Genomic DNA, 46,701 nt, shown 5'->3' on the forward strand with positions numbered 1-46,701 from the left:
CAATTCCAAATAGGCTCAGAAGAGAAAACAAGCTTGTAATTAAGGCGCTTGAGAGAGGCGCAAGTAACGAAAAGTGGCCAAAATACACACATGAAATTGGAAGGCATGAGAGCTGAGCGACTGTTGTTGCACACATGGTGTTTCGTACATGAGAAAACGGTTTTCTCAGAACCTTCTGTACTTTTCCATAGCCAGATACGTGAAAAGCAATTTTTGCATAGTACTGAGCAAGACCGCCGTATATATTCATTCCAAAAATACAAGCTAAAGACAAGGTAAAAGCAATGTTTACGCTTAGCTGTGGATCAACACAGAGCATAAGTAAAGCCAGAGTTGAAACAGCTGATAGCGTGTGTTGTTTCCTGCCAACACATTGCATAACGTATTTTTGTTCAACAAGAAGTATTGCCCTTATTGCAGACGCAGGTAATCCACAAAAAAGCGCGTAGCTGCTGAGTAGAATTACATTTAACACTCCTCTCAAAAGTGGTTTTAACGTCAACCTTTTGAGCAAAGCATCAATAAAAGTAGAGAGAATTACTATGTGACAACTAGATATTGCTATAAGGTGCATGAGACCACAGCGCATAAATATCCGAGGAATGTTAAAGCTATACAAGCTAGGCCTATAGGCACAAAGGCCACACGCAGCTAATGCACGGCCAAAGCTCACCTCTGGCTGAAGTTGAGAAATGCAGCTTTCTCTAAATTGAGCAACTTCTCCAATAATTCCCTCTTCATAAGTTGAGGAATTTACCTTGGTTACCTGAATTGAACCAAGTACTCCCCTCTTAAATTGTTCGTCTGAAAACTCTTTATCTTTATACCGAGTAAATCTACCTTCGCAGCACAGATGCGTTTCTCGTAAGATTGGTTCTTTGGCATGTATGCCAACAGATCCAATACAGTCACCTTGGTAAAAGACAGACGCTTGACCAGTCCATGCATGATTTTTGTAGACTAAATCTCTTGATACAACGAGCTCAAAATCATGTACGGAAGTTGACTCTAAAAGATTCACTGACGCCATTTGACTGTCGTATATAAAGAAAGATCTGATAAGGATAATTACAAGTAAGAGTAAAACTGCCCCAACAGTCATAAGGCTAGTATGCGCATGCTTTACATACCAAAATCCTAAAGCAGCCACCATACAGATTCCTAGGATATGAATCAGAACTGTATCAAGCGTTGCGCTTCTTGCAATAAAAACTTGAAGCCATAAACATACAAAAAGCAGCGTGCATAGGCTATATGGAATAAAAGGACGAGAGGGTTGTTCTATCACCTTAGACACGAATATTGTCCTTAAGCTGATCAAACTTTTTCTGACCAATACCAGAAACGCGCATCAAATCTTCAGTAGTCTTAAAGGGTCCATTCTTTTGTCTATCTGCAACAATTCGCTTAGCCAATCCTTCTCCAACGCCATGAAGCTTGGTAAATTCTTCTACGGTTGCTCGATTAATATCTACAACTGTCTTTTTGTCACTTTTCTTATCTGTCTGCTTGTTGCTCGTAGCTTTATTTTGCTCTGGCTGCAAAATCTCTGGCGGTGCCTCTTCTCCCTTTCGAGGAATATAAATTTTTTGACCATCTTCTACAGGAGACGCAAGATTAATGCCTTGACTGTTGGCATCTTCAGTCAAGCCACCTGCTATTTGAATTGCGTCGTTTACACGTGGATTTACCATTTGAAGTGCATACAGACCGGGTGATTTAACGGCTCCATCAACATGAACCATCATCTGAGGAGATGCTTCTTTAATCTTATGGTCTTCTCCTGGTTGTTCTGCAGTCTTATCCTCTTGCGAGTGCTGTGGATTTTCCGCAACAATCGCTCCCTGTGTCGAGTTTGCTTGATTATGCGATCTGTCAAAAGACTCTGATGTTCCAGTGCTAATCATCCCACTAAAGCCACCGACTGACACAATACCTAGACCCACCACAGCAATACCCGCCAAGAGTTGCTGCTTAGAGAGGTTAAACCTTCTCATCAATTTATTAATTATTTGAGTGCGGTTATTTGAAATCTGAGCCATACAATCACCTCAGATTTATATTCAACTATCAAGTTAATAAGAAACACGACTTTTAACTATTTATCTGGTGATCTTGTCATAAAACTGCTGGTAATCTGACACAGTTATAAACAATTTGCAGATAAGTGAAGCAAACTGAAATCAACAAAATTGTCCTAAATAAGATTATCAATCCACTCAAATAAAAAATCCGCCCCTTCACGGGACGGATTCTTAAAATGCATCTAAGCAAAGCCATCAAAGCCTTTGATCTGCAGGAATAGCCTAGTCAGTAATAAACTCTGCAGGAGCAAGCTCTTTATGACGAGCAGCAAGTGTTTTTGGTGGCTTATATGAAGGACACTGACTAAAGTCAATGTACTCAATATGCTGCATAAGGTCATCAATCATGGCTTCATGATCAAAAGAATTCCATGCCTCAAGAACTTCTCGCATTCTTGCGTGAGTCTCGGGTCTGCGAGGCATAAACAATGTGCAGCAATCAGGAGCCGTCCGCGTTGAGATATCAAACGTATTGATATCTTGGGCGCGACGGATGATTTCTTGCTTGTCAGAGCCAATCAGAGGCCTCAAAACAGGTATGGTAACTGCCTCGTTGACAGCAGCAATGTTATCAAGCGTCTGAGAAGCAACTTGACCAAGAGACTCGCCAGTTACCAGGGCTTTAGCTCCCTCAAGCTCTGCAATCTTCTGTGCAATGATATACATCACGCGACGATACATAATGACACGAAGAGCCTGTGGAACAGCAAGGGAAATCTCACGCTGGTGCTCGCCAAAGGGCACAACATACATTCTGCCAATAAGACCAGCAGGCTCAAGAGCCTCAATGATATCCTGGCACAGATATTCGCTGGTATCGGAAGTCATGGGGCGTCCAGAGAAGTGAACTGGAATAACCGTAGCACCTCTGCGGCCAACCATCCATGTTGCAACAGGAGAATCAATACCGCTTGAAAGAAGCGATACTACTTTGCCAGCGGTGCCAACAGGAAGACCGCCGACGCCGTGAATAGATGCAGCGTAAACGTATGCGTTACCCTGAACAACGTGTACATAGACCGTCATATCCGGATTATGCATCTGCACTTTTTTATCAGGGAAATTCTCGCAAAGGACTGCGCCTACAAGCTGGTTAATCTCAATGGAATGCTTTGGATAGACCGTTGAGGAACGACGAGCATGCACTTTAAACGTAGCAAAGTCACCGGACTCCCCCAGCGCCTTCACGGCGGCGTTACAAAACTCCTGCTCATCTAAGCCACAGCGATACGCCAAAGAAGCGCGAGCAACACCGGGAACCTGGGCCACGGCATGTTGCAGCTCTTCAGTTGCTTGTTTATCAGTGGTTTCTACAAGAAGGTAGCCAGAAATGCGAGAAACCCCCGCCACTGGAAAGTGTCGGAGGGCTCGTCGCAAATTTGTTACCAACTGATTTTCAAAAGTGGATCGGTTCTTACCCTTTAAACCAATTTCGTGGTAGTGAACCAGACATACTCTTTCAGTCATAACTCTTAGTAAACGATGGTGTTCTCGCCCTTAATTGCCTCGTCAAAAGAATCTTTAACAAAGCCAAGGGTACCGTCGTTAATCTCTTTCATAGCAATAGAGACAGAATCTTTACCACTTGCAACAGTAGTAATGTCATCAAAATCCTGAACAGCGGTTACACGCAGGTGCTGACCGTGAAGCATGTTGTTAATATCGCAAGCGCGCTTAGAAGCAAGAGAGCAAAGCAAGAATGGATTCTGCTCAGTCTTCTGAAGCAGGCTGTCAATCTCAGGCTTAATAACAGACATTAAAGCTGACCTCCGTCTGATTCATAGTCATCAAAAACTTCCTCGAGCTTGCTGAGAGCAGTCTCAAGGTTGTCGTTCACAATGCAAACAGTATAGTCGTTTGCATGCTCCATTTCACGCGAAGCATTAGAAAGTCTCGTAGAAATGGTCTTCTCGTCTTCTGTACCGCGACCTCTAAGACGCTGTTCAAGCTCTTCAAATGAAGGCGGCTTAATAAAGACGAGAATGGCGTTGGGATATTGTTTGTGGACCATAAGTCCACCCTGAACGTCAATCTCTAGAACAACAGACTGACCTGCAGAAATCAGGCGATCAACCTCGGATTTGAGCGTGCCATAGCAATGACCATGAACATGAGCCCACTCAAGGAATTCACCAGCATCAACGCGCTTTTTAAATTCTTCATCGGAGAGAAAATAATATGCAACTCCATCGACTTCTCCTGGTCGTGGAGAGCGCGTAGTAGCCGAAACCGTCAGGCCTAGGTTTGGGCGCTTGTCCCTCAACAGAGAGACAAGCGTTCCTTTTCCTACACCTGACGGTCCAGATACTACAAAAAGTTTGGCTGAACGAGCCACTACTTGGTCAGTGCCTCGAGGAGCTGCTCACGCTGACGAGCGCCAAGGCCCTTAACGCGGCGAGTTGCGGAAATTCCGAGCTCGTCCATAATCTTTGCTGCCTTTGCCTTGCCATAGCCAGGAAGGGACTCGATAAGAGCAGAAACCTTCATACGCTCAGCAATAGGATCGGTAGAATCAAGGACCTCTTTAAGGGAGACCTTACCAGTCTTAACCTTCTCGCGAAGCTCTGCACGAGCGTGACGAGCCTGAGCTGCCTTCTCAAGTGCTGCCTTGCGCTGCTCATCGGTAAGTGTAGGTAGAGCCATTGTTCCTCCAAACATCGTTTTCGTACGTCATATACGAAACTCAATTTAATGTGCCTTTTGCACTTCAGCAAAATAGTTTGCCACATAACACGTTATTTACAAGGGGTTTTTTAATATTTCCGCATCAAAAACCACCTGTTCATCACAATTCCAACAACTTCCGTTAATTTTTGAGCTCTGAAATTATGTTTTCAAAAGCATCGACAGGATTATTTGCGCTGGTAATCGGCCTACCAACTACCAATTTGCTTGCTCCAGCCTTAATTGCAGCTGAAGGTGTGGAAATTCTGACCTGATCGCCCTTCTCGGCACCTTCTGGACGTACTCCAGGAGTTACGATGAGCGCATTTGGTCCCAAAAGCTCTCTCATTTCCTGTGCTTCCTGAGGTGAGCAGACAATTCCATCGGCACCTGCGCTGTAAGAAAGAGACGCCAAACGAGCAACTTCATCCTTAATAGATCCGTCTACGCCAATGGAGTGAAGCGCATCCTCATTCATGCTGGTAAGCACAGAGATAGCCACCAGTTTGGTGCGGCCAGACTCATCAACGCCACGCTCTGCTGCAGCCTCTTCTGCACCCTCGCGACCAGCAGAGATCATCTGAGCGGTTCCCAGGCCATGGATAGATAAGATGTCTGCACCAGAAAGCGATGCAGAGTGGACAGCGCCTTTGACCTGGAATGGAATGTCGTGCACCTTAAGGTCAAGAAACACCTTGAAACCGCGAGCGTGCATCTCATCTACCATCGAGGGTCCGTAGCGATAAAAAAGCGTCATGCCAACCTTAACCCAGCGTGCATGGCCGGCGAGAAGATCGGTGAGCTCCAGAGCTCTTTCTCTTGTGCAATCAAGCGCAACAATAACGGCGTCGCGTGCCTGCTCGTCTGTTAGCATTCAACAGCTCCAATCAGCTCGTGGATGTCAGATACTCCCTGAGACTTTGCCCAGTCAGTAAGCTCGTTCAGAATACGTGGAGCACACATTGGGTCGTAAAGGTTTGCAGAACCAACCGAGACAGCCGTAGCACCCGCTAAGATAAACTCCGCAGCATCCTCGCCCGTTTCTACGCCACCAACGCCGCAGATAGGAATGGAGACCGCCTGAGCACACTCCCAAACCATGCGAACAGCAGCGTTATGACAAAGAGGACCACTCAGACCGCCAGTTGGCTTAGAGAGCCTACTCTTTCTGGTGTGGACGTTAATTGACATGCCTGGAATAGAGTTGATGAGCGTAAGACCATCAGCGCCTGCGGTCTCAAAAGCTTTACCAATCTCGGCAACGTTGACGGGGGCCATCTTAACCAGAATGGGCAGCTTTGTCAGAGGACGAACTGCCTTCATAATCTCTGTAGCCTGCTCTGGAGTACCACCGAGAGGCTTACCGCCCTTCTCGAGATTTGGACAACTCACGTTAAGCTCAATAGCTGAGATGTGTGGATTAAGCTCTTCAAGGCGCTCGACAACATCAATCATCTCCTGAACGGAGTGTGCCGCCATCTGCATGATGACGCGCGTACCACGGCCTTCAAGATCTTTCATGTAGTCATCAGTGTGGGCGATAAAATCGTCCACTCCAGGATTGGCAAGGCCAACGCTGTTCATCATGCCGCCGTTGAGCTCGCACATACGAGGAGCTGGGTTTCCTTCCCAGGGAACGCGAGCAACACCCTTCATAGTGATGGCGCCAAGCAGAGAAACGTCGTAGAAACCCTCAAACTGCCAGCCATAGCCAAAGGTACCCGCAGCAGTATTGATAGGATTTTTCATCTGGATACCGCCAAGATTGACGGCCATTTTTACCTGATCTACCATGCGATCTCCTTTGCCTCAAAGACAGGTCCAACCATGCAAGCAGACGCATAGCCGCCCTTAGCAAGTGGGACATTGCAGGTATTGCATGCGCCAAAGGCGCAGCTCATCATACGCTCCATAGAAACCTGGCAGGCAACGTTGTTGGCAATTGCAAGCTTGGCCACGCTTCTCATCATAGGCTCTGGACCGCAGGTATACACAGCGTCCCAAACACCTTGGCTCAAAGGTTCCTCCAAAGCTGCTGTTACAAAGCCCTTGGTACCCTTAGAACCATCATCCGTTGTGACGTACACGTTCTGTGCGCCCAAGGCGAGAAGATCTTCTTCTCCAAAGAGTTTCTCGGCAGTTTGTGCGCCAATGACCGCGTCAAACTCAACACCTAGCTCAGTAAGCTTACGCGCTGCAGCGATGATTGGCGTGATGCCCACACCACCTGCTACCAGGACACTTCTCTTGCTAGAGGCGTTAAGGCGCCAGGGGCGGCCGCAAGGAGCCGTCATGTCACTGGCGTCACCAGGCTTCATCTGAGAAAGCCTGCGCGTGCCCTCACCTACCGTTGCGTAGATAAGCTCGAGCGTATCGGTTGCTTTATCAGCTAGCGAGAAGGACAGCGGAATGCGAAGAATGTGGCGCTTATCGCCTGGAACATTAACGTTTACAAACTGACCAGGCGCTAGAGACTTACAAAGACCTGGTGCCTTGAGCTGGGCTCTATACAGATTCTGGGCAACCTGGGTATTACTCAGAACCGTAAAGTCAAATACCTGTACATTTCCACGTAGTGGCATTACTTTTCCCCTCCAGGAACAACTACTTCATTGGCAAGAACTCGCTTGCCATCAACAAACACATCTGTTGCAACACCATAGAGCTCAGCGCCAATGAAGGCGGAGTTCTTGGACTTGCTCTCAAAATACTCTGTCGTAATCTGAACCTTCTTTTCTGGGTCAAAAAGGGTCAGGTCAGCCTTGTAACCTGCAGCAATCTTAACAGGCGCAAGACGCAGAATACGACGAGGATTAACGGCCATTGCGCGAACAAGACCCGTGTAAGAAAGCTTATTGGTGCGCACCATATTGGTTACCATCAAAGGCAGCGAGGTCTCAAGGCCAATGCAGCCAAAGTAAGAGATTTCCCACTCACAGTCCTTCTCGTGAGCTGCATGAGGAGCATGGTCGGTGACAATACAGTCAACTGTACCGTCTGCGACTGCAGCCTGAAGAGCGAGCGCATCCTCAGTAGTTCTGAGCGGTGGATTCATCTTAAGGTTGGTGTTATACGTATCAGTGATGTCATCTTCAGACAAGAAGAGATGGTGAGGACAAACCTCTGCGGTGACAGGCAAGCCTTCCTTCTTAGCTGCACGTACCAGCTCTGCTCCCCTGCCCGTTGAAATGTGGCAGATGTGCAGAGGACAGCCGGTAAGGCGGCACAGATCAATGTCTCTGGAGATCTCTAGCTCCTCGCCAAGTGCTGGCCAGCCAAACATACCAAGTCGCGTGCTTGCGCGACCCTCGTTAACAACACCACCAGCACTGATAGACTCAATCTCACAGTGAGCAGCAACAACGCGGTCAAACTGGGAGACGTACTCCATTACCGTGCGCATCATACCAGCGCTTTGAACGCCGTGGCCGTCATCAGAGAACGCGGATGCTCCCTCATCAACCATGTTGCCAATCTCAGCAAGCTCTTGACCCTTAGAGCCCTTGGTTAGAGCGCCCATAGGACGGACGTGAATGAGACCAACCTCATTGCCACGATCAATCTGGAAGCGAACAGCAGGACCGTTATCAGTAACAGGGTTGGTGTTTGGCATGGTAGCAACGTCAGTAAAGCCACCGTGGACCGCAGCTCTAGAGCCCGTCTCAATGGTCTCCTTGTACTCAAAGCCTGGATCTCTGAAGTGAACATGCATATCAACGAGGCCAGGAGTCAGTACCTTGCCCTTTGCATCAATAACGGTATCACCCTCTTGAGGTGCAACGGTTGCTGCTACTTCGGAAATAGTTTCTCCCTCAATACGAACGTCCAGTACCGCGTCAAGATTAAGCTGCGGGTCTACAACACGCGCGCCCTTAAGCAGAAATGCCATCAGAGTCTCCTCCCAGAAGCAAATACATTGCGGCCATGCGCGTCAAAACGCCTGCATTGACCTGGTCAAGAATACGAGAGCGAGCGCAATCGGCTACCTCGCTGTTAATTTCCATACCACGGTTCATAGGACCTGGGTGGCAGATGATTGCTTCGGGCTTCATCAGCTTACTGCGGCGCTCGTCAAGGCCCCAAAGCCTGTTGTACTCACGGCGAGAAGGAATAGGAGCTCCTTCCATACGCTCCAGCTGCACGCGGAGCATGTACACGACGTCAACATCACCAATGACCTCATCAAAGTGTGAGGTCTGATAGCAGCCAAACCAGCTTGGATCGTCTACGTGGAATGTTGGAGGTCCAACTAGAACAACCTCTGCGCCCATAGTCTTGAGTGCTGGCACCAAAGAACCAACAACGCGACTGTGAGAAAGGTCGCCAACAATGGCAACTTTAAGGCCATCAAGGTGTCCAAAGTTCTTGCGAATGGTATAAAGGTCAAGCATGGCCTGAGTGGGGTGCTGATGCTTGCCGTCACCAGCGTTGATGACAACGGCATCAGTGTGCTCAGTAATCTTCTGAGGTGTACCTTCAAGTTTTGCACGGCAGATAAACATATCAACATTCATAGCGTAGATATTCTGAATGGTATCTGCCAGAGACTCTCCCTTAACCACAGATGAAGTAGATCCTCCCATATTTAAAGCGTCAGCCGAGAGGCGTTTCTCGGCAAGCTCAAATGAAGAGCGAGTCCTGGTAGAAGGCTCTAAGAACAGGTTAACAATGGTGCGCCCACGAAGTGCCGGCACCTTTTTAATGTCTCTGTTATTTACAGCTTCAAACGACTGAGCTGTATCAAGAATCTGCTGGATATCGTCACGCGTCAGGCTGTTTGTATCAATCAAATGTTTAACTGAAAGCATTAGTTTCCTCCCTCAATAAAGGGGTCAGAATAGTCAGCTTCGTACAGCAAGACGCAGTCCTGACCATCAATTTCTTTAACATTTAAGCTGACTACCTGGCTCTTTGATGAAGGAACATTTTTTCCCACATAGTCAGGTCTAATAGGAAGCTCGCGATGACCACGGTCAACAACAACTGCTAGCTGAACGCGCTCAGGACGGCCATAGTCAATGAGGGCATCGAGTGCTGCTCTGATAGTTCTTCCTGTCTGAAGAACATCGTCTACCAGCACAACGCTTGTGCCTGTAATAGCAAAATCGATATTAGTTGCGTGGAGAACCGGTGCAGTATTTCTTCTAAAATCATCGCGATAAAAACTGATATCAAGTGAGCCAACTTTTGGCTTAAATCCGGTAAAACTCAAAATCTTTTCCGCAAGACGAGAAGCCAAAACCTCTCCACGGCGAATAATGCCCACCAAAGCAACGTTTTCAATTGCATCGTTATTCTCGACAATTTCGTGAGCAATTCGTGTAAGCATGCGGTCAAGGGACTGCTCATCCACAATGAGAGAGTGCGAACCTTCTTGAGCCATAGCGCCTCCAATAAAAAAGATACCTCACCTGACCAGGCACAAGGTATCCAAAAGGCAAAACTATGACTATGAGCCTTACGGGTATCTCGTACCACATTTAAAGACACACATATTGTACTCGTACAGACCCTAACTTTTGGTTAGGAATTTTAATTATCTCTTGAGGTGCTCGTAAGCTTCACAAACTTCATCAACAGGACCAAGCATGCGCTGCTTGCCCTTCTCAATCCAAATGGCACGGTCACAAATGCGCTGAACCAGGTCAATGGAGTGAGAAACCAGAAGAACCGTAACATTATTAGAAGCAACCAGTTCTTTGATGCGGTTCTCACACTTTTGCTGGAAGAGGAAGTCTCCTACCGAGAGTGTCTCATCAACAATGAGCAGGTCAGGCTCTGTAACGGTTGCAATTGCAAAGGCAATACGTGCCACCATACCAGAGGAGTAGTTCTTGAGTGGCATGTCCATAAAGCCCTCAAGCTCAGCAAACTCTACAATCTGGTCAAAATGCGAGTCAATAAACTCCTTCTTGTAACCAAGAAGAGCGCCATTGAGGTAGATATTCTCTTTAGCGGTAAGCTCCATGTCAAAGCCAGCACCAAGCTCAATAAGCGGTGCAATAGTACCTTTAACCTCACAAGTTCCCTTAGAAGGCTCAAGTACGCCCGCAATGATTTTGAGCATGGTAGACTTGCCGGAACCGTTGGTGCCTACCAGGCCAAAAGCCTCGCCACGCTTTACCTCAAACGAGATGTCATCAAGAGCCTTGAACTCCTTAAAGGCTACCTCGCCGCGTGCAAAGGCAATAAAGTACTCTTTCAGCGAGTTAAACTGCTCAGAGGCAATGTTAAAGATCTCCGAAACGCCGTTTACCGCAACAACGGTCTCTGCGTCTTCAGATGGAAGCGGTGGACGCATAAAATCGTCATCGCCTGCAACAACTACCCAGGCAGTTACTGTCTGAGGGTTGTTGTGTGTGTCAAATGCATCAATGTAGAGATGATAGCGACCAGGCTCTGGGAAGGTATATGTCCACGACGTATTAGGAATTGAATCACCAAATTGATGCTCTGTGGTATCCCAAAAACCCTCATCCCAACGGTCGTTCAAACTCCACACATAGTGGAATTTAAAGCCTTCAGGGTCTGCACCAATAATCTTAGGAGTAGCAGTTACAGTTTCTCCTGCACGAATCTCGTGCGTATCTAAGGAAACCTGAACTGACCAGCCTAACTCTTTATTTGGTGACTCAGACATACAACTCCTCTAATCAACTATTGCCTGAACAGTATAGCTGATTATGGCGAGAAACCCGACTTTTTAAGAGACTTCTCTACTTCTGTGGTGCCGCTGTGGTGGTACGAACAATAAGCTTTGGAGCAATTCTAATTGCTTCAGGCTCATACCCCGCCTCAGATGCACGTATTGCATGCTCAAGTGCCACACGACCGCGCTCTAGGAGATTAAAGCGTACGGTGGTCAAAGAGAAGTTTGGCAAATAGTCTTCAAGAGAGTCGTCAACACCAACAACGCTCACGTCTTCCGGTACGCTCAGTCCCACTTCTTCAAATGCCGCAATGATACCTAGCGCCATCTGGTCGTTTGCTGCATAAACTGCAGTAAAATCACGAGTTTCTCGCAGTTTTTTACCAATTTCATAGCCACTATTGGCGGTCCAATCGCCAGCTAAAGGCTCAACAATTTCTAGCCCATACTCAGACATGGCATCTCGCCAGCCCTTCTCGCGAAATTGCGAGTCAATGGAGTATGAAGGGCCTGCTACAAAACGGATCTTGCGATGACCAAGCTCATAGAGGTGATCAATGACAAGCTTTGAGCAACCGTACTGATCTGAGTCAACGGTTGTGCAGTAAGGGTGCTCATGCATGGTAAGAAGCACTGTTCCAAGGCCCGGCTGCGGTACAAATGATTCAAAGTCTGATGCCATAAGGATCATGCTGATAATCATGCCGTCAACAGGAAGATTAGACATACGATGAGAAATGTCCTGCAGGCAGAGGCCGTCGTCAGAGCCTTTCTCAATCATCGTAATTGCATATTCATGCTCACGAGCAGCAGAAACAATGCCATCGAGGGTTGCCAAGTTACCAAACTCGCGAATGTCGTACAGACAGAGTCCCACCGATTGATACGAGCCAGACCTTAACGACCTGCCTGCAAAGCTTGGCCTAAAGCCCATAGACTCCATTGCGGCCTGGACTTTTTCTCGCGTGGCCTTACTGACGTTCTGAGCGCCATTAGCAACACGAGAAACGGTCTGCTGAGAAACACCAGCAACCTGTGCAACATCAGCCATTGAAACAGAGCGCTTATTTGAGCTAGAACTATGCGAGCGAGTCACGAATTCCTCCGATTATCTGCTTGTTTACGTACTCATACTAACAGGCAGATTGGCATAACGCGATAAAATTGCATATATAGCAGCAAATTAAACGTTCACGGTAAAAAAATAACCGTTCGGCGAGAAGGACTTTTGACCTGCGCTCTAACCGTTTGCCCCCGCAAAGATACCACTGACTGAAAACTTAATAATTTCCTGTTAGTTCGTTATGAGTACGTTAACATAGTATGTGTAATGCACTATGAGTAGTATCTCGGAGGTATCCGATGATTGATGTTCGACCCTTTGATAGCTTTGTTAACTCCCCTGCTGCGCTTACGTATACTATTCGCGGCGCCCATTCATCAATTAAATTAAGCAATTTTGGTGCCACCATTCTTGGTATTTCTGTACCAGATATCTATGGCACACAAGCAGATGTCGTTCTTGGCTATGGCTTGTTTGACTTGTATTTAGATAACCCAGCTTGTTTTGGCGCTTCCATTGGACCTTCTGCTAATCGAGCAGATAAAGCAGAAATTCCGCTTAATGGAGTTGTCTATCACCTTCCTAAAAACAACGGTCCAGACAATCAAAATAACCTGCACACTGATCTTGTTGCTGGTATCCATAAGCGCATTTGGCAGGCAGAAATCGATGAAGCGCATAATACGGTAACCTTTAGCATTGACCTGGTAGATGGAGAATATGGACTGCCAGGAAACCGTCATATTACTGCGGCCTATACGCTTGTTGAAGAAGCCGCGCAGTCAACGCTTAATCTTACGTATACCTGCACAACTGATGCTGCAACTTTTGTAAACATGACCAATCACGCGTACTTCAACCTCAATGGTCATGATTCTGGTGATGTTCTAGGCCACCAGCTTACAATCCAGGCAGATTCGTATCTGCCTCTACGAGAAGACTCGGTTTCCGCAGGAACCATCGATGCTGTTGCAGGAACTCCCTTTGATTTCCGCACACCTAAGACCATTGGCAAAGATCTTGACGCAGATAATGAGCAGCTCAAAATTGCTCGTGGTTATGATCACTGCTTTGCCATTAATAACTATGAAAATGGCCAGCTACGCCCCGCTCTTCTCGCCACATCAGAAAGCGGACGCTCACTAGAAATTCAAATTACCGCTCCTGGCGCCCATCTGTATACCGGCAACTGGATTGATGAGGCTCGCGCAAAAGACGGCGCTATTTACAAGCCTCACGCTGGTTTTGCATTTGAGAGCGAGTTTTATCCAGATTGTGCTCACCATGCAGAGTGGCCTCAGCCTACCTGCACGCCTGAGCAGCCTTACAGCTCGCAAATTGTTTATCGATTCTTTTAAGGTACCTGTAGCTTCACAGCACTAAAGGGAAAGGAACACCATGGCTCACACGTTTGACGAGAAAACCACAGCTCAGCTCAATCGCGCAAAAGAGCACTTTGAGCAAATGTTTGGAAAAGCTGACCGCTATCTTGCGGTACACGCGCCTGGTCGCTCCGAGATTGCAGGAAACCACACAGATCACGAGGGCGGTCATGTCATCGCTGGTGCCCTGGATGTTGCTATTGATGCAATTTGCGCCCCTAACAGCCTGGGCGTTATTCGTGTAGCCAGCGTGGGATATGATCCTTTTGAGGTTGACTACACAAATCTAGAGCCCACCGAAGCTGAGTATCTGAGCACTAAGGCTATTGTTCGTGGTATGGCAGCAAACCTGGTCAAACTTGGTTTTGAGCCATCCGGCTTTGACATGGCAGTAGTTAGCAATGTCCCTGGTGGTGGTGGACTTTCTTCCTCTGCTGCGTTTGAGGCTGCAGCAGGTCGCGCAATGGAAGCACTCTGGAAAGGCGGCTCCGAGGTTTCTGCGGTTAAGCTTGCTCAGATGAGCCAGAACACAGAAAACGTTTACTTTGGCAAGCCGTGCGGCCTTATGGATCAGCTTGCTGTTTGCCTTGGCGGCCTTGCCTTCATGAACTTTGAGGATTCTGCAGAGCCCAAGGCAGAAAAGCTGGACCTTAACTTTGAGGATTACGGCTATGCTCTCTGCCTTGTTGATGTTGGCTGCGACCATGTTGCCTTCACAGATGAATACGCAGCGGTCCCTGTTGAGATGCAAAAAGTTGCAGCGGCCTTTGGCAAGGCTCGCCTCTCTGAGGTTCCCGTTGAAGACTTCCAGGCTCGCGTTAATGAGCTGCGAGAAGAGCTTGGAGACCGCGCCCTTCTCCGTGCTATCCACTACTGGTATGAGAATGACCTGGTAGACAAGAGATGGGTAGACCTTCAGAATTCCGATATTGAGTCCTTTATTGCACTCACTAACGCTTCTGGCGCAAGCTCCGGCATGTACCTGCAGAACGTTTCTACTTCTGGCTCGTATCAGCCAGCAATGCTTGCCCTCGGTTTGGCCGAGAGCATCTTAAAAGGTTCTGGTGCCGTTCGCATTCACGGTGGCGGTTTTGGTGGCTCTATCCAGTGCTTTGTTCCTCTCGCTCTAGTCGAGACCTTCATCGCACAGATGAACCAGTGGTTTGGCGAAGGTGCCTGCCGCCACTACGCCATCTCTGACCAGGGAGCTTGTGCACAATGGCTGTAGCAGACAATGAAAGCGCGCTTTGCATTCAGCAGCTTGTCGCGTATGCATGCGAGCGCGGACTTATTCAAACTGAGGATTTGACCTGGTGCTATAACGCGCTGTTGGACATGCTTTCGTACGAGGGTCCCGCTCCCGTTAAGCCTTGGGAGAAGATTGAACTGGAGTCGTTTGATCTTGACCAGACGCTTGCCGAGCTTGCCCGTCTGGCTGTTTCTCATGGACTTGTCGAGAACACCCAGAGTGGCGAGGACTCTTTTGCCATGCGTGTTATGGGCCTTCTGCTGCCAAAGCCTTCCGAGGTCGCACGTCATTTCAACGAGTTGTACGCTTCTGAGGGACCTCGCGCTGCAACTGACTGGTTCTACACACTCTGCTGTGATGCTGGCTACGTCAGAAGAAGCGCCATTGCCAGAAACATTACCTGGACTACGCCAACTACCTGGGGAGACCTTGAGATCACCATCAACCTCTCCAAGCCAGAAAAAGACCCTCGTGAGATTGCAGCAGCTAAAACAGCTCAAAACACTTCTGGCGAGAAGTACCCCGCATGCCAACTCTGCCTGGATAACGAGGGCTACTCCGGACGCGGCGCTTCGTCTGGCGCGGGTGCTCATCCTGCTAGGCAAAACCTGCGCATCATCCCCATTGAACTCAATCAGCATCGTTGGGGATTCCAGTACAGTCCATACGCGTACTTCAATGAGCATTGCATTGCTATGAACTCGGATCACATTCCTATGCACATTGATCACGAGGCGCTCGTCAATCTCTTTGACTTTGTGGATAGATTCCCCCACTACTTTATTGGCTCTAATGCCGACCTGCCTATTGTGGGTGGATCGATCCTCTCGCACGATCACTACCAGGGCGGATGTTACGAGTTCCCTATGATGCGCGCGGAAGTTGCGGAAGAGTTTGAACTCAGGCAGTTCCCCGAGGTAGCGGGCGCGATCCTCAAGTGGCCGCTCTCTGTTCTCCGCCTCTCCTCCACCAGTCGAGAAGAAGCGCTCAAAGCAGCGGAATTTATCATCACTGCATGGCGCTCCTATACCGACGAGTCCGTCTCTGTTTATGCAGAAACTAACGGCGAGCCCCACAACACGGTTACCCCTGTTGTTCGCAAGCTGGAAGATGGCATCTACGAGGTCTTCCTTGCATTGCGCTGCAACATTACCAGCGAAAAACATCCGCTTGGCATCTTCCATCCACATGCCGAGTATCACCACATCAAGAAAGAGAATATCGGCCTCATCGAGGTTATGGGCCTTGCCGTACTTCCTCCTCGCCTTGTGCCAGAACTCAACAAAGTTCAGTCAGTTATGGAGCAGTGCCTGGCAAATGACAAGAAAGCCAATGCCGTCTACGGTCAGTTGACCACGGACTCTACTACAATCTCCCACGCCGACTGGGCGCGCCAGATTTACGCCAAGCTTCTTGAGCAGGGCGACGGTTCTAGCAAGGATGCTGCTTCAAAGAAGGGCAGCTCTTCCCTCTCGTCCGAGCAGCTTAAGAAGTACATCTACGACGAAGTCGGGATTGTCTTCTCGCACGTTTTAGAGGACGCCGGCGTATTCAAGTGGGACGAAGAAGGACGAGCAGCACAGCATCGCTTCCTCGAATCTCTGTAGCTGCTGCCGTCCACAGGTTCGCGCGCAGCTCACGATGCTTCACGAGCAAAAACGTCTGCGATACACGTAGTTCCACGAGCTTCAACGTACTATACAATCGCAAAATCACCCAGCAAGAGGGCCGAGAAAATCGGCTCTCTTGTTTTTTACCGCCAAACCATCAGCCACGACAGTTAAACAACGCGCAAGCACAGCAAAGTCAGATATTCTGTTGGATGTGGGGTCTGATTTGACCCTTCTAACACACCTATGTCGGATAATCTGTCGCAGATAGCTCTACTCAACGCCCTGACCACGCCTACGTCAGATAATCTGCATGTATCGAGAAGCCCGACCACAGTAAAGTCGGATAATCTGCATGTATCGAGAAGCCCGACCACAGTAAAGTCAGATAATCTGTCGATAGTTAACATATTTTTTGACATTGGTGTGTTATTTCTCTCTGAAACTGCAGAATATCAGCCATAGGTGTGCTCTCAGGGACAAAAATTGCAGATTATCCGACTTAGGTGTGTTGCGAAAATTCTAAACAGACATATGTCTAAATTGATACAGTGTTTTACCAGCTGCTTTGTAATTTTCCCGTAAAGTCACTTTTCCTTAACATGCAAGCGCTGTCTTTCGCCAAAAAAAAGAGGCGTCTACGTAAGTAGACGCCTCGAAACTTGCACGTGGTAGCACGCGTGTCCGTACTTGCAGCGCGTTTCCGCACTTGTGGGCGTAGCGGGCGTGGGGCGCGCGGCGCGGAAGCACCAGCTACTTCTTCTGGACGTACTTCAAGCAGTCAAGGGTGACAGCGGTCAGAATAATGACGCCCGAGAAGACAAACTGGAGGTTGGTGTCGATGCCAAGAATGGTCAGTGCATAAGTCAGTGCGGTGAAGATAAGAACACCAACGGTAACGCCGGAGATCTTACCAATACCACCGGTGAACGAAACGCCACCAACAACGCAGGCTGCGATTGCGTCCATGTCCCAACCCTGTCCGTAAGCTGCAGAGCCGGAGCCGACCATACGCATGCACTCGAGCCATGAACCAAATCCGTAGAGGATACCAGCCATAACAAAAGCGCCAACCATAACTCTAAAGACAGAGATACCAGAAACAGCTGCTGCCTCAGGGTTTCCACCTACTGCATAGAGGTTCTTACCAAAGGTGGTCTTGTTCCAGATGAACCAAACAATAGCAATAGCTGCGATTGCCCACAAAATAATTGATGGGAATTTGCCAATTCGTGGAATGACCATATCTGGAATAGATGGCTCAATAGCACCAAAAGAAACACCCTTTGTTGCATAGGTAACAATACCAAAGATAATCAGCATGTTAGCCATGGTCGAGATGAATGGGTGCATCTTAAACTTAGCAGTAAAGAAGCCAGCGATACTGGTAAAGCAGGTGCAGAGAACAATACAGGTAACCAAAGCCATGATGATTCTGACAGGAATTGGAATACCAGTAAGGTCAAACGTGATACCAAAGACCTGACCAGTATTGATGCCCTGGTGCATGATGATGGTTGAAGCAGTCATGCCCATACCAACCATACGACCAATGGAGAGGTCAGTGCCGGTAAGCAGAATCAATCCAGCTACACCAAGAGCCAGGAACATTCGAGGCGATGCCTGCTGAAGAATGTTGATGACGTTGGAGTATGTCAGGAGCTGAGTGCCCTTGACTGCTGGGGTAATGATACAAAGGGCAATGAATACCAGGAGAATAACAATGTACAGGCCGTTCTGAAGCAAGAATGAACGGGTGTTGAAGGTGTACTTGTAGTTCTCCCACTTCTGAGCCTGAGACTCCAGTGGAGTGAACTTAGACATCCTGAGAAGGTCGATGAGGTGATACTCATGACTAAACGCATTATGAGCACGGTCTTTGATGCGCTGAAGGTCTTTCTGATAGTTGACCTTTGCATCAAACTGACGGTTCTTATAGACGTACTTCTCGTCCTTGATTTCCTGAGCATCAGAAGTCTTGCTGACAGCCTCTTCATGCTCCTTCTTGAGGCGATCAAGAGCAGCAGCGTAGTTCTGCTTAGCCTGCTCCTTCTCAAGAGCACAGCTAGCCTTTACAGGCTCCAGGTACTCGTTCTTGTAGTGCTCCTTAAGATAAGCCTCGGCCTCTGCGATAAGCTTGGAGACCTGAGCGCTGTTCTCGGACTCAACCTTCTTGGCAAGCTCCAGCTCAGCCTTGTAGCCCTCAATAAGCGTGTTGCGCTCATCGGCGGAGATAGACTTATCGCGCTTTGTTGACTCAATAGCGCTTAGTGTTGAAATTACTTTGTTGGTACCATTTGCGCGAAGCTCATCAATCTGAGCCTGAATGGAACCAATCTTCTGATCAATAGGCTTTAGCAGCTCTTTTTCCTGCTCGGCCGTCAGAACAGATCCACCTGTTTTTGGCATTTATATCATCCTCTCCTACAGGTACTTTGCGCTGAGGCGCAGGAGTTCTTCTTGATTTGTCTCGTTGGTATTTACGATGCCCGAGAGTCTACCGTTGGACATAACGCCAATTCGGTTGGTAATTCCCAAAATCTCTGGCATCTCCGAAGAGACTACGATAATAGTGGTACCGCTCTTAGCCATATCAATAATGAGCTGGTAGATCTCATATTTAGCACCAACATCAATACCACGAGTAGGCTCGTCCATCAGGAAAACCTGTGGATAGCGCTCGAGCCATTTACCAAAAATGACCTTCTGCTGGTTGCCGCCAGAAAGACTTGAAATCAAGTCTGATGGACCCTGAGCCTTGGTGTTCATAACCTTGAGCTCGTTGACGGTAGCCTTAGTCATCTTAGGATCAGAAAGAATTGGACCAGCCTTGTACTGGTTCAAGTTTGCAATGGTTGTGTTAAACGTCAGGTCACCCTTAAGGAACAGGCCGTTTGCCTTGCGCTCCTCGGTAATCATGGCAAAACCGTGATCCATTGCCTCTGCAGCTGTCGAGAAGTTCATAAGGTGTTCGTTGACGTAGACACGACCGGCAGCTCTGGTTCTTACACCAAAGATTGTTTCAAGAAGCTCTGTTCTACCAGCGCCGACAAGACCATACAGACCAAAAATCTCGCCCTTCTTTACATCAAAGGTGACGTCCTGAAGGTATGGCTCATATTTAGTTGAAAGGTGCTGAATAGAAAGATACGTCTTACCAGGTGTGTTAGTAACATCTGGGAAGCGATTCTCAAGTGAGCGGCCGACCATTGCCGAGATAAGCTCATTCATGTTGGTCTCATTTGAACGCTTGGTCATAACAAGCTTACCGTCACGAAGAACTGAAATGTCGTCGCAAATTTCAAAGATCTCATCCATCTTGTGAGAGATGTAGACCAGAGAAATTCCCTGCTCTTTGAGCATGTGAATCATCTCAAAGAGTTTCTCGACCTCTTGGGTCATAAGCGAAGAAGTAGGCTCATCAAGAACAATAATCTTAGCGTTGTAAGAAATTGCCTTTGCAATCTCGCACATCTGACGCTGAGATACTGACATGTTCTTCATAGGCTGAGTTAGATCAACCGTCATGCCCAGACGCCTAAAGAGCTCGTTTGCTTCTTTTTTCATGCGTCCCTCGTCGACAACACCCATTGCATTAACGGGATAGCGACCAAGGAACAAGTTATCTACAACATTTCTATCAAGGCACTGGTTAAGCTCCTGGTGAACCATTGCGACGCCATTCTCAAGTGCGTCTTTTGGTCCAGAGAAATTAACCTCTTTGCCGTCAAGAAATATCTTGCCTTCATCTTTTTGATACGTACCAAACAGGCACTTCATCATGGTAGATTTGCCTGCGCCGTTCTCTCCCATAAGACCCATAACGGTTCCACGGCGTACGTTCATTGAAATGTGATCCAGAACGCGGTTACGTCCAAAGGACTTGCTCATTCCATCAATTGTTAGAACGATATCGTTTTCTGTATCTGCCATGTAATCACCCCTTATCTCGCTAAGTTATTGCGCTTATTCGCGAGAACACCGGAGGAGAGCAGGTGTCTCCCCTCCGGTATTGTTTCGTGCTATCGACTACTTAATTACTTAAGCAGCTGGGTATAGGAAGAACCGTTGTCGGTCTTAACCATGTTGAATGCAAATGCATCGTACTCGTCAGGGTTGCCAAGACGGTTGGTAATGTTGGACTCAGTCTGGCCATCGCCTGCGATGAACTCAACGTTGAGGTTGAGCAGTGGAGCATACTTCTTGAGCAGTGGTACATAGGTTGAACCAAGGAAGTTGTCGCCAGAGTTGTAGGTGTTGAGCCAAACCTTCTTCTCTGGGTGCTTGTCTGCGCTCAGCTGCTTAGAAGCCTCTGGATAGGTAGTGGTTGCGTCAAGGTTGTCCTTGTAGTTCTCAGCGGTAACTGCAAGGTTGAGAGCGTAGTAAGAACGCTGCTCTGCAACATACTTGTAGTCCTTGGAGTCAATCTTGTTGCCAGCATCGTCTGCGGACTCAATGCCGGTGTTGATATCAGCGCCGTCAAGAGCGTTGCGGAGCAGACGGAGAGTCAGGTAAGCCTGAACATCTGGGTGCTGGGAAATGGTGCCTGCATAGCCGTCAGCAATAGCTGCAACAGCGTCAGAGTTAGCGTCGTAACCAAAGGTTGGGACCTTCTGAGCCTTTGACCATGCGTTGAAGATGGACATGCCCATACCGTCGTTGTTGGAAACAACAACATCAATCTGATCGCCGAAGGAAGAAGACCAAGCAGCAATTGCGTTACCAGCGGTTGCAGCATCCCATGTTGCACCAGCGGTGTTCTTCATCTCCTGAGAAGCAAGCTCACGGATGGTGTAGGACTTGCCGCCGACCTCAAGCTTGCCGTCCTGAACAACAGAAGCGGAGCCATCGGTGTTGGTGCCTACTGGATCGGAAATAATCTTGCCGTCCTTCTCGATGCCAGTACCAAGTGCCTTACGGACACCACGAGTACGAGCGATAGAGTCGTTGTGACCAATGTCACCAATTGCAAGAACGTAACCAATAATGCCGTCCTTGTTGCGATCAAGCTCAGCTGCGTGAGCCTTGATGTAATCAAGAACCATCTGGCCCTGGAGCTCTGCACCCTGAACTGCATCAAAGCCAACGTAATAAGTGTCTTTGTTGAAGTTAAGAGTGTTTGTATCAAGCTCACCAGTGGAGCTGTTAGAAGGCTGACGGTTAAAGAAGACAACAGGCTTATCCTTGTTCTCTACCTTTGCATCTTTAGCGCCTTCCTCTTTTTTCTCGCTAGGTGCGCAAGCTGCAAGAACGCTAGATCCACCAACGCTAAGAACGCCTAGACCACAGAACTTTAGAAAACTGCGACGAGACACATCCATAGTAGTGACCTTTCTCATTTGTTATGCCTTTTGCATAACACTGACCTTAATGAGTACGTTAACAAATCTCATCACAGCTCTTTGTGAGATGTCGCTCAACGGTTGCAGAAATACCGTAAGCGTTATGTTTTGTACCTTTTACGGTGTCAATTTTGAAGTTTTTGAGGATAAATAAAGAAAAATCGGTCAAATGACCAAATTGTCGAGAAAATCGTCCTCTTCAAATCTGTGAATAAAAATATGCCTAATGCGAGAAAAGCAGAACGGTTCTTTAAACAAAAAAAGACCAGGCATTGCCTGGTCTTGAAAATTCTGGCTCCCCGAGCAGGATTTGAACCTGCGACACGCTGATTAACAGTCAGCTGCGCTACCGCTGCGCCATCGGGGAATATGTGTGCTTCTCAGCGGTGTTTAAGTATAGAGAGACATTCCAAACCATGCAAGCATTATTTAGAAAAAATTTATTCAAATTCCTCTTGCACAATCTCTCACACCTAAACCAAGAAGCTACTCCTCCATGTAGTCCTTAAGACGACCGGACCTAGAGGGATGACGAAGCTTTGCCAAGGTCTTGGACTCAATCTGACGAATACGCTCACGCGTAACGCCAAACTCCTTGCCTACCTCTTCAAGGGTACGAGGATGACCGTCCTCAAGACCAAAGCGGAACTTAATAACCTTACGCTCACGATCAGCAAGACCATCAAGAACCTGCTCAAGCTGCTCACGAAGCATTGAATCAGAAGCTGCGTCTGGTGGAGCAACAGCTGAAGAGTCCTCAATAAAATCTCCAAGCTGGGAATCTTCTTCTTCACCAATAGGCGTCTCAAGAGAGACGGGCTCCTGACTAATCTTCTGAATCTCGCGGACGCGATCAGGAGACATGCCCATTTCTGCGCCAATCTCTTCTGGAGAAGGATCTCTACCAAGATCTTGCAGAAGCTGACGCTGAACACGGATAAGCTTATTGATGGTCTCTACCATGTGAACAGGAATACGAATGGTACGAGCTTGGTCCGCAATAGCACGGGTAATTGCCTGGCGAATCCACCATGTAGCATATGTTGAGAACTTAAAGCCCTTGGTGTAGTCGAACTTCTCGACAGCACGAATAAGGCCCAGGTTACCTTCCTGGATAAGATCGAGGAACAGCATGCCGCGGCCAACATAGCGCTTAGCAATTGAGACGACAAGACGAAGGTTTGCAGAGATAAGCTGCTGCTTAGCGTCAAGTCCTACGGACTCAATACGCATGAGGCGGCGCTGTTCTGCACGGTTGAGCTCGATGAGGCCATCCTCAAAGTCCTCCAGCTTCTGGGAAGCTGCAGTACCTGCCTCAATCTTCATAGCAAGGTGAACCTCTTCTGATGCAGTAAGCAGGTCTACCTTACCAATCTCTTTAAGATACATGCGGACAGGATCGCCGGTAAGCATAACTGTGGTGGTATCTGAGCGACGAGCGCGAGCGCGAGAAGAACGTTTTGGCTTGGAGACTTTTGCCTTAGAAACAGAGCGGAGAGCCTCTTTAACCTCACGCGCCTCATTTACGGCATCAAAATCTTCATCATCTTCATCATCAAAATCAGATGAATCATCCAAGTCATCATCGGACGAAAAATCATCCTCTACGGCGTCATCTTCAATAGCGAAAGAAACGGTTGCTTCAGATGCGGTAGTAATCTCTACACCTTTAACGCGCAGCGAATCGTACAAATCAGAAAGCTCATCATCGTTAACGTCAACGTCACGAATGGCAACCTGAATATCGTCTTCGCTGATACTACCGTTAGACTTTGAAGAACTTACCAGATCATCAACAATTTTAGTAAGCTCATCTGAGAGTTTGACCTCGTCATTTGCCTTTTTTGCAGCCACAAATATCCTTTCGATAGATTAGCGCAAATCTTTATACCCAAAAGTTTCTCTACCTAATCAAACTACTCATTTTAATTTATAAAAAATCAGATGAGTAGTATCCCCATAAAATGCGTATTTTTACTGTCCTGAAGTTAGCCTCTTGCCTAGCTCAAGCGCTCGTGTCTGAAGCTCCTGCGCAGCAGCAAGTTGCTCTTCAGCAAGTGTTCCGCTTGAAGACTCCCCTGCATAAGAACTGGAGCGCAGATTTGATCGAATTTCTCGCAATTTGCGCTGTACCGAGTAGTAGTCAACAGTATCCACAATAAACTCAAGTGAGCGACGCGTATCGGAGTTACCCTCAGATATCACGCGACCAGAAGAAAGAATAGCTGCCGCATTTGGCTCAACAGCCGTAGCTGCGGCAACAACCTGTGCTGGCGTAGCGCCCTCTGGAGTAGCAAGCATGGCCCATGCCATGGTTTGATGACGAGCATCGGCCCAGACAAAGTCTGCAATACGGTCTTGATACTCTCGCACTAAAGACAAGTTTGTTGCCATAGCACTTAAGAGCTCAAGCTCTGAGTTGACTTGTCTGCGGTCTTCCGCGGAGAGACCCTGTGAGCCTCGTGGCTCATACGTATCAGCAGAAACACTATACGATGAAGGATCATCATATGGTGTCGCCTCGTTATACGGTGGAACATCATCGTATGAAGGACCCTCGGCATAAGCTGGAGTTTTAGGAGCAGAATTATACGAAGAGGTGTGGGCACTCTTCTGAGGCTGTTTGCGTGCCATCTTTGAAGTGCGCGAATCTGACGCGTCATCTTGAATAGGCGCGGCCTTAATCGCGCGCTTTGCTTCCTCAACATCAATATGAAGCAAATCGGACACACGAAGTGCATACTCGCTCAGCAGCACCGATGTCTTGAGCGGGGCCAACAGAGACGCTAAAGCCTCAAGCGCTTTGACTCGACCACCGGGTACAGATAAGTCAAACTGAGCTGTGGTGGCATCAAAAACAAAGTCCATAAGCGGGCGAGCTGCATCTAAGATAGGACGTAGCTTATCTGCACCTGATTCGGCGAGAAACTCCATGGGGTCCTGGTTATTAGGTAAAACAACACAGAGAAACGCAGCGGTTGTTTTATCGATAAATTTAATGGCACGAGCAGCAGCGTGTTGACCTGCAGCATCACCGTCAAACATGCAAATGATTTTGCGTGCACGCTGGCGATCGATGAGTTTGACGTGCTCAGACGTAAATGCAGTGCCTAGAGCCGCCACAGTGTTGGTAAAACCAGCCTCATGCATGGCAATAACGTCAGTGTAGCCCTCGCAAATAATGGCTTCGGACTGGGCAGCAATAGTCTCTTTTGCAACATCGTAGGCAAAGAGGTGCTTACCTTTATTAAAGACAGAAGTGTCCCTGGTATTAAGGTACTTAGGAGCGTTTTCTACCTTTTTAGTAATTCGACCGCCAAAAGCAATAGTTCTTCCCTGCTCATCATGAATAGGAAACATCACTCGATCATAGAACCAGTCGCTGATGCGACCATTGCGCTCAATGGCAAGGTTTGCAGCAATCATCTCTTGCGTGGTATAGCCACATTTACGCAGATGCGCTACAAGCGCGCCTCTGCCAGGTGCATATCCCAGCTTCCAGCGCTTGCAGACAGCCGCACCAAATCCGCGACCAGAGAGATATGCACGCGCCGCCTCAGGACCTTCTCCCCTTCCGCGCATAAGCATGGAGTGGAAGTAATTCTCGGCCTCGGTAAGGCACTCGATTAAGCGATTCTTGCGGGGACCCTTAGAAACACGAGCCTCTTCTGTAAGGGTAATTCCGGCTTTATCGGCAAGATATCTGATAGCGTCAGGAAAATCTAGATTTTCTCGCTTCATGACATAGCTAAAGATGTCTCCACCTTCGGAGCAAGCACCAAAGCAGTGCCAGAGACCCGTAGAAGGATTTATCTTGAATGAAGGGCTTTTTTCTTGGTGGAAAGGACAGCATCCCCAATAGTCCTGACCTCGGGGTTTTAGCTCAACTGTCTCGGAAACAAGCGTGACAAAATCTGTGGCTTGTCTTACGCGCTCTTTATCTTCGTCAGTTATCATCTTCCACCTCCCCGCTTCCTAAGTTATATGAAGTCGTACCCAGATTCTGGGCTACCCAATCTATATTTCCACGAACGGCACACTTGAGCTCTTCAAGCGAATCAAATTTTATAGATTCCCTCAGTCTCTTCACAAATACCGTCTGAACCTGCGAGTCATATAAGTTGCCGCTAAAACCTAGGAGATTAGCTTCAAGCAAAGGCCCTGTTTGAGACTGAAATGACGGAGCTTTTCCCACATTAACCGCAGCGGGCCATGCTGTTGCGCCGTGAACCACATAGCACGCATACACGCCATCTTGAGGAATGCAATCACGCAGGTCAAGCGAAACATTTGCAGTTGGAAAACCAAAACCAGTACCCTGACCTCGGCCGTGTTTGACTACGCCACTCACAAAGTGCCAGCGGCCCAACAGGCTTGCTGCTTCCTCAACTTTACCCTGCTCAAGCAAGTCCCTAATGCGAGTTGCAGAGATTTTCTGTCCACCTGAGCAAAAGAGCTCATGGGCGTGAACTGCAAAGCCATGCTTATGTCCAAGCGAGGTGAGCGACGCGCTTCCTTCAGCTCCTTGTGCGCCCAGGCCAAAGTCAGAACCCACATGAACGGACACAGCCGAAACACTTGGAAGCAGCTTGTCCTCAACGTATTGCGTAGCGCTCAATGCCGCAAACTCGCGGGTAAAGTGATGCACCAAGATGCCATCCACTCCCCATGCGGCAAGTGCACGAAGCCTGTCTTCTCCCGAGAGTAATCGTCGAGGAGACCCATCAAACAGCACCTCAACAGGGTCTGGCAGAAACGTCACAGCAACAAGTGGTACATTGCGAGCTTCGGCGTCCTTTTTTGCGCTGGCGAGAAGCCCTTGGTGGCCCTCATGAAGTCCGTCGAAGACACCAAGCACGCACACGCAAGGTTGCTTGTAGCAGTCAGAACGCAATGTATAAAAGTCGGCATCACCAAGCTCACGTGGAGCCGGCAACTCACTTCCATACAAAACGGATTGTGCTATGCGTTCTACCTTGTTCAACGTGCATCCTTACTTACACAAAATACCTTGAGAGAAGTTAGTCTGGCAGACAAGGCAGGAACCCTGCCTTGACCAAATTCCTACGAGAGCTTCATTCCACACAAGACTGACCAGCGAGTTATGAGCAATCTCAGAGAGATCTTCCGGAATACCAAAACGTTTTCCAACCTCAACACACTTGTATTCTGCCGCAGCCAACCTGTGCACAGGGTATCCAAGAACCTCAATTGGATTGAGGCGTTTAGCTTCAAGTACCTGAGCTGGGCTTTGTTCAAGCTCTTCTAATAAAGCGCAGCTACCAAGCGTGATTGGACCAGAGAAGGTCCTTCTCAGGCCACTAATATGAGCCTCTGTTCCAAGAGACTGACCAAGGTCTCGAGCAATACTTCTAATGTAGGTGCCTTTTGAAACGTCAAACGCAACCGTCCATACCAGTGATTCATCCGTAGTAGAAGGTTTGCGCACTGCCAAAAGAGTAACGTCGTAAATAGAGACTCTACGAGCTGCGAGCTCTGGCGTCTTACCTTCACGAACAAGCTGATATGCACGTTTGCCATCAACTGAGATTGCAGAAACTGCAGGTGGAAGCTGGTCTACCGTACCCACCAGCTTTGCGCATGCAGCACGAGCAACCTCTTCATCATAGAGACTTTCTGGAACAGGTGCAGTAGCTACGACCTGACCGTCTGCATCATCGGTTGAGGTACGAGCCCCAAACGAAATGTCGGCCACATATCCCTTGCGGTCAAGCGTCAGAAGGCCCAAAAGCTTTGTAGCAAGTCCAATACCCACTACCAGCACGCCACTTGCATTAGGATCCAAAGTGCCTGCATGTCCCACGCGTTTCTCGCCAAATGCACGGCGAACGCGAGAAACCACGTCATGGCTGGTCAGCCCAAGCGGTTTGTCAACAGCAATAAGTGCGTTAATTCCACTAGCTCCTCGCTTCACCTATGACTCCTTGTCAAGCGCGAGAAGATCAATAAGCAGAGGAACTATCTGGGTGAATACGTCGTCAATGGTACCTTCAGCGGTAAAGCCTGCAGCTGCAGTGTGTCCGCCGCCACCCATTTGACGAGCTACGCCAGAAATATCTAGCTGAGATTTGGAACGCAGATTGCCACGAACTTTTCCGCCGTCAACCTCTTTGAGGAAGAGAGCAATTTCTGGTCCCTCAACGCAGCGCACAATGTCTACCAGGCCATCCATCTCTGCTAGAGGAACACCTGATGCAGAAAGATCTGCGGCAGTAACGTAGCTGTAGGCAACACGTCCCTCACCAAAGGTACGAATGCGTCCCATAACCTTTGCGGCAAGATGAAGATAGGCCAAACGATCACTCTGGTAGACATGAAGTGCAATCTGAGATGGAGAAGCACCTGCTTCCACCAGCAAACTTGCTACCTCAAAAGCCTCGCCGTCAGCGTTTTGGTACTGGAAACGACCAGTATCAGTTACCAGCGCACACATAAGACATTGCGCCTCAGATGGAATAAGTTCTGCGCCTAAATGACAGGCAAACTCGGTGATAATGACGCCAGTTGCCGCCGCATCAGGACGCACAAGTCCTGCATTCCAATAAACATTGTTATAAGGGTGATGGTCAAGAACTGCTACCGTCTTGGAGCGCTCCATCAGCGCTTCTGCATCAGCCAAACGACCTGCAGTAGAAAGATCTACGCAGATAAAAAGATCTGGAGTTCCCTCGTACTTATTTGCAGGCACAAAGCTCTCAGTACCATCAAGAAACTTGTATATACGTGGTACTTCCCCATCAGCATCTGCCAAAAGATTAGTGACAGTTTTGCTAGGCCATCTTCTCTGAATAATGGAAGAAAGTGCTAATCCAGAGCCAATAGCATCTCCGTCAGGAGAAGTATGTGCGCAAACGACGATTGACGAGGCCTGCTCAATCAGAGCTATAACCTCGTCAAACTCTGGACGACTGACTTTTGTATTCAGTGACGTCACTTACTTACGCCTCCTCGTCAGAATTCTCTTCATCAGAAGCTAGAGGGTATCCAAACTCGTCTTTCTCAACACCCAGCGTTGGTGGAACAACCTCAAGGGCTTGAGCAATACGCTCAGCCTCATCGGTGGTTGTATCAATTTTGAAATCAAGCTCAGGGGTTACACGCCAGTTCAGCGCATGGCCCAAAAGCGAGCGAATCCTACCCTTAGCACGCTTAAGAGCTGCAAGGACCTTATCGTAGCGATCAGGCTCACAGCTTACATAGGCGCGCATAAAGGACTTATCAACCGAGACCTCGCAGCTTGTGATAGTCACAAGCTGGAGATCAGGGTCGGAAATTTCAAACAAAAGGATCCAGCTGAGCTTTTCTCGAGCAATCTCATTAGTACGACGAGAAAACTGATTCTGTTTCATGCTGTCCCTTCTTACTCGGTACGAGCCACCTGCTCAATGCGATAGCCCTCGAGCTGGTCGCCAGGCTTGATGTCCTGGAAGTTCTCAAGACCAATACCGCATTCATAGCCGGATTTAACGCTCTTAACGTCGTCTTTGAAGCGCCTGAGCGATGCAATCTTTCCATCGTAGACAACAAAGCCGTCACGGATGAGGCGGATGTTATCGTCGCGGGAAATCTCACCCTCAGAAATCATGCAGCCGGCAGCAATACCAACCTTAGGTACCTTGAAGGTATCGCGAACTTCAGCAACGCCGGTCTGGACTTCCTGCTCAGTTGGCTTAAGCATACCAATACGAGCTGCGTCAATCTCTTCGATTGCCTTGTAGATGACGCTATACGTTCTAATCTCAACGCCTACGCGCTCTGCAGCAAGCTTAGCCTTTGCATCTGGACGGACGCCAAAGCCAATGATAATTGCGTTGGATGCGTCAGCGAGAACAACGTCTGTCTCGGTAATGCCACCAACAGCAGAGTGGATGGTGCTGATACGAACCTCGGACTGATCCATCTTGTCCAGAGAATCCTGGAGAGCCTCGATGGAGCCCTGAACGTCAGCTTTGATGATGAGGTTGAGCTCCTTGACGTCACGGTCAGCCATGGTGTCAAAGAGGTTCTCGAGGGTAACGTGCTTAACACGGTTCTGCTCTTCAATACGAGCCTTAAGGGCGCGCTGATCAGCAAGCTCACGAGCGTCGCGCTCCTCCTGGAAGACGCGGAACTCATCACCTGCGCCAGGAACGGTTTGCAGACCAAGAATCTCAACTGCATCAGAAGGACCAGCGGTAGTAACTGAGTTGCCCTTAGGATCAAGCATTGCACGGACGCGACCAAATGCCATACCGGCAACAAGAGCGTCACCGATGTGGAGTGTGCCGCGTGTAACCAAAACAGTAGCAACAGAGCCGCGACCACGGTCAAGCTTAGCTTCAAGAACGTTACCAGACGCAAAGGTATCTGGGTTAGCCTTTAGCTCAAGGACATCTGCCTGCAAAAGAATGGTCTCGAGAAGATCGTCGATGCCCAGATTCTGCTTAGCGGAGATATCAACAAACATGTTCTGTCCGCCCCACTCCTCAGGAATAACACCATACTCGGTGAGCTCCTGACGAACGCGGGTAGGATCTGCGCCTGGCTTATCAATCTTGTTGACTGCAACAACAATTGGAACGCCAGCAGCCTTTGCGTGGTTAATAGACTCAATGGTCTGAGGCATAACGCCGTCGTCTGCAGCAACAATCAGAATGACAATATCGGTGACCTTTGCACCACGAGCACGCATGGCGGTAAAGGTCTCGTGACCTGGAGTATCGATGAAGGTAATCTCACGGCCGTTAATAGTAACCTGAGAAGCACCGATTGCCTGAGTAATGCCGCCAGCCTCGCCAGCTGCAACGCCAGTGTGACGGATTGCGTCCAGAAGCGATGTCTTACCGTGGTCAACGTGACCCATGACGGTAACTACTGGAGGACGTGGCTTCAAGTCCTTAGGATCATCGTAGAAGGTGAAGGAATTCTCCTCCTCCTTGGACATAATCTTAATCTGGCGACCAAGGTCATCAGCAACAATCTCAATAAGCTCATCAGACATAGTCTCTGTAAGCGTCAAAGGATTGCCAAGCAGGAACAGGCGCTTAATGATGTCATTTGCAGGAACACCAAGAAGTTCAGCAAGTTCAGAGACAGTAGAACCCTGAGGGACCTTTACGGTATCAAGCTGGGAAATATCCTGGTCGTTTGCAAGTGCTTCCTCAATACGCTGCTCCATAGCAGCCTCTGCAGCCTGCTTCTGACGACGCTCTTTACGCTTTTTACGGCGGCCAGTGGACTCACGGCTTGCCTCTTCAATAGCAACGCGAGCCTCATCTAAAACGCGGCTTCTGTTGTAAGCCTCAGCCTCACGTGCCATGCGGCTATAACGATCTTCTCCGTCATCTCCGCCACGACGGTTCTTCTTGCGCTTACCGTTTGGACGCTCATCAGACATGGAGGCGTCATCGCGCTCATTCTTGAAGTTATGACGAGAAGGAGCACCACTTGCATCGCTTGCATTAGCGCGAGCGTGGTTTCTAGGTCCCTTCTCAGCCTTCTTCTGAGCAGCGGACTCCGCTGCCTGCTGCTTCAATACCTCTTCCTGCTGAGCAATCTGGTCAAGCAGGTTGTTGAAGGAAGGAGCAGCCTTAGGAGCGGTATCCTTTACGCGATTACGCTCGGCCTCTTCAGCCTCAAGACGCTTCTTCTCCTCCTCAGCGCGGCGGCGCTCCTCTTCTTTCTTACGAGCAGCCTCCTCTTTTGCGCGCTTCTTCTCTTCTTCAGCGCGCTCAGCTTCACGCCTTGCCTCTGCAGCAAGTCGCTCAGCCTCTGCTGCCTCTGCAGCAGCCTTTGCCTCCCTGGCAGCAGCCTCTTCCTCAGCAGCCTTCTGAGCTGCGATTTCAGCGGCACGAGCCTCCATAATAGGCTGGAGTTTCTTACGAACAATAGAGATATATGCATCTTCAAGCGTAGAAGAAGCGGACTTTGCAGGAATCTTCATGTCCGCAAGGTGCTCGAGCAATTCCTTGCTCTGCATACCATATTCTTTGGCAAGGTCATGTACACGCATTTTTGCCATATATGAAAACCTTCCGGTTGACGGGATAGTTACAGGTAGTTGACTAGATTAGTGAGTCTGGATCAGAAGAAATCTCTGCATTCTCCATGTCATCATGAATGCCACAGAAATCAGAACCAGGTCTTGCCATATTGCGGCAAGGAGTTCCGTTAGGGCTCACATACTTACAACGATGAGCAATCTCTTCCTCGTCAACAGTCTCTTCAACAACCTCAGGAAGGTTGTTCAAAATGCTTGCAGCAAGGGATTCGTTCTTGATGTCAATGTGAAGACCAGTTAGGCGAGCAGCAAGGCGAGCATTCTGGCCCTCTTTACCAATTGCCAAAGACAGCTGGTCATCAGGAACAATAACAGTTGCGTGTCCCGTAGCGCCATCAACAATAACGCGAGAAACGCGTGCAGGTGAAAGTGCAGACGCAACGCAACGAGCGGCGTCATCAAACCAAGGCACAACGTCAACGCGCTCTCCACGGAGCTCAGAAACTACGGTGCGAACACGGCTGCCCTTAGGACCAACGCAAGCACCAACTGGATCAAGGCGCTCGTCAACGGAAGAAACAGCAATCTTGGAACGAACGCCTGCCTCACGAGCAATAGAGCGGATGCTTACAACACCGTCATAAACCTCTGGAACCTCAAGCTCAAAGAGACGACGGATAAGATCTGGATGGGTACGAGAAACAACAATTGGTGGACGCTGACGCTCACCACGAACTGCTGGCTGAGTTGCATTAGGATCGCGAACGTCTACGATAATTGCCTTAATGCGCTGGTTGTGAAGGTAACGCTCGCCTGCTGGACGCTCATCGCGCTCATCAGGGAAACGGCGCTGATCAAAGTGTGGAAGCTCTGCCTCAACACCCTCACGAATCTTAATGATGGTGAAATCAGGAGTGGACTGAAGAACAGTACCTGTGATGATGTCACCAATACGGCCACGGAACTCATCATAAATCTGAGCACGAGCGGCATTGCGCACAAGGGTCTTAATCTCTGCCTTAGCATGCTGTGCAGCAATACGACTGGTATCTGGAGGAGTTACGTCTACCTCGTCAAACTCGGTGTACTCACCAGTCTCCTCATCTGGCTCACCCTTAGGGACAAGCTCGTAGACGTAGACACGGCCAGTTGCCCTATCAATGGTGACACGAGCGCCAAAATCAAGATGGAGGACGTCAGCATAGCTTTTTGCCAAAGACTGCTCCAAACGGTCCAGAAGATACAACTCATCGATGTGCTTCTCCTGGCAAAGCAACATCAAAGCTTCCATCATTTCAGATGCCATGAATAATCCTCTCTATCTACTTCTTGGCTGAGGCCGAGAAATCAAAAACTGGTTTAATAACGCACTTCTTTAACTCAGACAAATCAACAGTACAGACCTCATCTTCTGTCTGGATTGAGATAGTTGTACCCTCAATGCCCAAGAGTTTGCCGGTAAATTTACGGCGTCCCTCTGTGGCGGTAGTCTGAAGCTGAATCTCTTCTCCTGCAAAGCGCTCAAAGTCTTTTGCACGGCGAAGCGGACGAGCCATTCCTGGAGAAGAAACCTCCAAGGTAAATGATGCTGGGAATGGATCAAGCTCATCTATGGTCTCTGAGATCCATGATGTTTCTTGAGCAACTTCATCAAGAGAAATGGTCTCTGCTGCCTCATCATCATGGTCAATTCTTACTCTGACCACAGGATACTTAGAAGAACCAACAATCTCAACATCAACAATATCAATGTGGTGATTGAGTGCAGCCTGCTCTAGTGCGGACAAGATTTTCTGTGTTGCACCTTCGTTTTGCATTTGACCTCCTCATCTACATACAGAAAGGAAGCGGGGTCAAAACTCAACCCCACTTCCAACTAATAACAACTACGTTTAGAGATATCTTACGAGATAAAGGGCTTCTCGTCAAGTGTTTTTGCTGTTAGGCAACGATATTCACAAGTCGACCCTTAACAACAATGACTTTTCTAATCTCTTTACCCTCAAGCTGATCGGCAATTGCTTCAGTTGCAGCTGCAGTGAGCTCTTCCTCAGAAGCATCGGCAGCAACCTCAATGCGAGCGCGGACCTTACCCTTAAGCTGAACAGCAATTTCAACGGTATTGCTCTTTGCCTGCTCTGGGTCAAACTCTGGCCAAGGCTGGTGATAGACAGGCGTGTCTTTACCCAGAGCCTCGTGGCTGAGCTCCTCAGCCCAGTGAGGAATAATTGGAGCCAGCATGGCAACAACATCATTTGCAACCTTGTAGCAAAGTGCAGCATCTCTAGACTCTGCAGGAACCTCGTTGATATAGGCGCTTGCCGCATTAACCAGCTCCATGACTGCAGAAATAGCAGTGTTGAACTGACCCTTGTCAAACTCAGTGGTGCAGCGGATTCCCATAGCATTGAGGACGCGGTTGAGCTCAAGCGACTTTGCATCCAAAGCTGTGTGGTCGAGTACGGCAGAAGCATCAGCGGTGCGAGAGAGTTCCCAAACCACACGCCAAGCACGCTTGATAAAGCGGTTTGCACCTGCAACGACCTTCTCGTCCCAGTCAAAATCCTTCTCTGGTGGAGCAACAAAGAGAATGGCAAGACGCATTGTATCTGCACCGTAAGGCTCAATGACAGAACTTGGAGGAACCACGTTACCCTTTGACTTTGACATGGTGTCGCCATGCTCATCCTTGACCATGCCCTGGGTCATCAGGTTCTTAAATGGCTCGTCAATAGCAATCATGCCCAGGTCACGAAGGACCTTAGTAAAGAAACGAGAATACAGAAGGTGCAGAATTGCGTGCTCAATGCCACCAATGTAGTTATCTACCGGCATCCAGCGGTCCACTGACTCCTTAGAAAAAGGAAGCTCGGTGTTGTGTGGATCGCAGTAGCGCAGATAATACCAGCTAGAGCAGGTAAAAGTGTCCATGGTATCAGTGATACGCTTGGCGGGCTTGCCGCACTGAGGACAGGTGATCTCTACAAACTCCTTGCACTCAGCAAGAGTATCTCCTGCTGCCAGGTCAAGATTGTCTGGAAGCGTAACAGGGAGCTGATCATAAGGAACTGGGACGTCACCACAGCAATCGCAATGAATCATTGGAATTGGATTGCCCCAGTAACGCTGCCTTGAGATGAGCCAGTCACGAAGGCGGAACTGAACAGTTCTACGTCCAACGTTGTGCTCGGTCAGATAGGCAACAACTGCCTCTTCTGCCTCGGAATGCTTACCGCCACGAAGTCCAGTGAAAGGACCAGACTGAACAAGAATACCAACGGTATCCATTGGACCGTCCCAGTCAACGGAAGTTACCTTGTACTCGGAAACTCCCTTGAGCTCCTCGTAAATATCAGTTCCCTCTTCGCAAATAATAGGAACAATAGGCAGGTCATACTTCTTAGCAAAGTCAAAGTCGCGCTTATCGCCTGATGGAACACCCATAACGGCGCCAGTACCATAGTCGAGAAGGACGTAGTCAGCAACCCAAATTGGTACGGTCTGTCCGGTGACAGGGTTAATTGCGTAACGACCAGTGAATACACCGTGTTTCTCGCGGTCTGTACCCTGACGATCAATGGAAGAAACCTTTACGGCCTCCTCGTGAAGAGTGTCAAAGGCAGCCTTGTACTCTGAATCCCCTACCAGCTCAGCAGCAAGCTTGGACTCTGGTGGAAGAAGCATGAAGGTGCAGCCATAGATGGTATCTGCACGAGTGGTAAATACAGTCATCTTGGTATCGGTTGGCGTAACACCATCGGTATCTGCCAGGGTAAAGTCAATTTCTGCACCCTCGGAGCGACCAATCCAGTTTGCCTGCATGGCACGAACACGCTCTGGCCAGCCCTCAAGCTGGTCAAGGTCATCAAGAAGCTCCTGCGCGTAATCAGTGATGCGCAGGTACCACTGAGAGAGTTCACGCTTCTCTGGAACCGCACCACAGCGCCAGCACTTACCGTTAACTACCTGCTCGTTTGCAAGAACAGTTTTATCGTTAGGACACCAGTTAACAGGGCTTGTTGCACGATATACCAGGCCCTTCTCAAGCATCTTGAGGAAGATCCACTGACCCCATTTGTAGTACTCAGGGTCACATGTATTAAACATGCGGTCTTTGTCGTAAGCAAAGCCCATGCGGAACATGGTCTTTACAGCCTGGTCAATATTTTTATGAGTCCACACAGAAGGCTGAGTATTGTGCTTAATAGCAGCGTTTTCTGCAGGAAGACCGAAAGCGTCAAAGCCCATTGGATGCAAAACGTCAAAGCCACGCATACGAGCCTGACGAGCCATAGCATCGCCAATGGTGTAGTTACGAGCATGGCCCATGTGAAGATCGCCCGAAGGATAAGGGAACATCTCTAGAACGTATTTTTTAGGCCTTGAGCTGTCTTCTTCTGTCTTGTAAAGATTCTGCTCTTCCCAGACACGCTGCCACTTAGTTTCAATGGCCTCGGCATCGTAGGCAGGAAAATCACCTGTATCGGATACGTTCTGTACTTCCTCGTTTTCCACGAGTTCCCCTTTCTTATAGCGATGCGTCACCAAGCAAAATACTTGGTGACGCTCGTAGTCCATACATCCTGTGAGTTATGAACGGAAATTGTAGCTGACCTGCTGGTTTGAATCTTTCAGCAAGACGTCGTGTGCGCCGCCCTCAACAATTGAAGTTGAAGAGACAAGTGTAATCTTTGCCTTATCACGGAGTTCTGGAATATCAAGTGCACCACAATTGCACATGGTGGACTTGACCTTCAAAAGCGATGCATCAACGCCATCTTTTAGAGGGCCTGCATATGGAACATAGGAGTCAACGCCCTCAACGAAGGAAAGACCGCGCTTGTTGCCGCCAAGGTCGTAGCGTTGCCAGTTACGAGCACGTGCAGAACCCTCGCCCCAGTATTCCTTCATGTAAGAGCCGTTAACAATAACGCGGTCAGAAGGGCTCTCATCAAAGCGAGCAAAGTAACGGCCAAGCATCATGAAGTCAGAACCCATAGCAAGAGCCAAAGTCATGTGATAGTCATAGACAATTCCACCGTCAGAACAGATTGGAATATAGACGCCAGTCTCCTCAAAGTACTCATCACGAGCGCGAGCAACATCAATAACAGAGGTTGCCTGACCACGACCAATGCCCTTCTGCTCACGAGTGATACAGATAGAACCGCCGCCGATACCAATCTTGATAAAGTCAGCGCCAGCCTCTGCTAAGAAGCGGAAGCCCTCAGCATCTACAACGTTACCTGCGCCAATCTTGACGGAATCACCGTAAGTTGCACGAACCCACTCAAGCGTGCGCTTCTGCCACTCGGAATAACCCTCAGAAGAGTCAATGCATAAAACATCAGCACCAGCCTCAACAAGCAGAGGAACGCGAGTTTCATAGTCACGAGTATTAATACCAGCGCCAACCATGTAGCGCTTAGAGTCATCAAGAAGCTCATCTGGAGCAGACTTGTGGGAATCATAATCCTTGCGGAATACAAGGCTGACCAGGTGACCGTTCTTATCGACAATAGGAAGGGTGTTGAGCTTATTGTCCCAGATAAGGTCATTTGCCTCTTTAAGGGTGGTATCCTCAGCTGCGGTAATAAGCTTATCAGCTGGGGTCATAAACTCAGAAACCAGCTTAGAGCGATCATCGCGAGAAGGGCGATAGTCACGAGAGGTAACAATACCTACGAGCTTACCGCGAGAAGTGCCGTCATCAGTGACAGGCATGGTGGAGTGGCCGGTCTTTTCTTTAAGATCAAGCACGTCACCAAGGGTCATCTCTGGAGTAAGGGTGGAGTCAGAAACAACAAAGCCTGCCTTGTAGCTCTTAACCTCGCGAACCATCTGAGCCTCATTCTCAGCAGACTGAGAGCCATAAATAAAGGCAATGCCACCCTGCTGGGCCAAGGCAATTGCCAGACGAGGACCAGAAACTGACTGCATTACTGCAGACACCATAGGAATGTTGAGCTCAATTGCGCTTTTCTCGCCACGCTTAAACTTTACAAGAGGAGTCTTCAAAGAAACATTTGCAGGGATGTTCTCAGCTGATGAATAGCCAGGAACCAAAAGATACTCAGAAAATGTATGCGATTCGCCTTCGAAGAACTTTGCCATTGTTTTTGGCTCCCTCCTGACCTACCGGTCATGCTCAACGTGTTTTGGCATTGTACCACCAGTGGAGCTAATTATTTAATTTGAACTCCCACTTGAAGCAATAACATCCTCAAAGTTAACAGCAATGTCATGTTTAGTAGGAACCCACTCAACCTTTTTGAACAAAGCCGCAACGGTAATAGGGATATACGTCATCATAAAAATAGGGAACGTGAAGAGATTGGTAAAAATACGCCACTTCTTCTTTACGTGGAAATGCTTGTACTCCGAGATAGTGGTAATAAGCGCCAAAATAAAGAAGACCGCATACATCGAGAAAACCGTCATGACCAAAGATCCCACGCTCATAGCAATCTCTGCGTCAGTAGCAACAAAGCCGTGGCTCAAATAGCCAACCAGCAAGTAGGTGCCATTAATAAAGGCTGAAAGCAGTGTCAAAATCATGCCTGGAGCAATGGTCATCAGCATATCGTATGAAGCAAACTGACCCTTAAAAATACCTTTAAGTAGATCAAAGCCATACGAGAAGAACACCTGATAGAAGCCTTTTGTCCAACGCATGCGCTGTGTCCATGACGCCTTGAAAGTTAAAGGCTGCTCATCAAAAAACTCTGCGGGCGCATAACCGATTTGGATGTTATGAGCACTGCAGAAGGTGGAGAACTGAATATCCTCGGTGAGAGTATGAAAATCCCATCCATGCATACCTTTAATAATGCGAGAAGAAACCATCCAGCCGGAACCAGAAACAGCGCAGCTAGTGCCCATCATCATACGGGCGTTATTCAAGAACTTTGCCTCCCGCATAAACCAGGTGGCATAGGCAGAGCTTACCCAGCTAGAATCAAAATTCTTTGAGTTTCTGTAACTGGTGCAGACAAGATATCCTGCGTCAAAAGCCTGATTCATAATCTTCAAGTAGCTTGGAGAAACCAGGTTATCGGCATCCATGATAATGAAGGCCTCGTATTTGTCACCGTACTCATTAAGAATACGATCAAAACCGTAATCCATAACCCAGCTCTTACCTTTACGAGCAAGGTCATTTCTCTCCCAAGTAATTGCTCCAGCTTTTCTTGCCTCTTCAGCTGTTTTATCAGTACAAGCGTCTGCAACGACAAAGACATCCATTAGCTCTCGAGGATAATCCTGAGAAAGAATAGATCTGACAAGATTGCCAATAACTGGCTCTTCGTTGTGGGCAGCAATAAAGAAAGCGTAGCGGTGCTGCTTTTTTGCCTTTGGAAGCTTTACCTCACCCTTAACTAAGACGCGAAGGATATACACAATCTGATAGAAGTACGCGAGTGTAAAGAAAAGCCAGATAATAAAGTTAAAAACAACAATTGGTGTGATACCGAGTCTGTTAAATTGCAATGGCATATAACATCCCTAAGCTCATATCAACAGCCAAAACTCAAGCTGCACCTACAACAAAATGTAAATCTCACTAATGTATTAGTTTAGCCGAAATAGACCTGAACGTGAAATTAAGCTTTAAACAACTGAGGACAAATCTCATCGCCTACAGAAGTCCTTCCCATAGACATAGTGCTTTGAGAAAGTAGGGCTTCTTGCAGGTCTTTTGGTAGTGTGTCTGCTACCACGATATTCTCGCCCGTGAAAGGGTGCTCAAACTGAACGTGCCAGGAGTGTAAAAACTGTCTGTTAAGACCAAGGTTAAGGCTTGTATCTTTTTTACCGTAGAGCTGATCGCCGACAACAGGATGACCAATGTGTCGCATGTGAACTCTAATCTGGTGTGTGCGACCTGTATAGAGATGGCACTCAAGAAGCGAGTAACCCTCGCCTTTTCTGCCCGCTTCAAAGCGCTCAAGCGTTCTAAAGGTGGTGATGGCCTCTCGTGCGCCAGGCGCGTCTGATACGGTCATTTTGAGACGGTCTCGCGTTGAGCGCGCAATGCCCGTTTCAATAGTGCCAGAATCAAGGGCAACATAGCCTTGCACCAGCACAATGTAGCGTCGGTCAAGCACGCGCAGCCTAATGAGGTCTTGAAGAGCCTTTTGCGCCTCGTCTGACTTTGCTGCCAGCATAAGACCAGAGGTATCCATATCAAGACGATGCACAATACCAGGACGTTCTTCTCCCTGAAGCATTCCTAAGTGCTCGTAGCCACAATGTGCTACCAGCGCATTTGCTAGGGTGTCATCAACGTGGCCAGGCGATGGATGGCAAACAAGGCCAATTTGCTTGGAGAGCACTATGAGGTACTGGTCCTCAAAGCGAATATCAAGGGGAATGTCTGGGTTTGGACGTAAAAGTCCCGTTTGAGGCTCTGCGTCTGGAAGAGACACTAAGAGCCTATCGCCCAACATAAGTTTTTCTGACTTGGAGGTAGCCAGCGTAGCGTTGATGGTTACTCTTCCCTCTTCTACCAGCTTTGCACAGGCACTTCTTGAGGGAAGTGTATCTTGGGCAGAAAGGAACGCATCTAATCTGACGCCGTCCCCTTCTGGTCCAACTAGTATGTCAACGATACGCTCATTCATTGCCACTACCCTGCTGTTGCTTTTTGTCCCAAACCATCCAGTACACAAAAGCAATAAGGATGCCACAAGTTACAAAGATATCCGCCACATTAAACACGGCAAAATTCACAAACGTTGTAGCAAAGAAATCAGTAACTTGACCATACAAAACACGGTCGATAGCGTTACCAATTCCGCCACCTGCGACGCCTCCCAAAAGCGCAATAAGCGGCAGCGGGAGGTTCTTCTCGCGAACTACAAAGCTCACCAAAGCGGCTATGACCACGGCAGTGAGAGCTACAAAAAAGAGGGCGTTTCCAGAGCCCACAGAAAACGCTGCACCGGTGTTACTTACATGGAAGAGCTCCATAACACCAGGAATAAACGGTATTGCAGTTCCCTCTGGAATTGAGGTTCGTACCCAGAGCTTGGTTACCTGGTCAAGCACACAGGCAACAGCGCCCGCCCCGCAGAGAGCTGCAAGACGGGTCACGAGTGTGTGAGTTGTATGTTGCTGCTGGTCAGTGTTCATTTACGCAACAACGTCGTGGCAGCGGTGGCAAAGGTGATCCTCACCAAGCTCGCGATAGTTCCAGCAACGGTCGCAGCGCTCGCCGTTTGCAGGATAGACGCTTACGCTCAGCTCAGAACCTTCGGAGACGGTAACCTCAGAGCAGACAAATGCCTCAGCAAAGTCAAGGCCAGCATGAGAAATGGATGCAGCCTGCTCAGCGGTAAGGGTAACCTCTGCACGAGTAGCCTGCGTGGTCTTCTCTGTAACAACACCTGCCTCAAGAGCGGTCTCGTATGCCTTAGTGTATGCGGCGCGAGCATCAACCAGTACCTGATATGCAGGAAGTAGTGCTGTGTACTCGTCAGTGCTCATAGGAGCCTTATACCAGTCGAGAAGAGCTGCGTACTTCTGGCCGTCACGCATAGACTCTGGCAGGAACTGCATAGCCTCGTCGGTGGTGTAAACCAGAATTGGCTGCAGGTCATGAACAAGCATGGAGAGAATCTCTGCCCAGACGGTCTGAGCGCTACGACGAGTTGCAGAATTTGCAGCATCGCAGTACATACGGTCCTTAGTTGCGTTCAAATAACCGTTGGAAAGCTCAATGATGTAATCGTAGAGGGTACGGAAGACGTTATTGAAGCGATATCCCTCGTAAGCCTCAGTGACTGCAGCATGAACCTCGCACATACGTGCAAGAACAAGGCGGTCGTACTCTTCAAGGTCTGTAACAGCAACTGCATCAGTAGCAGGATCAAACTGGCCCTCGAGCTCGCCAAGAAGGAAGCGCAGGGTGTTTCTGAACCTACGGTATGCATCGCCTACCTGGGAAAGAATAGCATCGTCACAAGGAACGTCAGTTGAAGTGTCAACAGAAGCAACCCAAAGGCGTAGGACGTCTGCGCCACGTTCAGCACAAACGGCATTTGGATCAATGACATTGCCCAGAGACTTACTCATCTTGCGTCCCTGGCCATCAAGCGTAAAGCCCTGTGAGACAACAGACTTGTAAGGAGCAACTCCGTAAGCTCCAACAGAAGTCATAAGAGAACTCATGAACCAACCACGGTGCTGGTCGGAGCCCTCAAGATACATATCAGCTGGGAACTTAAGGTTTGGACGGTGTTTGCAAACAGCAGTGTGAGAAACACCAGAATCCCACCAAACGTCCAGAATATCCTTGTTTGCCTTGAGATTGTGGCCGCCACACTTAGGACAGACGCAAGCGTCTCCTAAATAGGTCTTAGGATCGTCGGTAAACCAAGCATCAGAGCCCTTCTCGCGGAAAAGCTTGATGACAGCGTCAAGTGTCTGGTCATTGATAACGGTTTCGCCGCAATCCTCGCAGGTGAAAGCAGGGATTGGAACACCCCAGTTACGCTGCCTGGAAATGCACCAGTCAGGGCGGCCTTCAACCATAGAACCAATACGCTTTACCGCGTTTGCAGGATAGAACTTAACCTTTGTAAGCTCCTCTGCTGCCTGCTGACGTAGACCAGTCTTATCCATGGAGACAAACCACTGGCTTGTTGCACGGAAGATAACGGGCTCTTTACAACGCCAGCAGTGTGGATAGCTGTGGGTAATCTCTTCTGCAAGAATGAGCGTTCCACGGTCTTTGAGCCACTGAACAATGACAGGGTTAGCCTCATTGACCTCCATACCAGAGAAGGGGCCACCAGTGCCCTGACCGTCACCTTTGAAGAAGTGACCGTCATCATCAACAGGCATAGTCTGTGGAATATCAAAGCGAACACCAGCGTTATAGTCGTCTACGCCATGACCAGGTGCAGAGTGAACAACACCAGTACCGTCGTCAAGGGTAACGTACTCTGCATAGATAAATTTACCAGTGTTACCAAGGTCACCAAAGATTGGCTGCTTATACTCATTGCCTGCAAGCTCAACACCAGTCTTCTTCCAAGTATTACCTTCTGCGTCCTGAGCAAGCTTCCAATCGGTATAACCAAACTTGGTAGCAGCCTTCTCTGCAAGAGCCTCAGCAACAATCTCTATGTGTCCATCAGGAAGCTCAAGAGCAACATAGTTAGCCTCAGGGTGCAGAATAACTGCCTCGTCAGCAGGCATTGTCCATGGAGTTGTAGTCCAGATGTCTACCCAAGTCTTACCTGCGTAAGCCTCAAGACCCTCAGGAACCGTAGTTAGCTCAAAGCGAACAAAGATTGCAGTAGAGGTGACATCGTGATACTCAATCTCTGCCTCAGAAAGAGCTGTGTGGTCATGAGTACACCAGTGAACAGGCTTGGTACCTCTATACACAGAGCCCTTGTCGTAGATTGCCTTGAAGATCTCAACATCAGTTGCGTCGTAATCGTTGACGTAAGTGAGATAAGGGTTATCCCACTCGCCCAGAACACCAAGGCGCTTAAAGCCCTGACGCTGGGTGTCTACCTGCTCAACCGCCATCTTGCGGCAGAGCTCACGGATCTTCTCGGTAGATAACTGATTGAACTTCTCTGTGCCAAGCATCTGCTCAACCTTGTGCTCGATTGGCTGACCATGGCAGTCCCAACCAGGAACATAAGGAGTCTGGAAGCCCTGCATAGCCTTATAGCGGTTGATGATGTCCTTGGAAATCTTATTCTGTGCGTGACCCAGGTGAATTGGACCGTTTGCATAAGGAGGTCCATCATGAAGGACAAACTTGTCATGTCCCTCATTCTTCTTCATCAGGAGCTCATAGACGTTGTTTTGGTCCCAATCAGCCAAACGCTGAGGCTCGTTCTGCGCAAGTGATGCGCGCATAGGAAAGCCTGTGTTTGGCAGGTTGGTGGTCTTTTTGTACTCGTTTGCCATCAAGCACAACCTTTCTGGGCACAAATAAAGCGCCCGTCCCTCACAGCTGGGACGAAGCGCCACAATACACTTCGTTGTAACCACCCAGCGACGGATATGTCCGTTTACTCGGCTGGCCTGTCACGGCGACCATTTCCGGCAGCATCTACTAGTACAAAAACCTGTACGTTTGAACTGCAGCTCCGAGGTGATATTCACACGGACGCAAATGCGGACTTCCACCAACTCCGCTCGCTTGAGATTTGCGCTACCCAGCTACTGTCCTCATCACAGCTTGTGTTAGTAATACTACCACGTCTTGTGCTCATTGAACTAAGTAATACACACGCGTAAACCGTTTTTAACAAATTATGCGGAATCCTAATTTTAAATTTTTATAGAAATAAAAAATGTAGATTGGGTAAAACAAACCTAATATCTAAGTGAGCTCATATCACATTTGAGCCAAACAGGTAAAGGGACGTGTATGGCAGATAACAATAACAAGCACCGTAGATCTATGTCGATGCTACTCTATATTGCAGTAGCCATCTTTGTATATCTCCTGCTTAGCAACACATTATTACCAGGACTTTTGCGTCAACAGGTACAAACTGTCTCGTACAGTGAGTTCCTTAACAAGATTGACAACAATGAAGTCACCAAGGTAGACCTTAATACGGGCAGCAGAAACATTAGGTTTACAACTGGCTCTGGAGATTCCGAGAAGGTCTTTGAGACCACGCAATTCCCTAATGATTCAACACTGGTTCAGACGCTTAGAGACCACAAAGTTGATTTCTCGGCTTCTATTCCTGACAACTCTACAAACATGCTGCTCTATGCCCTTATTCAGTATGGCATCCCTCTTGTTCTCTTCTTGGGCATTGGCTACTTTATCAACCGTTCCCTTAAACGCGCCATGGGTGACGATGGTCCTTCCATGAACTTTGGTGGCGGCTTTGGAGGTCTTGGCGGCAATCTTGGTCGCTCAAGTGCTAAAGAAATTAAGGGAGAAGACACAGGCATTACGTTTAAAGACGTTGCTGGCCAAGAAGAAGCTAAAGAGTCTATGCAAGAGATTGTTAGCTTCCTTAAGACTCCCGATAAGTACAAAGAGATTGGTGCTCGTTGCCCTCGTGGTGCCCTGCTTGTAGGCCCTCCAGGTACTGGTAAGACCCTCATTGCTAAGGCAGTTGCTGGTGAGGCAGGCGTTCCTTTCTTCCAGATTGCCGGCTCTGAGTTTGTTGAGATGTTTGTTGGACGCGGTGCTGCAAAAGTCCGTGACCTCTTCAAGCAAGCAAATGAAAAGGCTCCTTGCATCATCTTTATTGACGAGATTGATGCTGTTGGTAAGCGCCGTGATGCTTCTCTCAACTCCAACGATGAGCGTGAGCAAACCTTAAACCAGCTGCTCTCTGAGATGGACGGCTTTGATAACCACAAGGGCATTGTTGTTCTTGCAGCAACCAACCGCCCTGAGACCTTGGACAAGGCACTTCTGCGTCCTGGCCGTTTTGACCGCCGTATTCCTGTTGAGCTTCCAGACCTTAAGGGTCGTGAGGCAGTTCTTCAGATTCACGCCAATGATGTAAAGATGGAGCCAGGCGTTGACCTCTCTATTATTGCTAAGTCCACACCAGGCGCATCCGGTGCAGACCTTGCAAACATCATCAACGAGGCAGCTCTTCGTGCTGTTCGCTTTGGTCGCCGTCGTGTTACCACCGAAGACCTTGCTGAGTCCGTTGACGTTGTTATTGCCGGCGCAAAGAAGAAGAACACTGTTCTTTCTGAGCACGAGAAGGACGTTGTGGCTTATCACGAGACCGGCCATGCAATTGTTGGTGCCATCCAGAAAAACGATGCTCCTGTTACCAAGATCACCATTGTTCCTCGTACTGGCGGAGCTCTTGGCTTTACCATGCAAGTTGAGGATGACGAGCGTTATCTGATGAGCAAGAGCCAGGCAATGGATGAGATTGCTGTACTCTGTGGTGGACGCGCAGCTGAAGAACTTATCTTTGGCGAGATGACCAATGGCGCTTCCAACGATATTGAGCGTGCAACAGCTATTGCTCGCGCTATGGTCACGCAGTACGGCATGTCTGACAAACTTGGCATGGTTACCCTCAGCCAGCAGCAAAGCCGTTATCTTGGTGGTGGCTCTTCCCTCACCTGCTCTGAAGCAACAGCTGAAGAGATTGATGCTGAGGTTAGGCGTATTGTTGAAGAGGGCCATCAGCGTGCACTTCAGACGCTTAAAGAGAACCGCTTTAAGCTGCATGAGATTGCTCACTACCTGCAGAAGAAGGAAACTATCACCGGCGAGGAGTTCATGAATATCCTCAAGCGCGAGAATACCTTTGCACCAGTAGTTGAGAACACCAATGAGGAAGGTTCCTCTACCTCTTCAGCAGAGTAACTTTGTCTCATAAGTAAAATTAAACGGCCGCCTATTCTGAACTGCCTCCCATTTCTTGGACATAAGAAATGGGAGGCAGTTCATATGCGGGTGATTATGATTCTGCAGCGTGTTAGCGTAGGCTTTTAGGCCTGGCCCACAAAATAGTTCAGTTTGGTAGGTCTCGCTGAAGAATCGACATGTTCTTAATCAAGATAGCCAGGCAGCTAGGCGGTCACACTGCCTGATATGCATTTCTATGCATAAACTTCATCTAATATGCTTAAACATGAATAGACTTATATAAGAAATTTAACTATCGATAAATTCTGTATCTACGGAAC

36 protein-coding genes and 1 tRNA gene are annotated in these 46,701 nt (G+C 48.5%); 4 read left to right on the plus strand and 33 right to left on the minus strand.

Annotated features, from left to right (window positions below; translation table 11 throughout):
• From RWJ43_RS00580 to RWJ43_RS00645, 14 genes are all read right to left on the minus strand, one after another.
• The coding region (locus tag RWJ43_RS00580; protein WP_314006705.1) for a ComEC/Rec2 family competence protein at window positions 1-1,297 on the minus strand (1,297 nt) is incomplete at its 3' end.
• Window positions 1,290-2,042 (minus strand): helix-hairpin-helix domain-containing protein, encoded by a 753-nt coding sequence (locus RWJ43_RS00585; RefSeq protein ID WP_314006706.1) that lies wholly within the window; start codon window positions 2,040-2,042, stop codon window positions 1,290-1,292. The genes RWJ43_RS00580 and RWJ43_RS00585, both read right to left, overlap by 8 nt.
• A gap of 264 nt (window positions 2,043-2,306) precedes the next feature.
• Entirely contained in the window at window positions 2,307-3,551 is a 1,245-nt protein-coding gene (gene thiI, locus RWJ43_RS00590) for a tRNA uracil 4-sulfurtransferase ThiI (protein WP_314006707.1), read from the minus strand.
• 5 nt (window positions 3,552-3,556) lie between these two features.
• Window positions 3,557-3,841 (minus strand): DNA-directed RNA polymerase subunit omega, encoded by a 285-nt coding sequence (locus RWJ43_RS00595; RefSeq protein WP_012808893.1) that lies wholly within the window; start codon window positions 3,839-3,841, stop codon window positions 3,557-3,559.
• Complete coding sequence (gmk, locus tag RWJ43_RS00600) at window positions 3,841-4,419, minus strand: guanylate kinase (protein WP_035427669.1); 579 nt, start codon at window positions 4,417-4,419, stop codon at window positions 3,841-3,843. Before gmk ends, RWJ43_RS00595 begins: the two co-directional genes overlap by 1 nt.
• Complete coding sequence (gene mihF / locus RWJ43_RS00605) at window positions 4,419-4,727, minus strand: integration host factor, actinobacterial type (RefSeq protein ID WP_012808895.1); 309 nt, start codon at window positions 4,725-4,727, stop codon at window positions 4,419-4,421. The genes gmk and mihF overlap by 1 nt, the downstream gene beginning before the upstream one ends.
• Before the next feature lie 163 nt (window positions 4,728-4,890).
• On the minus strand, window positions 4,891-5,622 hold the full coding sequence (gene pyrF, locus RWJ43_RS00610; RefSeq protein WP_314006708.1) for an orotidine-5'-phosphate decarboxylase: 732 nt from the start codon (window positions 5,620-5,622) through the stop codon (window positions 4,891-4,893).
• Window positions 5,616-6,542, minus strand: coding sequence for a dihydroorotate dehydrogenase (locus tag RWJ43_RS00615; protein ID WP_314006709.1), 927 nt, complete (start codon window positions 6,540-6,542; stop codon window positions 5,616-5,618). Before RWJ43_RS00615 ends, pyrF begins: the two co-directional genes overlap by 7 nt.
• Entirely contained in the window at window positions 6,536-7,330 is a 795-nt protein-coding gene (locus RWJ43_RS00620) for a dihydroorotate dehydrogenase electron transfer subunit (protein WP_314006710.1), read from the minus strand. The genes RWJ43_RS00615 and RWJ43_RS00620 overlap by 7 nt, the downstream gene beginning before the upstream one ends.
• Entirely contained in the window at window positions 7,330-8,637 is a 1,308-nt protein-coding gene (locus RWJ43_RS00625) for a dihydroorotase (RefSeq protein WP_314006711.1), read from the minus strand. Before RWJ43_RS00625 ends, RWJ43_RS00620 begins: the two co-directional genes overlap by 1 nt.
• Window positions 8,621-9,556, minus strand: coding sequence for an aspartate carbamoyltransferase catalytic subunit (locus tag RWJ43_RS00630; RefSeq protein WP_314006712.1), 936 nt, complete (start codon window positions 9,554-9,556; stop codon window positions 8,621-8,623). The genes RWJ43_RS00625 and RWJ43_RS00630 overlap by 17 nt, the downstream gene beginning before the upstream one ends.
• Complete coding sequence (gene pyrR, locus RWJ43_RS00635; RefSeq protein WP_314006713.1) at window positions 9,556-10,131, minus strand: bifunctional pyr operon transcriptional regulator/uracil phosphoribosyltransferase PyrR; 576 nt, start codon at window positions 10,129-10,131, stop codon at window positions 9,556-9,558. The genes RWJ43_RS00630 and pyrR overlap by 1 nt, the downstream gene beginning before the upstream one ends.
• 153 nt (window positions 10,132-10,284) lie before the next feature.
• Window positions 10,285-11,388 (minus strand): ABC transporter ATP-binding protein, encoded by a 1,104-nt coding sequence (locus RWJ43_RS00640; RefSeq protein ID WP_353573412.1) that lies wholly within the window; start codon window positions 11,386-11,388, stop codon window positions 10,285-10,287.
• 76 nt (window positions 11,389-11,464) lie between these two features.
• On the minus strand, window positions 11,465-12,448 hold the full coding sequence (locus RWJ43_RS00645; protein ID WP_314006714.1) for a LacI family DNA-binding transcriptional regulator: 984 nt from the start codon (window positions 12,446-12,448) through the stop codon (window positions 11,465-11,467).
• A 311-nt stretch (window positions 12,449-12,759) separates the two neighbouring features.
• Between RWJ43_RS00645 and RWJ43_RS00650 the strand changes: the two genes are divergently transcribed.
• From RWJ43_RS00650 to RWJ43_RS00660, 3 genes are read left to right on the plus strand one after another with little or no spacing between them, the layout of a single operon-like run.
• A complete protein-coding gene (locus tag RWJ43_RS00650; protein ID WP_314006715.1) occupies window positions 12,760-13,818 on the plus strand; it encodes an aldose epimerase family protein in 1,059 nt (352 codons plus the stop codon).
• A gap of 40 nt (window positions 13,819-13,858) precedes the next feature.
• Complete coding sequence (locus RWJ43_RS00655; RefSeq protein ID WP_314006716.1) at window positions 13,859-15,070, plus strand: galactokinase family protein; 1,212 nt, start codon at window positions 13,859-13,861, stop codon at window positions 15,068-15,070.
• The gene (locus tag RWJ43_RS00660; RefSeq protein WP_314006717.1) at window positions 15,061-16,698 is read left to right on the plus strand and encodes a UDP-glucose--hexose-1-phosphate uridylyltransferase; all 1,638 of its coding nucleotides are present in this window, start codon (window positions 15,061-15,063) and stop codon (window positions 16,696-16,698) included. The genes RWJ43_RS00655 and RWJ43_RS00660 overlap by 10 nt, the downstream gene beginning before the upstream one ends.
• A 756-nt stretch (window positions 16,699-17,454) precedes the next feature.
• Here RWJ43_RS00660 and RWJ43_RS00665 read toward each other — a convergent pair.
• The 19 genes from RWJ43_RS00665 to ileS all read right to left on the minus strand — a co-directional run bounded on the left by RWJ43_RS00665 (window position 17,455) and on the right by ileS (window position 43,977).
• Complete coding sequence (locus RWJ43_RS00665; RefSeq protein ID WP_314006718.1) at window positions 17,455-19,110, minus strand: ABC transporter permease subunit; 1,656 nt, start codon at window positions 19,108-19,110, stop codon at window positions 17,455-17,457.
• Between the two features lie 15 nt (window positions 19,111-19,125).
• The gene (locus RWJ43_RS00670) at window positions 19,126-20,634 is read right to left on the minus strand and encodes a sugar ABC transporter ATP-binding protein (RefSeq protein ID WP_313993211.1); all 1,509 of its coding nucleotides are present in this window, start codon (window positions 20,632-20,634) and stop codon (window positions 19,126-19,128) included.
• 104 nt (window positions 20,635-20,738) lie between these two features.
• Window positions 20,739-22,040 carry a substrate-binding domain-containing protein gene (locus tag RWJ43_RS00675; RefSeq protein WP_035430942.1) on the minus strand — a complete coding sequence of 434 codons (1,302 nt, stop codon included), beginning with the start codon at window positions 22,038-22,040 and terminating at the stop codon, window positions 20,739-20,741.
• Window positions 22,041-22,335: 295 nt separating this feature from the next.
• A tRNA-Asn gene (locus RWJ43_RS00680) sits at window positions 22,336-22,410 on the minus strand.
• A 119-nt stretch (window positions 22,411-22,529) separates the two neighbouring features.
• The gene (gene rpoD / locus RWJ43_RS00685; protein ID WP_314006719.1) at window positions 22,530-23,897 is read right to left on the minus strand and encodes an RNA polymerase sigma factor RpoD; all 1,368 of its coding nucleotides are present in this window, start codon (window positions 23,895-23,897) and stop codon (window positions 22,530-22,532) included.
• 120 nt (window positions 23,898-24,017) lie between these two features.
• Window positions 24,018-26,000, minus strand: a complete 1,983-nt coding sequence (dnaG, locus tag RWJ43_RS00690; protein WP_314006720.1) for a DNA primase — start codon at window positions 25,998-26,000, stop codon at window positions 24,018-24,020.
• Window positions 25,990-27,027 carry a riboflavin biosynthesis protein RibF gene (gene ribF, locus RWJ43_RS00695; RefSeq protein WP_314006721.1) on the minus strand — a complete coding sequence of 346 codons (1,038 nt, stop codon included), beginning with the start codon at window positions 27,025-27,027 and terminating at the stop codon, window positions 25,990-25,992. The genes dnaG and ribF overlap by 11 nt, the downstream gene beginning before the upstream one ends.
• A 9-nt stretch (window positions 27,028-27,036) precedes the next feature.
• On the minus strand, window positions 27,037-27,978 hold the full coding sequence (gene truB / locus RWJ43_RS00700) for a tRNA pseudouridine(55) synthase TruB (RefSeq protein WP_314006722.1): 942 nt from the start codon (window positions 27,976-27,978) through the stop codon (window positions 27,037-27,039).
• Window positions 27,979-28,998: a bifunctional oligoribonuclease/PAP phosphatase NrnA gene (locus RWJ43_RS00705; protein WP_314006723.1), complete on the minus strand. Its 1,020-nt coding sequence runs from the start codon at window positions 28,996-28,998 to the stop codon at window positions 27,979-27,981.
• A 4-nt stretch (window positions 28,999-29,002) separates the two neighbouring features.
• The gene (rbfA, locus tag RWJ43_RS00710) at window positions 29,003-29,413 is read right to left on the minus strand and encodes a 30S ribosome-binding factor RbfA (protein WP_313993229.1); all 411 of its coding nucleotides are present in this window, start codon (window positions 29,411-29,413) and stop codon (window positions 29,003-29,005) included.
• An 11-nt stretch (window positions 29,414-29,424) separates the two neighbouring features.
• Window positions 29,425-32,064 (minus strand): translation initiation factor IF-2, encoded by a 2,640-nt coding sequence (infB, locus tag RWJ43_RS00715; RefSeq protein WP_314006724.1) that lies wholly within the window; start codon window positions 32,062-32,064, stop codon window positions 29,425-29,427.
• Window positions 32,065-32,107: 43 nt separating this feature from the next.
• Window positions 32,108-33,349: a transcription termination factor NusA gene (nusA, locus tag RWJ43_RS00720; protein ID WP_035427693.1), complete on the minus strand. Its 1,242-nt coding sequence runs from the start codon at window positions 33,347-33,349 to the stop codon at window positions 32,108-32,110.
• A gap of 16 nt (window positions 33,350-33,365) precedes the next feature.
• Window positions 33,366-33,860: a ribosome maturation factor RimP gene (gene rimP / locus RWJ43_RS00725; protein WP_314006725.1), complete on the minus strand. Its 495-nt coding sequence runs from the start codon at window positions 33,858-33,860 to the stop codon at window positions 33,366-33,368.
• 124 nt (window positions 33,861-33,984) lie between these two features.
• A complete protein-coding gene (gene leuS / locus RWJ43_RS00730) occupies window positions 33,985-36,558 on the minus strand; it encodes a leucine--tRNA ligase (RefSeq protein ID WP_314006726.1) in 2,574 nt (857 codons plus the stop codon).
• Window positions 36,559-36,633: 75 nt separating this feature from the next.
• Window positions 36,634-38,157 (minus strand): IMP dehydrogenase, encoded by a 1,524-nt coding sequence (locus RWJ43_RS00735; RefSeq protein WP_314006727.1) that lies wholly within the window; start codon window positions 38,155-38,157, stop codon window positions 36,634-36,636.
• Window positions 38,158-38,232: 75 nt separating this feature from the next.
• Window positions 38,233-39,540: a glycosyltransferase family 2 protein gene (locus RWJ43_RS00740; RefSeq protein WP_035430915.1), complete on the minus strand. Its 1,308-nt coding sequence runs from the start codon at window positions 39,538-39,540 to the stop codon at window positions 38,233-38,235.
• A 107-nt stretch (window positions 39,541-39,647) separates the two neighbouring features.
• Window positions 39,648-40,667, minus strand: a complete 1,020-nt coding sequence (locus RWJ43_RS00745; protein ID WP_314006728.1) for an RluA family pseudouridine synthase — start codon at window positions 40,665-40,667, stop codon at window positions 39,648-39,650.
• Window positions 40,660-41,178 carry a signal peptidase II gene (gene lspA / locus RWJ43_RS00750; protein WP_314006729.1) on the minus strand — a complete coding sequence of 173 codons (519 nt, stop codon included), beginning with the start codon at window positions 41,176-41,178 and terminating at the stop codon, window positions 40,660-40,662. The genes RWJ43_RS00745 and lspA overlap by 8 nt, the downstream gene beginning before the upstream one ends.
• Window positions 41,179-43,977, minus strand: coding sequence for an isoleucine--tRNA ligase (gene ileS / locus RWJ43_RS00755; protein ID WP_314006730.1), 2,799 nt, complete (start codon window positions 43,975-43,977; stop codon window positions 41,179-41,181).
• Window positions 43,978-44,443: 466 nt separating this feature from the next.
• Here ileS and ftsH point away from each other — a divergent pair, with 466 nt between their 5' ends.
• The gene (ftsH, locus tag RWJ43_RS00760) at window positions 44,444-46,378 is read left to right on the plus strand and encodes an ATP-dependent zinc metalloprotease FtsH (protein ID WP_314006731.1); all 1,935 of its coding nucleotides are present in this window, start codon (window positions 44,444-44,446) and stop codon (window positions 46,376-46,378) included.
• Window positions 46,379-46,701 lie beyond the last annotated feature (323 nt).

Origin of the sequence: Lancefieldella parvula (assembly GCF_963530955.1) — a bacterium.
Classification (GTDB): domain Bacteria; phylum Actinomycetota; class Coriobacteriia; order Coriobacteriales; family Atopobiaceae; genus Lancefieldella; species Lancefieldella parvula_A.

Coding starts and splice junctions, on each gene's coding strand:
- RWJ43_RS00595 (WP_012808893.1), bottom strand. CDS start 3,841: ATGTCTGTTATTAAGCCTGAGATTGACAGCCTGCTTCAGAAGACTGAG.
- RWJ43_RS00645 (WP_314006714.1), bottom strand. CDS start 12,448: ATGGCTGATGTTGCACAGGTTGCTGGTGTTTCTCAGCAGACCGTTTCT.
- pyrF (WP_314006708.1), bottom strand. CDS start 5,622: ATGCTAACAGACGAGCAGGCACGCGACGCCGTTATTGTTGCGCTTGAT.
- RWJ43_RS00640 (WP_353573412.1), bottom strand. CDS start 11,388: ATGTCTGAGTCACCAAATAAAGAGTTAGGCTGGTCAGTTCAGGTTTCC.
- infB (WP_314006724.1), bottom strand. CDS start 32,064: ATGGCAAAAATGCGTGTACATGACCTTGCCAAAGAATATGGTATGCAG.
- RWJ43_RS00745 (WP_314006728.1), bottom strand. CDS start 40,667: ATGAATGAGCGTATCGTTGACATACTAGTTGGACCAGAAGGGGACGGC.
- pyrR (WP_314006713.1), bottom strand. CDS start 10,131: ATGGCTCAAGAAGGTTCGCACTCTCTCATTGTGGATGAGCAGTCCCTT.
- RWJ43_RS00675 (WP_035430942.1), bottom strand. CDS start 22,040: ATGAGAAAGGTCACTACTATGGATGTGTCTCGTCGCAGTTTTCTAAAG.
- ileS (WP_314006730.1), bottom strand. CDS start 43,977: ATGGCAAACGAGTACAAAAAGACCACCAACCTGCCAAACACAGGCTTT.
- rimP (WP_314006725.1), bottom strand. CDS start 33,860: ATGCAAAACGAAGGTGCAACACAGAAAATCTTGTCCGCACTAGAGCAG.
- RWJ43_RS00670 (WP_313993211.1), bottom strand. CDS start 20,634: ATGGCAGATACAGAAAACGATATCGTTCTAACAATTGATGGAATGAGC.
- RWJ43_RS00740 (WP_035430915.1), bottom strand. CDS start 39,540: ATGCCATTGCAATTTAACAGACTCGGTATCACACCAATTGTTGTTTTT.
- nusA (WP_035427693.1), bottom strand. CDS start 33,349: ATGGCATCTGAAATGATGGAAGCTTTGATGTTGCTTTGCCAGGAGAAG.
- rbfA (WP_313993229.1), bottom strand. CDS start 29,413: ATGAAACAGAATCAGTTTTCTCGTCGTACTAATGAGATTGCTCGAGAA.
- mihF (WP_012808895.1), bottom strand. CDS start 4,727: ATGGCTCTACCTACACTTACCGATGAGCAGCGCAAGGCAGCACTTGAG.
- RWJ43_RS00655 (WP_314006716.1), top strand. CDS start 13,859: ATGGCTCACACGTTTGACGAGAAAACCACAGCTCAGCTCAATCGCGCA.
- ftsH (WP_314006731.1), top strand. CDS start 44,444: ATGGCAGATAACAATAACAAGCACCGTAGATCTATGTCGATGCTACTC.
- RWJ43_RS00665 (WP_314006718.1), bottom strand. CDS start 19,110: ATGCCAAAAACAGGTGGATCTGTTCTGACGGCCGAGCAGGAAAAAGAG.
- RWJ43_RS00630 (WP_314006712.1), bottom strand. CDS start 9,556: ATGCTTTCAGTTAAACATTTGATTGATACAAACAGCCTGACGCGTGAC.
- thiI (WP_314006707.1), bottom strand. CDS start 3,551: ATGACTGAAAGAGTATGTCTGGTTCACTACCACGAAATTGGTTTAAAG.
- lspA (WP_314006729.1), bottom strand. CDS start 41,178: ATGAACACTGACCAGCAGCAACATACAACTCACACACTCGTGACCCGT.
- RWJ43_RS00660 (WP_314006717.1), top strand. CDS start 15,061: ATGGCTGTAGCAGACAATGAAAGCGCGCTTTGCATTCAGCAGCTTGTC.
- RWJ43_RS00735 (WP_314006727.1), bottom strand. CDS start 38,157: ATGGCAAAGTTCTTCGAAGGCGAATCGCATACATTTTCTGAGTATCTT.
- RWJ43_RS00615 (WP_314006709.1), bottom strand. CDS start 6,542: ATGGTAGATCAGGTAAAAATGGCCGTCAATCTTGGCGGTATCCAGATG.
- RWJ43_RS00620 (WP_314006710.1), bottom strand. CDS start 7,330: ATGCCACTACGTGGAAATGTACAGGTATTTGACTTTACGGTTCTGAGT.
- RWJ43_RS00585 (WP_314006706.1), bottom strand. CDS start 2,042: ATGGCTCAGATTTCAAATAACCGCACTCAAATAATTAATAAATTGATG.
- dnaG (WP_314006720.1), bottom strand. CDS start 26,000: ATGATAACTGACGAAGATAAAGAGCGCGTAAGACAAGCCACAGATTTT.
- RWJ43_RS00650 (WP_314006715.1), top strand. CDS start 12,760: ATGATTGATGTTCGACCCTTTGATAGCTTTGTTAACTCCCCTGCTGCG.
- RWJ43_RS00625 (WP_314006711.1), bottom strand. CDS start 8,637: ATGGCATTTCTGCTTAAGGGCGCGCGTGTTGTAGACCCGCAGCTTAAT.